Raw genomic sequence first — 55602 nt, forward strand, 5'->3', positions numbered from 1 at the left:
CATGTGCAGCGAGCCGCGGTTGGTCAGGATGCGGGCCTCCTGTAACGCGTCCCCGGCCCTTCGGGCGGCAGCCAGCCCCAGGTCGTAGTGCGCCCGGTTCCCCGCGCTGTCGCCGTCGCTGGCCGCGATCAGGGCGCGAGCCGTGTGGGCCAACGCCAACGACCGGTCATCACCGGTGGCGCGTGCCGCGGCGGAGGAGCGTGCGGCGAGTTCGCGGGCCCGGTCCAACTCCCCCCGGCCCCAGCGGCAGGTGGCGGACCACCCCGCAATCTCGGCTTCGACCCGGGGGTCGATGGCCTTCTCGATGTATCGGTCGTACCATTCCAGGGCATCGGCCGACTTACCGCGCTGGTGCTGGATCAGTCCCCCGACCAGGCCGAACACAGCGGGGTCACCCGGGCCTGCGTCGCCGGCCTCCTCATGCAGATTCATCGCGGCCGGCCAGTCCCCCCGGTAGGCCAGCGCGCGCGCCCCGACCAGCAGGATGTCGGCGGTGCGCAGGGCCGGCGGCACCAGGTCCACCGCGGCACACAGCAGGTCCAGATGACCGGCGAAGTACAACTCCTGGCCATGCTCGCGAAGGAGTTCGGCGATGGCCGCGCCGCGCCGGGCGGTGACCAGGACACCCAGCCCACGGACCACGTCGCCGGCCTCGACCAGACCGGTGGTCACCCGCTCGACCAGGTGGTGGTCGGAGTCGGCCATCAACCGGTAGGCGGTGACGCTGCGTGCGATCAGCGGGGACAGGGTCACCTCCGGAGCCGGTTCGCTGTACCGCAGCCGGGCCAGCCCACGACGCACCAGGGGCGTCAGTGCCTCCGTGGAGGCCTTGCCCGCACTCAGGCCGACGGCACGGCCGTACCCGGCCGCGTCGATCGGGCCGGTCAGGGCAAGGGCGGAGAGGGTGGACAGGGTCGGTTCGGGATAGGCCGGGAGCACCACGTTGACCACGTAGTTGCCCGCCGTACCCCCGGCGCCGAGGAGGTCGGACAACCGCGCCGAGCGCTCCCGGGGTGGCACCGACTCGAGGCCGTCCAGCACGATCCGGACCATCGCCGGCCAGCCCCCGGTCCCCTCGGCGATCCGCGCGGCCAGGGCGCGGTCCGGCTCCGGATCGGCATCCAACAGGTACGCCACCGCGTCGGCGTCCAGGGCCAGGTGGGCCGCGCTCAGTTCCAGCACGGTCCCGGCGCCACGGTCGCGGTCATCGACCAGGTCCAGGTCACACCGGGACAGCACGCAGATCTGGGGACGGGTGGGTCCGGAACGCACCAGGCGGCGCAGCAGGTCGTGCCCGGGGGTGCCGATCAGCACGTGGGCGTGATCGAGCACGATCGGTCCGGAGACCTCCGGTGCCCAGGACCGGGCCACCCAGTGCGCCAGGACGCCGACGTCGGTGGTGTCCGGGGGGTGCCCGGCATCGGCGCCGGATGACTCGCCGTCCTCATCTCGGTGGGCGAGCCGGGCCAGTTCGCGTGCCAGGCGGGTTGCGTCGCCGTGCTGTGCCCCAAGGGTCAGCCAGCGGGTCCCCGGCGCGCTGGCCCACCGCCCCACGACGGTGGTCTTGCCCCATCCGGGCGCCGCGGTCACCGTGATCAGGGGCCGGCTGGGGCCGCGCAGGCGCAACAACTGCTCCGCCGGCACCCGGGCAACGAGACCCTGAAGCGCGGGCGGACGATGAGCGGCCCGGGTGGGTGCCATCTCAACCCCCGACGGTTGGTTCAGCACATGTGTGGGTGAGCCTATCTGATCCGGCTGCCGGATCAGGGGTTTCGGAGCACGATCTCCGCCGCCCTCGCACGTGGCGCGGCGACCGATCCGGGCAGGGTCGCTGCCTCAGGTCCAGACGTGGGACCGATACGTGTCAGCCCCGGCGTCAGAGTCGGGACAGCGCCCTTCCCGAGCGAGAGTCAGGGCCCGGGCCGGCTCGGGCTTGCGGTCGGGCCGGGCACCGGGCTGCGCCGTCGGTCACACGGCGTCCCGGGCCGCCGCGAATCCGGGGAGGATCTGTTCGGCGACGATCTGCTGCATCACGTCGTGGTGGGCGAACCCGTTCCACGCCGCCGTCAGCGTCGCCGCCTCCAGGTCGGCCAGGTCCCAGCCGGCCTCGGTCACCAGCAGGGTCATCTCCTGGCTCATCGAGGTGCCTGAGACCAGCCGGTTGTCGGTGTTGATGGTCACCGCGAAGCCCAGGTCGCGAAGCGCGGTGATGGGGTGGGCGGCCACCGTCGGGGCGATCCCGGTGTGCAGGTTCGATACCGGGCAGGCCTCCAGCGGGATCTGACGGTCCCGCACCCAGTGGGCCACCCGGCCGAGGCGGGCACGCCCGGGGTCCTCGGCGTCGGCGATGTCCTCGATGATGCGCACCCCGTGTCCCAACCTCAGGGTGTGGCACTGCTGGAGTGCCTGCCAGATGCTCTCCACCCCGTCGGCCTCTCCGGCGTGGATGGTGAAGGGGAAGTTGGCCTCCCGCAACGTCTGGAAGGCCCGGGCCTGGCGGGTCGGGGGGAAGCCCAGTTCGGGTCCGGCGATGTCGAACCCGAACGCGCCCCGGTCACGGTTGGCCAGGGCGAGTTCGGCGATCTCATCGGCCCGGTCCTCCTGGCGCATCGCGGTGATCAGGGTTCCCACGTGGATCCGGTGACCCGCGCGCGCGGCCTCTTCCACGCCGTCGTCCAATCCGGACCGGACCGCATCGACCACCTCCTGCAGGCTCAGGCCCTGATGCTGGTGCTGCTCGGGTGCGTACCGCTGTTCGGCGTAGACCACACCGTCGGCCGCCAGGTCCAGCACCGCCTCCTTGGCCACCCGGTGCAGCCCTTCGGGGGTCTGCATCACCGCGGTGGTGTGAGCAAAAGTCTCCAGGTAGCGCTCCAGGGACCCCGAGTTGGCCGAGGCGACGAACCACCGCGCCAGGTCCTGCGCGTTCCGGGCGGGCAGATCGTGACCGATGGCTGCGGCCAGGTCCAGCAGCGTCTGCGGGCGCAGCCCGCCATCGAGGTGGTCGTGCAGGACGACCTTGGGCAGGGCGGCTATCTGTTCCGGGCGCAGCGTCATGACACAGCAGCGTAACGGCCAACGTGACCAGGGCCATCGGGGCGGGACGATGGGGAGTTCTCTCCATGGGCGCCTGCGCGATCCTCCGTTAGCCTGGATTCGGAGTAACCGAAGGGACAGAAGCGCCGTGGCACTACTGATCGATTCGCACACCGTGTATCACGTCGCGGGTCTGGCTCAACAGGCCAACGACGATCTTCAGGACGAGATCAAGACCGCGAGTGAACTGGCCAACACCCAGAACGCTTCGCGCTGGACCATCAACACCGAGGCGATGAACTTCGCGGCCAGTTACCGCGACCGGTTGCTGGCGATCCAGGAGAAGATGGACACGCTGGCGGCGAAGGTCGATCAATTCACCTCCGGTCTGACCGAGAGCGAGAAGGCCCTGCTGGGTGTGGACGACGACGTCGAGACCGTGATGGCTCACGCCGGGCGTGACACCGAGCAGATCCACGTCCCCGAGGCCGGCACACCGACCGGGGAGGCCTGATGGGCGCCAACGCCGACGCACTGAAGCGCTACCTGGACGTCAACGACACCAACCGGGACGGCACCTCGACCGACCGGTCGAACCTGTATGGCGGGGCCGGGAGCCTGAGCGCACTGGCCGAGGCCCTGCGCAACGCCGCCGGTGATCCCGGCATGGAAGGGTCGGCCGGTCAGGCGGCCCGGGAACTGGCCACGGAGATCGCCTCCGGCGCAGCCGAACTCGCCGGTGAACTCGATGAGGTCGTGACCATCCTCTCCGACGCGCGGGAGGCGGTCCGGGAGGGCTCGGTGTCCTACACGATGCTGCCCAGCGAGGACCTGGATGCGTTCCAGGAGGAACAGGCGTCCCTGGTAGGCCACCCTGCCCGCGGCAACGTGGAGTTCGAGGACGCCGCCGACTTGCGCGCGCACTTCCGGGAGCAGAACGCCAGGGAGCGCGAGGCGGAGGCCGGCAGGGAGATGAACCGGCTGGACGCCATGCTGCGCGACGCCACTGCGCGGATGAGCGGCAACACGGCCGGACCGACGACGCCCGGCCCGAGCGGGACCAGCGGCGCTGGCGACACCGGAGCCGCTGCCACCCCCGGATTCTCGATGTCCGGTGGCGGGGGCGGCACCGGACCCGGTGGTTCCGGAGGCGGCGCTCCGGTGGGAACCGGTCCCGGACCCGGCGGCGGCGGTCCATCCGTGGGCACCGGGCCCGGGATCGGCGGCGGCGGTCCATCCGTGGGCACCGGCTCCGGGATCGGCGGCGGCGGGCCGGTCCAGGACCTACCGGCCGGGCCCGGCGGTACCGGGGCCGGCACAGGTCGTGAGCACTGGAACCCCGAGGCCGGCACCGGCCCGATGATCGACACCTCCGTGGATGGTCCCGGCGGAGGCACACTCGTCGGCGGCGCCGGCGCCGGGATCGGTCCCGGTGCGGGCGGCCCCGGCGTGGGCGGTCCCGGAGCCGCGGTGGGCGGCGCGGTGATCGGTGCCGGCGGAGCCGGTCCGAGGCTGGGCGGACCCGGTGCGGGGATGACCGGCGGGCGCGGCGGCATGATCGGGGTGGCCCCACCGGCCCACGGTGCCGGAGCACGGGGCGGTGTGGGCCCCGGGGCACGCGGTGGCGTCGGCGGCATGGTCCCCGGTCAGACCGGCCGCGGGGGACCCGGCACGCGTGGCGTCGGTGCCCCCGGTGCACGCGGAGGCGTCGGCGGCATGGTGCCCGGTTCGACCGCCCGGGGTGGTCCGGGAGCAGCCGGCCGAGGCGGTGCCGGTGGACCCGGACGCGGCGGTGCCGCGGTCGCCCCTGGCAGTTCCCGCGCGGGCGGCGGCGCGGGTGCCGGCGGCGCCGGCCGGGGCGGCGTCGGAGGTGCGTTCGCCGGAAACGGCCAGGGCAGCAAGCGCAAACGGCGCAACCACGGCCTGGACCTGGCGGTCGATGATCTCGAGCCCGACGAGATTGCGCCGGGTCCCGGTGGCGGCGCCGGAGCCGGAACCCGCGGAGCCGTACCGCAGGTCGATACCGAGGAGTGGAACCTGGACGGCCACTGAGCCCACCGGAGGTTCGGCGCCCGGACCGGGGTGCCGCTGGCCGCTGGGCTCGGTACCGTGGCGGGCATGACTACGCCATCAGGTCCTGTGCCTACCGACCCGTCCTTCAGTGAGCTGTTCCCCCCGGATGCGGCGTTGGAGCACCTCGCCGGGGATTTCACCTGGGCCGAGGGCCCCACCTACGTGGCCAACCGGGAACGGGTGGTCTTCTCCGACGTCCGGCAGAACCGCACCTGGGCATGGACCGACTACGGGGCACTGGAGGTTGAGGCAGAGCCGAGCCACCACCAGAACGGGCATTGCACCGATATCGACGGGTTGCTGATCGCCTGCTCCCACGGGGAGCGGGCTCTGGTGCGGCACGAGCACGACGGATCCTGGACCACCCTGGCCGGCACTTTCGATGGCAAGCGACTGAACAGCCCCAATGACGTAGCCCTGCACCCCTTGGACGGCTCCTTGTGGTTCACCGATCCCACCTATGGCATCGACAAGCCCGAGGAGGGCTACGGCGGGGAGCAGGAACTGCCCGGACGCTGGGTGTTCCGGCTCGACCGTGACGGCACGCTGACCGCCCCGATCCGGGACCGGGACAAGCCGAACGGCCTGGCCTTCGCCTCCGCGGACCTGCTGTTGCTGGCCGACACCGGCTCCGATGCCGCCACGTTCGGCTATCGCATCGACCCCGACGGCAATGCCACCTACGAACGCGAGTGGTTCCGGGTGGACCCGGGTAAGACCGACGGGCTGCGTCTGGACATCGAGGGACGGATCTGGTCCTCCGCCGCCGACGGGGTGCACGTCCTCACCCCCGACGGCGGCACCGAACTGGGCCGTATCCCCACTCCCGAAACCACCGCGAACCTGTGCTTCGGGGGCCCCTTCGGCACCCTGTTGTACATCACCGCGACCTCGAGCCTGTGGCGCATCTCCACCCGCACCCGCGGGCTGGAACTGCAGCGCTGAGCCCTGCCGGGTGCTCGCACGGCCGGATCGGTGATGGCACCTCGTAGTGCCTCGGTGAACCGGTCGGCCCAGATCACCGGGTAGGGCCGGTCGAAGAAGGACGACGGCGTGGCCCGTACCTGGTCGGTCACGCCGAGCCGGTCATGGCCTGCGGCGAGCGCGAGCAGCACGTCCACCACGGCCCGCTCCTGGTCGGTTCCCCGGGCGTCCAGCGCGGCGCGCAGCAGGGTGAGCAGGTCCGCTCCGCCGGTGGTGCGGGCAAGGGCTGTGCCCAACCACTTGGCATAGGGCGGGTAGGTGCGCTGTTGCAACAACGCCAGGTGCATGCCGCAGCGCACGATGCCGGCGGCGATGACCCCGGCACCCACGTCGTCGCCGGCCTCGCGGGCCCGACCGGTGAAGGCCTCCAGCTGGGCGATGCGCTGCCACCACCCGGCCATGATGACCAGCCAGATCTGGTCGGGGTAGAACGCCAACGCCGCACGGGTGCGGCTCACGTGGCCCACGTCGTCGCGCAGCACCGGCCCGGCGGTGAACTCCAACAGGCTCTGGGAGGGAATGCTCATCCAGGTAGCGGGGTCCAGTTCGGCCAGTGAGTCGATGCCGAGCAGGTCCGACAACAGGCCCGGCAGCGTGCGCACACTCACCCCGTGCGGGCGCCGGCGCCCCGCGGTGGTGTGGTGGGTGGCCGGGCCACCGGGAACCTGCTGGGCCGGCAGGTGGTCCACCGCGACCCCCGCGATCATCTCCGGCAGCACCGCCTCGACCGCGTCCAGGACCTGCTCGGCGTGGGTTCGGTGGTCCTGCTCGGACAGCACCAGCACCAGGCGTGGGCCCCAGTCGTGATCGGTGGAACGAGCGGTGTCGTAGCCGAGCACGTCCGAGCCGCGCCCGATCAGGGCGGCGGCGTACCGCAGGTGCGGAAACTCCTGCGTCAGGGCCGGTTCGACGACGTCCAGCAGGTGGGCGCTCAACCGGTGTCCGGGCACGAAGGTCATGGCGGCATTGTGGCAGTGCGGTGCAGGCCCTACCGGTGGGAGTCCACCAGCGGGATCAGCGTCCAGGCCAGGTGGGTCCAGTTCCCCAGCGCCGGGTGCGGGGTGCGCCGCGCCGCCAGCTCCTCCGGCCGCACCCGGTGGACGTATCCCGTCCCCGGGTCGAAGATGCGCAGCCGGTCCCCGGCTGTGGGCAGTGCCAGCAGCACGTGCCGCGGCACCGCGGTGCGCCACCCACGAGCCCTGTTGCCGCCGGCGTAGAGCGGGACGGGGACACCTGCGGAGGTGGCGGCCACGAGCATGTCGGTGGTGGCGCGCAGCACCGCCGGGTTGTGATCGTCCACGGCCCGGTGGGTGTAGCGCACCCCGGGTACCCGGGCGCCGCGGGCCGCGCCCCAGGGCGGGGTACCCAGCGCCCGGGGCCACGGCAGGCGGCCCGGCCCGGCGCGGGTGAGGATGCGGTGGGTGGCGCCCTGGGCAAGGACCATCCGGGCCGCCACCGTGGGTGCGGCCAGGCCCGCGGCATCGAGTGTGGCGATCTCCGGCGGAGTTGCGGCGGGCAGACGGCCGTGCTCGAGCCAGGCGGCCAGGTGCGGGTCGATCGCGGCGTTCAGCAGCATGATGGCCGCCGCACCGCAGGTGACGCCGTCGTGCTGACGGGCCACGTGCCCGCCGATGCGCACCAACTCAGGCCCGGAGCGGTTCCCGTCCTCGTGGCGGAAGAGGTTCCAGTGCGGCAGCGCCAGCGGCGCGGCGCGGGCGGTGAGCAGTCGCTGGGCGAGGTCGAGGTACCGGCCGGTGAACACCGGGCTCAGCACCGTACTCAGGGACAGCCCCGGGCGCCCGCGGTCCCGCCCCTGCGCAGTCATCGTGACCCTCTCCTCACCCAGCGACGATGCGGTCCAGGATGAGGGGCCGCCCGGGTGGGCGGGAGCCCTCCGGGGCGATGACAGCAGCGTCGGCGAGTGCTTGCCTGGCGCGGTCGAAACGTTCGGGGGTGTCACTGTGCAGGGTCATCAGGGGCTCCCCGGCACGCACGGCCGTGCCTGGTTTGGCGTGCATCTGCACCCCGGCGCCGGCCTGGACCGCGTCCTCGCGACGGGCCCGGCCTGCGCCCAGCCGCCAGGCGGCCACACCCACGGCGAGCGCGTCGAGTCCCACCAGCACCCCGTCGGCGGGGGCGAGGACCACGTCGGTGTGGGTGGCGGTGGGCAGCGGGGCGTCGGGATCGCCTCCCTGGGCGGTGATCATCGCGCGCCAGGTGTCCATCGCCCGCCCGTCCGTCAGGGCCGCGGCGACGTCGACATCCTCCCGGCCCGCCGCGGAGAGCATCTCCCGGGCCAGCGCGACGGTGAGTTCGACGACGTCGGGGGGCCCACCGCCGCCGAGTACCTCCACCGCCTCGCGGACCTCCAGGGCGTTGCCCGCGGTCAGGCCCAGCGGGGTCGACATGTCGGTGAGCAGGGCCCGGGTGGTCACGCCCGCGTCGGTGCCCAGATCCACCATGGTGCGGGCCAGTTCCCGGGCGGCGTCGGCGTCCTTCATGAACGCCCCGGACCCCACCTTGACGTCCAGCACCAGGGCGCCGGTTCCCTCGGCGATCTTCTTGCTCATGATCGAGGAGGCGATCAGCGGGATCGACTCCACGGTGCCGGTCACGTCGCGCAGCGCATAGAGCTTGCGGTCGGCCGGGGCCAGGCCGGAGCCGGCCTGGCAGATCACCGCGCCCACGTGGCGCAGTTGGGCCAGCATCTCCTCGTTGCTCAGGTCCGCCCGCCAGCCGGGGATCGACTCGAGTTTGTCCAGGGTGCCACCGGTGTGCCCCAGGCCGCGGCCGGACAGCTGCGGGACCGCCACCCCGAAGGAGGCGACCAGGGGGGCCAGCGGCAGGGTGATCTTGTCCCCGACCCCGCCGGTCGAGTGCTTGTCCGTGGTGGGCACCGGCAGGACGGAGAAGTCCATCCGCTCTCCGGAGTCGATCATCGCCCGGGTCCAGGTGGCGACCTCGGCCCGGCCCATCCCGTTCAGCAGGATCGCCATGTTCAGCGCGGCCATCTGCTCCTCGGCCACCGCCCCACGGGTGTAGGCCTCGATCACCCAGCGGATCTGCTCCTCGCTGAGTGCCTCGCCGTCGCGCTTGGTGCGGATGATGTCGACGGCGTCGAAGGCTTCATTGCTCATGACCCGATGGTAATGCTCCCCCGCGCCCCGGCCCGGAGGGCCGATGGGCGGTGCTCAGGGGAGGTGGTCCGGACCGAAGGCGTCGGGCAGCACCTGGCTCATCGGCCGGATGCCGGAGGGAGTGTCCACCAGCAACCCGGCTCCGCCGTGTTCCCAGAGGAGTTGCCGACAGCGCCCGCAGGGCATCAGCAACTGCCCCTCGGCACCGGCGCAGGTGAAGGCCGCCAGGCGCCCCCCGCCGCCGGTGACCAGCGCGGAGACCAGCGAGCACTCCGCGCACAGGGTCACCCCGTAGGCGGCATTCTCCACGTTGCACCCCACCAGCACCCGGCCGTCATCGGTCCGCGCCGCGGCGCCGACCCGCAGGCCCGAGTAGGGGGCGTAGGCGCGCTGCGCCACCTCCCGGGCCGCCGCCCGCAGTTCGTGCCAGTCGATCGTGCTCATTCGGCTCAGCCTCCTTCATCGCTCGACCCTGCTCCCCGGGCTTCTCATGAGGGCGGGTACGGCTTGCCCTCCGCCGCGGGCGGGCGCACCCGGCCCACCAGTCCGGCCACGGCGAAGATGGTGGCCAGGTAGGGCAACATCGCCAGCAGTTCGGTCGGCACCGGGGAACTGATGTTCACCAGCATCCGGTTCAGGGAGTCGGCGAAGCCGAACAGCAGCGCTGCGGCCAGGGCACCGGCGGGCTTCCACCGGCCCAGGATCATCGCGGCCAGGGCGATGTAACCGCGGCCGGCGGTGATGTTCTCCAGGAACGCCAGGCCCGCTGAGACCAGCGCGGCACCACCGAAGCCGGCCACCGCGGAGCCGAACACCACGTTGCGGTACCGGGTCCGGTTCACGTTGATGCCGACGGTGTCGGCCGCTTTCGGGTGCTCGCCCACCGAGCGCATCCGCAGGCCCCAACGGCTGCGGAAGATCATGAACTGCAACCCGATCACGGTGGCGAACATGGCGTAGACGATCACGTTGTGGTTGAACAGTGCCGGGCCCACCACCGGGATGTCGGCCAGCAGCGGGATCCGGATCGGGGTCAACCGGGGCGGGTCGTTCATGGTGCTGGAGTTGTCCCGCACCACCGAGTGCAGCAGGTAGGTGGTCACCCCCAGCACCAGCACGTTCAGCACCACACCGACGATGATCTGGTCCACCCGGTACCGGATGGAGAACACCGCCAGCAGCAACCCCACGAGCGCCCCGCCGATCGGTGCGGCGATCAGGGCGTAGTAGAAGTTGCCGGCCATGCTCGCCACGATCGCGGCCATGAAGGCCCCCATCAGCAGTTGGCCCTCGATGGCGATGTTGATGATGCCGGAGCGTTCGCACAGCACTCCCGCCATCGCGCCGAACGCGAACGGGAGCGTGGCCGTGATCGTGGTGGCGAGCAGGAAGGACAGCGTGAGGCCACGGGCGTTACCGGCCACCGCCCAGGTCAGGAAGGCCGCCAGCATCACCACTCCGAAGGAGATCGGGATCGCCAGCGGAACCGTGCGGCGCGTCGAGGTGTACCAGTAGGCCAGCGCGGTCAGGGTCAGCGCGATGGCCACCAGCACCAGGACCGTCAGCCGGGAGGGCAGCACCAGGGGTGGCGGGTCGAACGGGATCCCGCCGCCGCCGAGGTTGAATCGCGACTCACGCCCGGCCGAGGTGAACAGCCCGAAGGCGAGCAGGCCTGCGATCGTCACGGCGGCCATCAGCACCGGGGTGCGCCAGGAGATCCTCCCGACCGCGGGGTCCGCCGCGGCCACTGCCGGGTCGTGGAAGTGTGTCGCGGCGCTCATACCAGGGCTCCCTCGCGGCGCCGGTTCTCACCGTGCGGCTGCGGCAACCGGAACATCGAACGCACCAGCGGCGGCGCGGCGATCATCAGCACGATGGTGGCCTGCAGGATCAGGATCAGGTCCACCGGCGTGTGCGAGTTGACCTGCATCAGGGGCAGACCTGCGCGCATCGCCCCGAACAGCAGCGAGGCCAGCAGCACCCCCACCGGCCGGGATCGTCCGAGCAGCGCCACCGTGATCGCATCGAAGCCGATGTTCCCCGCGGTGGTCTCCCGCAGGGTCCGGGTGGGGCCGAGGATCTGGCTGGCACCGGCCAGCCCGGCGAGCAGGCCGGCGCTGACCATGACCATCACGAAGGTGAGGTTGACGTTGATCCCCGCGGTCCGGGCGGCGTCCATGTTCGCTCCCACCGCCCGGAACTTGAAGCCGATCGTGGAACGCTCCATCAGCCACCACACCGCCGCCACCGCGGCCAGGGCAAGCAGGAAACCCAGGTGCAGGTTGAACCCGGAACCGAGCAACAGCGGAAATACCGAGTTCGACGACACCGGCGGTGCGATCGGGTTCGGACCCGGGGCGAAGTACTCCTGATCGAGTAGGTACCGCACCAGCCACAGGCTGATCCAGTTCAGCATGATCGTGGTGATCACTTCGTTCGCGCCGGTGCGGGCCTTGAGGAACCCGGCGATCCCGGCCCACAGCCCACCGATCACAGCGGCGGCCAGCACCGCGGCCACCAGGTGCACCACGGGCGGCATCGGCAGGGCGAAGCCGACGTAGGCGGCCGCAGCGGCCCCGGCGAGCACCTGCCCCTGGGCGCCGATATTGAACATCCCGGCGCGGAAGGCGATGCCCAGCCCGAGGCCGGCGAAGATGAGCGGCGTTGCGGCCACGAACGTCTCGGTGACCGGCCGCAGCGCCCTGCTGACCGAGTCGGCCCGGTAGTCGAAGACGGCGCCACGGAACAGGGCCGTGTAGGTATCCACGATCGCGCCCCAGGCCGCGGAGAAGGTGTCGCCGGGCCGGTCGAAGAAGTACACCGCGGAACCACGAACGTCCGGGTCGGCGTACATCACCAGGACCGCGGAGACCACCAGCGCGGCCACGATGGCCAGCAGCACGGTGACCCAGCTGGCCGAGAGGATCTCCCGCAGCACCCCGCGCATCTCGCTGCCCTGCTCACCCGGGTCCGGGCCGGCCCCCGCGGGTTCGGTGCGTCGCTCAGACATCGCGCACCTGCCCCTCCTGGGTGCCGTCCCCGTTGCCGCGGTCGCCCCCGGTCGGATCAGCACTGCCGCCCTCATGCATGACGGCCTCTCCGGGATCCCGGTCGCGCGGATCATCGCCGGGCGGGCTCTGGGCGGGCTCACCGGGTCGGGAACCGATGGGCGGGTCCTCCACCGCCACCGGATCCCCGGTGACCTCCTCGACCTGGCCTGCGGTGTCGGCGACGTGCATCCGGGTGTGCTCAGCGGCGGCCCGCTCCTCGGCCTCCTGCGGTGCCACCCCGGCCATCATCAGCCCGAGTACGTCACGATCGGTGTCGCCGTCGACCACCCCGACCACACGGCCGCGGTACATCACCGCGATCCGGTCCGCCACCGCCATCACCTCATCCAGTTCGGTGGACACGATGAGCACCGGGGTGCCCGCGTCGCGTTCGGCGATGATGCGCCCGTGCACGAACTCGATCGATCCCACGTCCAGGCCGCGGGTGGGCTGGGAGGCGACCAGTACCCGCAGCGGGCGCGACATCTCCCGGGCCAGCACCACTTTCTGCTGGTTGCCACCGGACAGGGTCGCGACCGGAGCGTGGATGCTGGAGGTGCGCACGTCGAACGCCTCGACCTGACGCCGGGCGTTGTCGGTGATCGCGTCCTGGTCCATGCTCCACCCCCGCGCGAACGGGGCCTGGTCGTGCAGGTCCAGGATCAGGTTCTCCGCGATCGTGAAGGGTCCGACCAGGCCGTCGGTGGAGCGGTCCTCGGGGACGTACCCCACACCGGCGCGCAGCACCTCCTGCACGCTGCGTCCCAGCAGTTCCTGCCCGTCCAGGTCGACCGAACCGCCGGTCGCCTCGCGCAGCCCCAGAATCGCCTCGACCAACTCGGACTGGCCGTTGCCCTGCACCCCGGCGATCGCCAGCACCTCTCCGCCGTGGGCCTGCAGGTTCACCGCGTCCACCACCTGGCTCCCGTCCACGTCGCGCACGCTCAGATCCTTGATGGTCAGGGTGTGCTCGGTGCGGCGGGCGGGTTCGCGATCGACCCGCAGGTTCACCTCCCGGCCCACCATCAGGGCGGCCAGGGTGGCCTCGGAGTCCGCCGGGGAGGCGTCCCCGACCACCTTGCCCCGCCGGATCACGCTGATCTGGTCCGCGATCGCCCGGACCTCCCGCAGTTTGTGGGTGATGAACACGATCGTGGTACCGGAGTCACTGAGCTGCTGCATGATCTCGATCAGCTCATCGGTCTCCTGCGGGGTCAGCACCGCGGTGGGTTCATCGAGGATGAGCACCCGGGCGTCGCGGGACAGCGCCTTGATGATCTCCACCCGCTGCTGCGCACCGACGCTCAGGTCCTCCACGCGCGCGTCGGGGTTGACCTCGAACCCGAAGCGTTCGGAGATCTCCTGCACGATGCGGCGGGCCTGGTCCAGGTCGATCACGCCCAGCGGCCCGGTGGGTTCGTGGCCGAGCACCACATTCTCGGCCACCGTGAACACCGGCACCAGCATGAAGTGCTGGTGCACCATGCCGATGCCCGCGGCCATCGCCTCGCCGGGGCCCGCGAAGGAAACCGGTTCGCCGTCGACGACGATCTCTCCGGCATCGGGGGTGTACAGGCCGTACAACACGTTCATCAACGTGGACTTGCCGGCACCGTTTTCGCCCAGCAGGGCGTGGATCTGCCCGGCCTCGAAGGTCAGATCGATCGCGTCATTGGCCACCAGCGGGCCGAAGCGTTTGGTGATCCCGCGCAGTTCGAGCCGCACCTGTGCTCCCTTCGGTCCTGCCCGCACTGTAGCGGGGCGGACGACGGCGACCCGGGCCTTTCGCAGCCCGGGTCACCGTGATCGTCAACGTCAGCCGACCTCGACCGCGCTGGGGGAGTCCACCTGCAGTTCGCCGCTGATGATCTGCTCGCGCAACTCATCGATCTCGGCCTTGAGTTCGTCGGGGACCTGGTCCTCGAAGTCGTGGTAGGGGGCGATGTCCACCCCACCGTTCTCCAGGGTGCCCACGTAGGGGGTCGGGTCAAACTCGCCGGCCGCGGCGGCCTCGATGGTGTCGAAGACGGAGTTGCCGATCATCTTCAGCACCGAGGTCAGGATGTACTGGCCGTAGGCCTCGTTGTCGGGTTGTTCGTATCCGTCGGCGTCCACCCAGATCACCATGATGCCCTCGTGCTCGTCGGCGGCGCGCAGCGAGCCCGAGCCCACCGGTCCGGCCACCGGCAGGATGACGTCGGCACCGTCGGCGATGAACTGCTGGGTGGTGTTGTAGCCGTTCTCGGGGTTCTCGAAGTCACCGGTCATGGAGCCGTTCTGGGACTCCTTGTCCCAGCCCAGCACCTCCACGTCGGTGCCGTGGGTGTCGTTGTAGCCGGCGACGCCGTCGACGAAGCCGTCCATGAAGATCGTCACCGACGGGAACGGGCGCCCGCCGTAGGTGCCCACGGTCCCGGTCTCGGTCATCCCGGCGGCCAGGTAGCCGGCCAGGTACGCGGCCTCGTGGGTGTTGAACAGCACCGGCTTGGCGTTGGGCAGGTCCACCGGGTTGCCCTCGTCGTCGCTGAACGCAGAGTCGATCAGCGCGAAATTGATGTCCTCGTTGGCCTCTGCGCCGGCCTGGATGTCGTCCTCCAGGGCGAAGCCGACACCGAAGGTCAGGTCGCAGCCCTCCTGGACCATCGCGTCAACGTTGCCCGCGTACTGGGCCGGGTCGGTGGACTCGGCGTCCTGGATCGACACACCCAGTTCCGCGGCGGCCCGGTTCAGGCCCTCGTACCCGGACTCGTTGAACGAGGCGTCGTGCCAACCGCCCTCGTCGGAGATCATGCAGGCCATGAACTCCTGGTCGATACCCTCGGCACCGGTGTCGCCGGCGGGGTCCTCATCCTCCGGGGCGGCGCCGCAGGCGGCGAGGACGAGCGCGGCAGCAGCCAGGCCGGCCGTGGCGTAGATGGACTTCTTCACGATGGACTCCTGTGGGGGTGGACAGGCCGGGGCGGCATGTGGCGTCGGTGCCGTCGCCAGGGATGCGGCGACCGGCCTGATGGTAGACCCGAAACGGGGTGGCGCAGGCGGGTTCGGGTCGTACCGGGTGCGGTTGTTATCCAACTGGTACCTCCACCGGCGGGCACTGGCACCGCCACACCGCCACGGGGCCTGGGCCGGTTCTCAGCGTTCCCGGCCGGCGCGGGCAGCGGCCTGGGTCAGGAACCGCACCCCCACCCCGATCGCGTCCTCGTCGAAGATCACATCGGGACGGTGCAGATCGTAGGTGCGTCCGCCGGGGGTCCGGGTGCCGAGGCGGGCCATCGCACCCTTGATCTCGGTCAGGTACCAGGCGAAGTCCTCCCCGCCCAGGGACTGCTCGGTCAGTTGCAGCGAGTCCGGCCCCAGCGCGGTGCGGGCGCTCTCGTCGAGGAATCGCACCGACTTCTCGTCGTTGTCCACCGGCGGCACCCCGCGCACGATCTGGACGTCCACCTCCACCCCGGTCGGCGCCACCACCTGCTTGGCCACATCGACCAGGAGCTCCTGGGCGTACGCCCAGGTCCCGGCGTCCAGGCAGCGCAGCGTCCCGGTGACGCTACCCACCGAGGGGATCGCGTTGGGGGCGTTGCCGGCCCGCACCGCGCCCCAGGTCAGGTTGACTCCCGAGCGCGGGTCGATGCGGCGGGTGAGCATCGCCGGTACGGCGGTGATCACGTGCCCGAGGGCCGCCACCAGATCACCGGCCAGGTGCGGGCGGGAGGTGTGTCCCCCGGTGGAGGTCAGGGTCACCGTCACGGTGTCGGAGGCGGAGGTGATCGGTCCGATCCGGGTCCCAACCTGGCCGACGTCGAACTTGGGGTCGCAGTGCAGGGCGAAGATCGCCTCGACCCCCTCGAGTCCCCCGGCGCGCATCACATCCAGGGCGCCCCCGGGCTGGACCTCCTCGGCGGGCTGGAAGATCAGGCGGACGTCGCTGTGCAGGTCACCCTGGGTGGCGAGGTCGGCCAGCACCAGCCCGGCCCCGAGCACCACGGTGGTGTGCATGTCGTGGCCGCAGGCATGGGCCACACCGCGCACAGTGGAGGCGAACCCGAGCCCGGAGACCTCTGTCAGTGGCAGCGCGTCCAGGTCGGCGCGCAGGGCCACCATGCCCCCGGAGGGACTCTCGGCCCGGGCTCTGATGTCACAGATCAGCCCGGTACCCTCCAACCGCCGGACCGTCAGCCCGGCCGCCTCCAGCCGGGTGGCCACCCGGTCGGTGGTGCGGTGCTCGGCGCGGGAGAGCTCGGGGTGGGCGTGCAGATCGCGGCGGAACGCGACCAGTTCGTCGTTGAGGTCAGCCGCACGCGCGCGCACGCGCTCGGCCAGGGCCGCAGCCGCCAGGGAAGGGGAAACCACGACGTCGAGGGTACCTGCCCGGGCCGGCGCGTTCAGAGCAGGTGGTCCGCACCGGGCCGCGCCAGTGCCGCGACGGCGTCCTTGACCCGCTGCGCGTGCGCGGCCGTGGTGACCAGGATCGCATCCGGGGTGTCGACCACCACCGCATCGGGCACCCCGACCAGCACCACCGTGCGTCCGCTGCCGGGCACCACCATGCCACCGGGGGCATCCAGGGCGAGCACCCGGTCGGCGTCACCGAGCACCCGCACCGCGGCATCGGCACCGGCCGGGCCCAGAACCGCCCGGATGGAAGCCCAGTCCCCCACGTCGTCCCAGCCGAAACTCGCCGGAACCACTGCTACCCCGCCACGGGCGGCCACCGGTTCGGCGATCGCGTGGTCGATGCTGATCGCGGGGAGCCCGGCCCAGTGCCTCGCCAGCACCTGCTCACGCTCCGGGCCGTCCCAGGCGGCCGCGATCGCGTCCAGGCCGGCGGCCAGGTCCGGCTGGTGCCGCGCCAGGTGATCAAGCAGCACCCGCGCCGCCACCACGAACATCCCGGCGTTCCACCGGTACCGGCCGGTGGCCAGGTACGCGGTCGCGGTGTCGACGTCGGGCTTTTCGGTGAACGCCGCTACCCGGTGCACGGGCAACCCCGCCCGCACCTGCGTCAGTTCCGCACCGGCTTCGATGTAACCGAAGGCGGTCGAGGGGCTGGAGGCCTCGACCCCGATGGTGGCCACGTACCCCGCAGCGGCGGCGGCCTCGGCGGCCCCGACCGCCTCGGCGAAGGCCTCCTCGTCGGTGATGACATGATCGGCCGCGAAGGATCCCACGATCACGTCCTCGCCGCCGTGCCGGCGCGCGAGCACCGCCGCGGCCAGGCCGATCGCGGCCATCGAGTCCCGGGGGGCGGGTTCGGCCAGGACCGCTTCGGCGGGCACCTGCGGGAGTTGCTCCCGTACCGACTGGGCGTGCCGGTCGCCGGTGACCACCGTGACCGAGCGGGCCAGCGGAGTCATCCGGTCGATGGTGGCCTGCAGCAGGCTGCGTCCGGTGCCGGTGAGGTCGTGCAGGAACTTCGGGTGGTCCCGGCGCGACAGCGGCCACAGCCGGGTGCCCGCACCACCGGCGGGAATGATCGCGTGCATGGAGCGCAGGCTAGTTCACGAGCCGCCGGTTCCGGGTCCGTTCCCGTGCCTGGAGCCCCGGTCGCTCCGATTCGACCCATTCGGGTCGGTGAGGTCGAAGGGCGCGGAGTGCTCGGCGGCCAGGTCCTCCGGGTCGGGCCCCGCCGGCTCGGGCTCCGAGCCCTTCGCGCGACGGGTCGAATCCCGCACCCAACCGATCAGGCCGCCCCAGTACGGTTCCTCCGGCTCCGGGACCGGATCCTCGACGATGGGCAGGACCCGGCCGGTGACCGGGTCATGGGCCCAGGTGAACGTGTGCGGCGCCGAGACCGTGACGTAGTTGGGAACCTCGTCGTAGTGGGTGATCATGTCCGGGGTGACCTTGAACTTCTTCGGCGGGTTGGCGGTCCAGGCCGCGACCATCAGCACGATCCGCACCTGCAGGTTGACCCACAGCAGCAACGTGATGATGGCGGCGAAACCTGCCAGCAGCGGGTTGTCCACGGCCCCTACCGCCGAGGTGCCCAGGTACCGCAGCACGCCGGCTCCGATCCCGCCGATGACGGCTCCGATGATCAGGTCCCGGCGGCGCGGGCGCGCCCCGGCCAGTCCGCGGTAGATGAAGATGAAGATCAACGTGTCGACCGCCAGGGCCACCAGCAGGCCCAGTGCGCGCAACAGGAATCCGACGCCGGGAGCATCACCCAGGCCGATCAGGTCCAGCAACCAGGTGGCCATCGTCCCGGCTGCCACGCCCAGAACGGCCGTGACCAGCACGCTCAGGGCCAGGACGGCGAATCCGCCCAGGTCACGCAGCATCGCCAGCCCCGGGTTCTCCTTGGGCCGCACCATCCCGAACATCGCCCGCACACCGCTGCGCAGCGCCGTGATCACCCCGATCGCCGTGTTCAGCAGCACCACCACCGCGATCACCCCGGCGATCCCGCCGGCGGTGGTGAGCTGTAGTTGGTCGGGCGTGACCATCCCGCCGTCGCCGGTGTCCACGATCCCGGGGAGTACCTCGTCGAGCTGGTCCAGCACCGAGTCACGCAACGGCTCGTTGCCCCCCAGCACCGCCATGAACACGGTGAACCCGATCACCAGGGCGGCGAAGATCGAGAACAGGCCCGAGAAGGCGATCCCACCGGACAGCAGCGCCCCGTTCGCGCTGCCGTACCGGCCCAGCGCCCGCACCACCCGGGTGCGCACGGCCCATTCGAGGAGTTCCTTGATCTTCGCCATACCTCCAGCATGCCCGGTCCGGACTGCCGGGGCACTCCTGTCGGTGGACTGATCGGCCGCTGCCGACCGGGTCAGGAGGACAGCACGAACGTACTCACATCCCGCCAGACGCCGTCGTCCCCGAACTCGTACAGGGAGAAGTGTGCCACCGCGAACAGCGCGTCGAAACCGGCCATGTCCGCCTCGGCACGGTCCAGGTCGTTCGTGGGCACGTCGTGGGCGATGGTCACGTGCGGGTGGTAGGGGAACTGCAGGTCCTGGCGCAACGGGCCGGCATTGACCGCCTCGTGCAGCGCCGTGCACTCCTGGGCACCGGCGCGCAGGCTCACGAACACCACTTGGCTCAGCGGGCGGAAGGACTCGGTGCCGCTCAGTTCCATCACGAACGGCCGGGACAGGTCGGCCACGTTGCTCAGGTGGTCCACCACGACGCCCATCTGGTCGGGCTCGACCACCACCGGCGGCAGCAGCGTGACGTGGGGCGGGACCGAGTAGGCGTGCGGGTCACCGGCCTCGACGCGGGCACGCGTCAGCCGGGAGTTGTACGGCTCGGGGATCGGGATCGACACCCCGATCCGCAACTGGTCCCCCACCCGTTCGGGCAATGTCACCGCGGGCACCTCTCCGGATGCTCGGGTCGGCACATCGACATCGGCACCTGCTCCCTCTCGTCCGGCCCCGGGCCTCGCCCGCCTCTGATCTGCCCGCGTTCTCCTCCCACGCTACTCTGCGGCTCCGGTGCGTGAGTACGCCGATCCTGCCGTGTTGTGCCGCGGCGGGGCTGCCGGCTTGTGCCGCGGCGGGGCTGCCGGCGCCGTGTTCGAGTTGAGAGGATGAGGTCATGAACAGTTCAGCACTCATCCAGGCCTGGACCGATGCTCACGGGCGCAGCAGGGGCGAGGAGGGCTTCGCGGCCGCCTTCGGCGCCCGCGCCGGCTCGCGGACGGGAGCAGCCGACGCAGCGGCCCACGACGACGCAGCGGACCACGGCGGCACAGCCGGGGGCCCGGTGGTGGTCGCCTCGGCACCCGGCCGGGTGAACCTGATCGGGGAGCACACCGACTACAACGGCGGCCTGTGCCTGCCGATCGCGCTGCCGCACCGCACCTTCGTGACGGCTCGGGCCCGGGCTGATGACCGGGTCCGCCTGGTCTCGGAGAAGGAGGACCGGATGTGGGAGGCCTCCCTGTCCCAGGTGAGCCCCGGTTCGGTCTCGGGGTGGGGCACCTACGTGGCCGGGGTGGCGTGGGCGCTGGCCCAGGAGGGGGTCCCGGTACCCGGGTTCGACCTGGCGGTGGCCTCCTGCGTCCCCTACGGCGCGGGGCTGAGTTCCTCCGCGGCGCTGGGTTGCGCCACCGTGATGGCCCTGGCGCGCCTGGTCGGGAGCGACTGGACCGGACCGGACCTACGGACCGATGCGGGCAGGGCATGGGCCGCGCAGGTGTGCGTGCGTGCCGAGAACGAGATCGCCGGCGCCCCCACCGGTGGGATGGACCAGGCGGCGGCGCTGCGGGCCACCGCCGGGCACGCGCTGCTGTTGGACACCCGGTCCGGCCAGGTGGAACAGGTGCCCTTCGACCTGGCCGCTGCGGACCTGGAACTGCTGGTCATCGACACCCGCGCCGAGCACGCCCTGGTCGATGGTCAGTACGCGCAGCGCCGGGCCTCCTGTGAGTCGGCGGCCGCGACGCTGGGGGTGCAGACGCTGCGGGAGGTCAGCGCGGCAGAGCTCCCCGGAGCCCTCGCGGCGCTGCCGGATGAGACCACCCGGGCCCGGGTGCGCCACGTGGTCACCGAGATCGCCCGGGTGAAGGAGTTCGTGGGGTTGCTGGGGGCGGGCTCCTGGGCACGGGCCGGCGCGGTGATGGATGCCTCGCACGCCTCCCTGGCCACCGACTACGAGGTCTCCGCAGCCGAACTGGACACCGCGGTGCAGGCGGCCCGCGAGGCCGGTGCGCTGGGTGCGCGGATGACCGGCGGCGGGTTCGGTGGCTCGGCGATCGCGCTGATTCCCCGCGGCGGCGCCGAACGGATCGCCGCACACGTCGCCGAGGCGTTCAGCGCCGCCGGGCACCGGGATCCGGCGTTCCTGAGAGCCGAGGCCGCCGCGCCGGCGCACTGACGCCCGGGCATGGCTCAGCGGCCGTAGGCCACCGTCAGCGGCGCGTGGTCGGAGAAGCGTTCGGCGTAGGACGGGGCTCGGTCCACCCGGACCGACGTGACGCTCTCGGCCAGCTCCGGCGTGGCGTACTGGTAGTCGATGCGCCAGCCGGCGTCGTTGTTGTAGGCCTGGCCGCGCCAAGACCACCAGGTGAAGGGGCCGGGCCCGTCTCCACCGTGCCGCCGGCCCAGATCCACCCACCCCTGCTCCAACCAGGCGTCGAGGTAGGCCCGTTCGGCGGGCAGGAAGCCGGCCGACTTCAGGTTGCCCTTCCAGTTCCTGATGTCCACCTCGCGGTGGGCGATGTTGACGTCCCCGCCGACGACGACGCCGCGGCCGCCGGCGATCAACTCACCCAGGCGAGCGGTCACCTTGTCCAGGAACGCGTACTTGTCATCCATGGCGGGAGTGCCGGCGGTGCCGGAGTGCACATAGGCCGAGGCCACCGTGATCCTCCCCGGTCCCGGCACCTCCAGGTCGGCTTCGACCCAGCGGCCCACCTGGTCCTCGGTCTCGGTCTCGGGAGGCCCCAGCCCCGAGCGCACGGCGGTGAGCGGGTACCGGGAGGCCACGGCCACCCCGTTGCGACCCTTGGCGGCACCGGCCCGGTGGATCAGGTGCCACTCGGACCCGAGGTGCTCGGTGATAATCTCATCGCTGGCCCGCACCTCCTGCAGCAGCAGGATCTGCGGATCGGCGGTGGCCAGCCAGTCGGCCATCCCGCGGCGATAGGCGGCTCGGATGCCATTGACGTTCACGGTGGAGACTTTCAGCATCCCCCCATCCTCGCCCACCGGCACGGGTGCCCCGGCCGGCTTCAGGCGGCGGTGCCGTAGCCGCTGGCCTCCTCGACCGTGAAGACCGTGTCCGGCTCGACCACCCGGTGGTCGGGCACCTTCGTCCCGGCCGCGACCACCGCGCCATCGCGCACACGCGCTCCGCGACCGATCACCGCGCGGGCTCCGATGTGGGTGTTCGCACCGACGACGGCCTCGGCGGCCACGACCGCTTCGCGGTCCACCCAGGCACGCTGGTCCAACCGGGCGCGCTCACCCACGCGTGCGCCCGGGTCGACGTAGGCTGCCGGACCCACCGATGCGGTCGGGTGCACCGTGGCCTTGGACGAGACCAGGCCACCTCCGTTGGGGTGGTAGGCATACCGGAGCAGGGTGCCGTCGTCGTCCTCGAATTCCTCGTACTTGCGCCGCCTGCGGGCCAATATGTCCTCCTTCAAATCTGACTACACGTCGTCATGTGTTCCAACGTCGGCCCCGCTCCGAAGATTCCGGATGTGTGATGTGCCACACACACCTGGCGGGCTTGCACCGAGTGCATCAACGACCACCGTGCCGTCGCCGTCGTGCCGGTCCGCGGGCGCGGCACCGGTGACCGGTCGCGCGACCGCTGTCCAGCGCCGGCAGCAGCGGCAACCACGACCGCAGACTCACTCAGCGGGCGGCCAGCGAGCCCGCGGGCGGGCCGCGCTCAGCCGGTCAGCAACTCTTCGAGCAGGTGCCCGAACACCTGCGGGGCCTCGATGTGGGGGCTGTGGCCGATGCCGGGCAGTCCCACCTCGCGGTAGGTACCGCCGTTCGCGGCGTAGGTCTCCAGCACCGCGCGCATCTGACTGACCATCGGCTGCGGCGGGTAGGTGTCGGCGCCAGGCCAGCCGGGTACCACGCCCAGGGCGCCGAGCTGGCCGAAGTCCAGCGAGGAGGTGTCGGACACGATCGCGTCCGCGTCCCCGTGCACCCACAGCACCGGACCCACCTGCGGCACCTCCGCGAATGCGGAGACGTCGTAGTACTTCGGTGACAAGGCGTTGTTGATCCCCGTGGTGCCGGGCGCCACACCCGGCCAGTTCTCGCTGGTCACCGAATCGCCCGGATAGTTTCCGGCACCGATGGTGGTGGACAGCACCGAGTCCAGCAGCAGATCCTCATCGGCCAGTTCGGTGCCCGGCGCCACATACAGCGCCCGGAACACCGACAGCGGTGAGTGCGGGTGGTCGGTGCTGCGGTCCCCTGCCGCGATGGCCGCGGCGAAGTCCGGGTTGGCGGTGCCTCCCCCGGAGCCGGCGAAGTCGGGCCACACCGGTGTGCCGTCGGTGCCGGCGGTGCCGCCGAAACCGTAGGGCGAGGCGGGCGCCTCCAGGAGCATCCGGGCCACCCGGCCGGGATGGTCGATCGCCAGTTGCATGATCACACCCGCCCCGGCGGAGTGGCCGACGAACGCGGCCCGCTCCACCCCGAGTGCGTCCATCAGGGCGATCACGTCATCGGAGAGCTCGCCCATGCCGCGGGTCGCGTCCAGTGGTGCCACCTCGGTGTCGCCGTAGCCGCGCAGGTCAGGGGCGATGCCGCGCCAGCCCTCGGGCAGGGTGGTGAGCAACCGGTGGAAGAACGCCGAGGAGGAACAGTTCCCGTGCACCAGGATCACCGTGCCGCCTTCAGCGGATGCCTCCCCGGCCATCCGGACGTGCGTGCGCAGCCGGGGTGTGTCCACGTCGGTCTCGGTGACGGCCGTGCTGGTCGGGGTGGTCATGGTCTCTCCTCGGGTCTGGCCGTGCGGGGCGCGTGCACGCCTAGGGGGTGTGCAGCAGCAGTGCCTCGCCCTGCCCGCCACCGCCGCACAGGGCGACGGCGGCGCGGGTGGCGTCCCCGGCGGCGATGCGGTGGGCGGCGTGGACGGCCAGGCGGGTGCCCGAGGCGCCGATGGGGTGGCCCAGGGCAATCCCGCCGCCGTCGCGGTTGATCACGGACACGTCCACGCCGAGGCGGGCGGCCGAGCCGATCACCACGGCGGCGAAGGCCTCGTTGATCTCCAGCAGGTCCACCTCACCGACAGCCCAGCCCTGCCGGTCCAGGGCCACCTCGAGCGCCGCGGCGGGCTGCTCCTGCAATGACGCGTCCGGGCCGGCGACCTGCCCGCAGGCCCCCACAGCGGCGAGCACATCCCAGCCCTCGGCAGCGGCCCGTTGCGCCGTGGTGACCACCACGGCCGCGGCCCCGTCGCTGATCTGGGAGGCGTTCCCGGCGGTGATGTGGCCTTCGGGGGTGAACGCCGGCCGCAGTTTCGCCAGCGATTCCTCGGTGGTGTCGGGACGGATGCCCTCATCGCGCTCCACGACCGTCTCCCCCCGGCGGGTGCGGATCGTGACCGGGGCTACCTCGGCGTCGAACCGTCCGGCCTGCCACGCGGCCTGGGCGCGCTGGTGGGAGGCGGCGGCTAACGCGTCCTGCTCGCCGCGGGTCGTGGGGAAGACGTCCCGACGGCGGTCGGTGCCCAGCCCCATCGCCTCACCGCTCCAGGGATCGGTCAGCCCGTCATAAGCCATGTGGTCGATCGCGGTGGTGGGACCGAAGGCCCAGCCCTTGCGTGATCCGGTGAGCAGGTGCGGGGCCAGACTCATCGACTCCATCCCGCCGGCCACCACCACCTGGGCCTCACCGGAGCGCACCAGCCGGGTGGCGTCGATGATGGCGCTCAAGCCGGACAGGCAGACCTTGTTGACCGTGGTGGCATGGGCTCGCCACCCCACACCGGCGGCGATCGCGGCCTGCCGGGCCGGGGCCTGCCCGGCGCCGGCCTGCAGCACCTGGCCCATGAACACCGCGTCCACGGCCTCGGCCGGCACCCGGCCGCGTTCCAGGGCCGCCTTGATCGCGTGGCCACCCAGTTCGGTGGCCGGCAGCGTCGACAGCGCACCGTTCATCCGCCCCTGCGGGGTGCGCGCCGCGGCCACGATCACGATGTCACTCATGCCCGTACCTCCACCTTGGTCAGGTCACTGGCCACCGTCAGCCCGGGTTCGGTGGCTGCCTTGACCTCCTCCACACTCACTCCCGGTGCGGTTTCGACGAGCACCAGCCCATCGGCGGTGACGTCGATGACGGCCAGGTCGGTGATGATCCGGTCCACCACGCCCTTACCGGTGAGCGGCAACGAGCACTCATCGACGATCTTGGCGCTGCCGTCCTTGGCGGTGTGGGTCATCAGGATGATGACCTTGCGCGCTCCGTACACCAGGTCCATCCCCCCGCCGGGGCCCTTGACCATCTTGCCCGGGATCATCCAGTTCGCCAGGTCCCCAGCGGCCGAGACCTGCATCGCTCCCAGGATCGCCGCATCGATCTTGCCGCCGCGGATCATTCCGAAACTCATCGCCGAATCGAAGAACGCCGCCCCGGGCAGTACCGTCACCGTCTCCTTGCCGGCATTGATCAGATCCGGATCCAGTTCCTCCTCCAGCGGGTAGGGACCCACCCCCAGGATCCCGTTCTCGGACTGCAACACCAACGCCTTGTCGGCCGGCACGTAGTTCGGCACCAGCGTCGGCATCCCGATGCCCAGGTTCACGTAGGCCCCATCGGGCAGCTCCAGGGCCGCCCGGGCCGCCATCTGCTCACGAGTCAGAGCCATGGTCACCGCCCCGCTTCCTGGCGCACCGTGCGCCGTTCGATCCGCTTCTCGAAGTCGCTGCCCACATGCACCAGCCGGTGCACGTAGATGCCCGGCAGGTGGACCTCGTCCGGATCGATCTCGCCCGGCTCCACCAGCTCCTCCACCTGGGCGACACACACCCGCCCCGCCATCGCCGCCAAGGGGGAGAAGTTGCGCGAGGCCTTGTTGAACACGAGGTTGCCGTAGCGGTCCCCCTTCATCGCGTGCACCAGGGCGAAGTCGCAACTGATCGCCTCCTCCAGGACGTACTCGGCTTCCGTGCCGCCGGCACCGAAGGTGCGCACCTCCTTGGCCGGGGAGGCCTTGGCCACCGACCCATCGGGGGCGTACCGCATCGGCAATCCGCCCTCCGCGACCTGGGTGCCCACCCCGGCCCTGGTGTAGAACGCCGCGATCCCCGATCCTCCGGCTCGCAGTTTCTCCGCCAGCGTGCCCTGCGGCGTCAACTCCACCTCCAGTTCACCGGAGAGGTACTGGCGCTCGAAGTCCTTGTTCTCCCCCACGTAGGAGGCGGTCATCTTCGCCAGCCGTCCGGCCCCGAGCAGCAGCCCGAGACCGTAGTCCTCCACCCCGCAGTTGTTCGACACCACCGACAACTCACTCGCCCCCTGGGCCAGCAACGCCTCGATCAGTGCCACCGGGTTACCGCTCAACCCGAACCCGCCCACCGCGATCGAGGCCCCCTCGGCGATATCGTCGACCGCGGTCGCCGGGGAATCCACCACCTTGTCCAAGCCGGCGCTCTGCGCCGGCGGCCCTGCTGTGGTCGTCGTCATCGTCGTACTCCTTCCGTCGTCATCGTCGGATCCGCCGCGGGGCGCCCGGCCAGGTGCGCGGCCACCAGCCGCGCTCCCGCGGCGGACATCACGACGGTGTAGTGGTTGACGTCGTCGGCCCATTCCATAGTAAGGCAGGGCAGACGTTCGGCCCAGGCCCGTACGTGCTCGGGACGGTACAACGGGGCGTCATCGAGCAGGCCGCGGGGGGCGTGCACGAACGTGGTGGGGGTCGCGAGATGCGCCAGGGCCCGGTGCACCAGGTCTCCGGTGACCAGTTCGCGCTGGTCGGCCGCGACCGCCTCGACGGCCGAGGTCGGCCGCCAGCCGTCGCCGTCCGGCTCCAGGTCATAGTCGAAGTAGGGCGCCAGTTCGGCCACCAGCCCGGGGCTGAAGGCCGGGTGGCCGCTCCAGAAGTCGCGGTAGGCCTCCTGGTCGGGAAACGTCATCCGCAGCCGCTGCAGCGCCGGGCCCAGGACGGCCCGCATGAGCAGGTCCGGGTCGGCGTCGGCCGGGATCTCCAGCGGGAGACCGCCATCGACCAGCACCATGTCCCGCACCAGGTGCGGCTGGCGGTCCTGCAGCACCACGACCACGAAGGCGCCCATCGAATGACCCAGCGCGGTGACCTCGGTCAGGCCCAGGTGCCGCACCAGGGCGGTCAGGTCCGCCGCGTGCCGCACCATGCCATACGGGCCGGGCAGCGTGTTCGAGCGGCCCCGGCCGCGCAGGTCCGGGGCGATGATGCGCCTGCCGGGCAGCAGCGCGGGCAGCCGTAACCAGCCCTGGTGGGTGGCGGTGATGCCGTGGACGGCCAGCACCGGGGGTTCCTGCGTGAGGGGTGCGGGCGCCTCGGGCTCCCAGATCCCCGCGCGCAGGTACCCCCCGTCCACCGGTACGTCCACGGTGCGGTAGGTGTGCGTCCTCATCTGGCCTGCCACCCCCCGTCCAGGCCGAAGGAGGAACCGGTGGCCATGGTCGAGTGCGGGCCGGTGAGCCAGAGCACCAGGTCGGCGACGTCGTCTGGCTCGGCCAGTTGCTTGACCGCCTGCTGGGTGAGGAGCACCTTCTCCAGCACCTCCTCCGCACCGATGCCGTGCACCCGGGCCTGGTCGGCGATCTGCCTCTCCACCAGGGCGGTGCGCACGTACCCGGGATTGACACACACGCTGTTCACACCGTGGGCGGCACCCTCCAGGGCGGTCACCTTGCTCAACCCGTCCAGGGCGTGTTTGGCGGTGACGTAGGCGCTCTTGTACGGCGAGGCCACCAGCCCGTGTACCGAGGAGATGTTGATGATACGACCCCAACCCCGGGCGTACATGTGCGGGAGGACGGCCCGGATGAGCAGGAACGGGGCCTCGACCATGATCCGCTGGATCCGGCGGAAGTCGGCCGGGTCGAACTCCTGGATCGGGGCCACCACCTGGATCCCGGCGTTGTTGACCAGGATGTCGGCCTGCAGGGTGGCTTCGGTCAGGACGGTGGTCTCGTCCAGGTCCACGGCCCAGACCCGGCCCCCGATCTCGGCGGCCAGCGCTTCGGCGGCACGCTCGTCACGGTCGGCGACCAGCACCTGGGCACCGGCCCGCGCGAGCGCGCGGGCACAGGCCGCCCCGATCCCGGCGGCGCCCCCGGTCACCACCGCGTGCTTCCCGGTCAGGTCAGTCATCGCCCTGCCCTGCCTCTCCGGGCTCCAGCGCCCGCTCGATCAGCGTCATGATGCCGTCGAAGACATCCTCGGGAAGTTCCTCCGGAGCCTGGCCCTCGGTCCAGGTCACCCAGCGCATCCCGACCAGTTCGCCGATGCCCATCAAGGCCCATGCGGTGACTTCCGGGTCCAGGTCGGCGGCCACCTCGCCACGTTCCTGGGCGGCCGTGAGGCCGGCGACGTAACCGCGGGCGATGGTCTCGTAGTGCACGTGCAACACGTCCGGGGCGACGAACTCGGCCTGGCGCATGATCCGGTACAGCGCGGGGTTCTGGGCGGTGAAGCGGAAGAATGCGCGAAAGCCCGCACGCTCAGCGGCAATGCGGCCGGTCTCGGCGCTGGAGGCCTCGTGCATCGCCTGGCGCACCCGTGAGTTCAGGTCCCGCACCACTTCCTCGAACACCTGCTGCTTGGAGGTGAAGTACAGGTAGAAGGTGCCCTGCCCGACGTCAGCCGCTGTGGTGATCTTCACGATCGAGGCCTCGTGGTACCCGTACTCGGCGAACACCTCGGTGGCCACGGCCAGGATTCGCGTGCGGGTCCGCGATCCTCGCTCGGTACGCGGTGGGGCGCTCATCGGGTCTCCTTCGGCTCAGGCATCAGGGCGCCGCGGCGGATCTTGTGCAGCGCGGTACGCGGGAACTCGGTGACGAACCGCACCGAGCGGGGAACCTTGAACGTCGCCAGTTCGGCGCGGCAATGAGCGAGCAGTTCCTCCGATGCCGGTGGCCGGTCCGGGTCGGTGGGCACCACCACGGCATGGCCCACTTCACCCCAGCGCTCGTCGGGCACCCCGATCACGGCGGCGTCGGCCACCTGCGGATGTCTCCGCAGGACGTCCTCGACCTGCGCCGGTGCCACGTTCTCCCCGCCGGTGATGTACATGTTCGACAGCCGGTCCACCACCCGGTAGTAGCCGGCCTCGTCCCTGGTGGCGAGGTCGCCGGTGCGCAACCAGTCGCCGGTGAACGCGGCGGCGGTGGCCTCCGGGTCGTCGTGGTAGCCGGCGAACACGGCCGGGCCGCGGACCAGCAGCTCCCCGCTACCGGCGCCGGTGATCAGGTCCCCGGTACCGACCTCGGCCAGCGCCACCTCGACGTGCGGGTAGGGCTTGCCGACCGAGCCGACGCGGGTGAAGGCATCCTCGGGCGGCACCAGCAGCACGTTCGGGGCGGCTTCGCTGAGGCCGTAGCCCTGGATCACCCGCACCCCGCGATCGTGCCAGGTGCGCAGGAGCCCGACAGGCATGGGGGCACCGCCCACCACCATGTGCGTCAGGCCGGACAGGTCCGCCTCGGCGAATCCGGGCACCTCGGAGATCATGCGGTAGTGGGAGGGCACGCCCATCATGGTGCTCACCCGGTGCTGGGTGAGCACGCCGAGCACCTGCTCCGGGTCGAAGTCCGGTTCCAGCACCACGGTGGCCCCCCGCCACCAGGCCAGCAACGGTTGCACGTTCCACCCGCCCACGTGGTACTGCGGCAGCACCGCCAGGACCACGTCCTCGGTGGTCATCCCGGCCACCCCGGACAGGGACAGGTTGGTCCAGAAGCAGTTGGCGTGGGTGAGCACCGCCCCGCGCGGGCTGGAGGTGCTGCCGGAGGTATAGACGATCAGGAGCGGGTCGTCGTCCCGGGGTGCACGGCCCGGTCCGGCTTGGGTGCGGGCCGGCGCCGGCACCTCCCCCTCGTCCAGGTCCTCCAGGAACACCACCGGCGCGCTACCGGAGGCCCCGGTCGCGTCGAGATCGTCGGCGAAGGGGCGTTGCACAGCGATCAGCGCCGGGCGTGCGTGCCCGAGCAGATAGGTCAGTTCACCGGTGCCGAGCCGCCACGACAACGGCACCAGCACCAGGCCCGCCTTGGCGCAGGCGAAGAACAGCACCACGTGTGCGGTGCTGTTGCGGGTCAGCGTGGCCACCCGGTCACCACTGCGGTAACCGGCCCGCAGCAGCCGGTCGGCCAGCGCAGCGGCGCGGGCGTCGAGGTCGGCGTACGTGGTGCGCACGCCGCGCTCGTCGATGGCCACCTTCTCCGGGGTCAACCGGGCGTGATCGGCGGTCCAACGACCCAGGGTGTGACCGCCGGGCTCGAGTGCGTTCACGCGATCTCCTCCAGCCGGCGTCGTTCGCGTGCCTTGCGCCGTTGCGCGGCACCCTTGCCACCGACCACCCGGGTGGCCACCCGCCGCAGCCCGCCGGCGATGCCACCCGGCAGGAAGAGCACCACCAGGATGAACAGCGTACCGAGGATGAAGGCCGGTTCGCTCATCGGGATCCGCAGCACCGTGGGCAGACCCTCGACGGCCTCGGAGGAGGCCAGCACCGACAACCGCTGGTTGAGCATGGTGAAGGTGACCGCCCCCATGATCGCGCCCCAGCGGGACCCCACGCCGCCCAGCACCACCATGATCAGCGCCTGGATGGTGAACTCGGCCGAGGAGATCGTCGGGACCGCCTGGGACTGCAGCAGCAGGTAGGTCATCCCGATCGCGGCGGCCAGGGTGCCCGCGATGGCGAAGGTCAGCAGCCGGATCAGGTAGGGCGCCTGACCCAGCACCCGCACCCGCATCTCGTTCTCCCGGGTGGCTTCCACCACGTGCCCGGCACGGGAGCGCTGCACCCAGGTGACCACCACGTAGACCACCACCAGCAGGATCAGCGCCAACCAGTACATGTTGCGGGTGTTCACCACGCCCACCAGCGCGTCCGGCACGTTCGCGGTGGCCAGACCGATGCCTTCCTCCCCGCCGCTGTAGCCGCCCAGGTTCCGCCGGGCGATCACGTTGCCGGCCTGCGCGAAGGCCAGGGTCACCATCGCGAAGGAGACCCCCGAGACCCGCAACGACACCGCCCCCACCAGGGTGGCCAGCGCGATCGCGGCCACCAGGACCAGCACCGCGGCGATCAGCAGTGGCATGTCGGTGCGCTGCAGCACGATCGCCAGACCATAGGCGCCGGCGGCGAAGTACAGCGCGTGCCCGAAACTGAGCATCCCGGCGACCCCGTAGACCAGGTGGTAGGTCAGCGCCAGGGCGCCGTAGATCATGCACAGGGCGAGCAGGTGCATGGTGCCGGGGGTATAGGTGGCGCCGGGCAGCGCCCCGGGGACGGAGACATCCAGCAGCGGCAGGCACGCCACGGCCACCACCATCGCCAGGCCCACGATCAGTGGGGCCCGGCGGCTGGGTCGGCGTACCCGGTCGGCGCCGGGTTCGGCCGGCTCGGCGGCAGCGGTGGCCTCGGTGTGGTCCCGGGTGTCGGTACTCATGCTCGTTTCACTCCCAGCAGGCCGGAGGGGCGCAGCAACAGGACGACGGCGAGGGCCAGCACCGCGATCAGGTCACCCACGCTCCAGTAGTAGTTGGCGAACTGCTGCGGCACCGCCACCAGGATCGCGGCGATCGCGGCACCGCCGAGTGAGCCGAGCCCACCGATGACGGTGACGATGAAGGCGAAGATCAGCAGCGTCTGGCCCATGTGTGCCGAGACGTACCCGAAGTACTGCGAGGCCAGCACCCCGCCGAGGCCGGCGGCGGCGCCGCCGATGGCGAAGACGAGGGTGAAGGAGCGGCGTACGTCGATCCCCAGCGCGGTCACCATGGACCTGTTCTCCACGCCCGCGCGGATGATCAGGCCGTACCGGGTGTGTCGCAGGAACAGCACCAGGCCCAGCAGCAGCGCCGCGGCGACGGCGATCGTGATGAACACGGTGTTGGGGACCCTGGCCCCCATGATCGAGGTGGTCTGGCCGAACCAGCTGGGCCCGGAGATGAACACCGGGTCGGTGCCCCAGACACCCTCGAACAGGGCCACCCCCACCAGACCCAGGCCCACGGTGATGAGGACCTGCTCGATGTGCCGGTTGTACAGCGGGCGGATCAGGAACAACTCGGTGAGCGCGGCGATCACGGCGCCAGCGACCGCCCCGGCCAGCAGGGCCAGGCCGAAGCCGCCCCAGGTGCCGGGATCCAACCGTTTGGCGACCTCCCAGCCGACGAACGCGCCCAGCGACAGGAACACCCCGTGCGCGAAGTTCAGCACGTGCATCAGGCCGTAGATCAGTGACAGCCCGGAGGCGATCAGGAAGTACAGCGCGCCCAGTCCCAGGCCGGTCACGAGCAGCAGCACCACGGTGCTCATGTCTGCACCTCCGTGGTCGGGTGGGTGGCCACGCCGAGGAAGCGCTGGACGGCGTCCTCATCGGCCAGCAGGTCGGCGGCCTTGCCGGTGTGCACCACCACGCCGGCGTCGATGACCACGACGTCGTCGGCGAGGCGTTCGATCACCGGCAGGTTCTGTTCCACCAGCAGGATCGGGGCGGTGCGGGCGGCTTCCTCCAGCGCCTGCGCCACCTGGTCCACGATCCGTGGCGCCAGACCCTTGGTGGGCTCATCCACCAGCAGCAGCCGGTTGTGGTTGATCAGGGCCCGGGACAGGGACAGCATCTGCTGCTGCCCGCCGGACAGCGTCCCGGCGCGCTGGTCGGCCCGCGGGACCAGGTCGGGGAAGAGGGCCTCGACCAGATCGTGGCGGGGGTCGGCGTCGCGGACCGCCAGGCGCAGGTTCTCCGCCACGGTCAACCCGGCGAACACCTCCCGGTCCTCGGGCACGTACCCGATGCCGCGGCGGACGATCTTGTGGGTGTGCTCGGAGTCGATGCGCTCACCAGCGAACGTGACCCGGCCGGACCGGGTGATCAAGCCCATGATCGCCTTCAGCGTGGAGGTCTTGCCCACGCCGTTCCGGCCGAGCACCGCGGTCACCCCGGCCTCCGGCACGCTCAACGACACATCCTCGACGACCTGCTGGCCACCGACGGCGGCGGACAGGTGCTCGACCTGCAGCAGCGCGCTCATGCCGCCGTCCCCAGGTAGGCACTCTGCACGGCCGGGTCGTCCATGATCGCCTCCGGGGAGTCCAGTGCCAGGATGGCGCCCTGGTGCAGTACGGCCACCCGTTGGACCAGGTCCATCACGACGTCGATGTGGTGCTCGACCATCAGCACGGTGCAGTTGTGGTCACGGTGCATGCCACGGATCACCTCGGACAGTCCGGGCACGTCGGCGCGGGATACCCCGGCCATCGGCTCGTCGAGCAGGATCACGCGAGGGTTCATCGCCAGCAGCACCGCGATCTCGAGCTTGCGCTTGTCCCCGTGGCTGAGGCCGCCGGCCTGCACGTCCACCAGATCGCTCAGGCCGACCTCGGCCAGGTGGTCACGGGCGATGGTGGTGGCCTCGTCGCGCCAGCGCGGGAAGCGCAGCACCGACAGGTTGCCACCGAGTTCCCGCTGGGCCGCCAGCCGCACGTTCTCCAGCACGCTCAGTCCCGGGAACAGGTTGGAGGTCTGGAAGGTGCGGCCCAGCCCGGCCCGGGCCCGGTGGTGGATCGCTGCGGTGGTGATGTCGCGGCCGGCGAGTTCGATCCTGCCGGCGGTGGGCCGGTGGATGCCCGAGATCATGTTGAACAGCGTGGTCTTGCCTGCCCCGTTGGGGCCGATCACGCCGAGCATCTCCCCGGCGGGGACAGTGAGGTTCACGTCGGTGAGGATCCTGATACCACCGACGGCGAAGCTCAGGTTCTGCACGCTCAACGCAACTGGGGTGGGAGCCATGGGGGGCCTTCCTGGGTAGGGCCGGTCCGCGCCTGGTGCGGACCGGCCCGGGTCAGCGCAGGGTCAGTTCGCCTCGGGCGGCTCGACGTCCGCGCCGTCGACGGTGGAGACCAGCTCCGGAACCCAGTTGCCCTCGTCGTCCTGGGCCAGCCGGGCCTGGTACATCGGCTGGATCAGGGCGTGGTCGGAGACCCGGATGGTGTAGTCACCCTTGGGCCCTTCGAAGCTCCACCCCTCCAGCGCCGCGATCATCGCGTCGACGTCATCGCCGCCGCCGGCGGTGCTGATCGCGTGCACGACCATCTGGGCTGCGGTGAACCCGTCCGGGGTGAACAGGTCCGGGGTGCCACCGGCCTCCTCGACGTGGGCGACCAGGAAGTCGTTGATCGCGTTGTCCGGGGCGCCGGGGAAGTAGTGGTTCAGGAAGTCGATCTGGTCCGATGCCTCGCCGTAGGCGTTGAACGTGGAGGCATCGCCCAGTCCGGTGACCACGGTGATGTCGTCCAGTACGCCCTGCTGGCTCAGGGACTGCCACATCGCACCGGATGTGGCGCCGGCCCAGGCCACGAAGACCATGTCCGGATCGGCATCGAGAACCTGCGCGGCGAACGGGGTGAACTCGGTGACGTCCTCGGGGATCATCACCGAGGAGACCTCGGCGCCCTGGGCGCCCAGGATGCCGTCGACGGCGGCGAAGTTGCCCTGACCGAAGGCGTTGTCCTGGCCGAAGACGAGGATCTCCGAGCCCTCGACGTCGATGAAGGAGCCGGCGGTGGCCACGTCCTGCAGGGACTGGCGCCCGGAGCGGAAGGTGTAGTCGTTGATCCCGGTGACCGCGTCCGCAGCGGCCGGACCGGAGATGTAGAGCACTTCGTTCTGCTCGGCCTGCTCGGCGAGCGCCAGCGCCACACCGGAGACGGCGGTGCCGGTCATGATCGTGTAGCCCTGGCCGATGACGTCGCGAGCGGCGGTGATGGCGCGGTCGGTGTCGCCGCCGTCGTCGAGGATCTCCACGACGATCTCCATGCCGTCGATCTCCCCGGTGCCGTCGGTGGCGTAGTCCAAGCCGGCGTGGAAGCCCTCGATGAAGGTGTCACCGTAGGCGGCCAGGGGGCCGGTGGTGGAGGTGATCAGGGCGACCTCGACCGGATCGCCGCCGCCCGCCGCGTCCTCGGCCGAGGCGGGATCGGCTTCGCCCTGGTCGCCGTCGGTGTCGCCGTCATCACTTCCGCCGCCACCACCGTCGGCACTGGGGGCGCAGGCGCCGACGGCCAGGAGGGCCGCCAGGCCCATCGTGGCCACGAGGGTCTTGGTTCGTACACGCACGGGGGACCGCCTCTTCGTTGAGTGCCGTGCCGGGCGTCTGGCCCGGACATGACAGGTGATTCAGGTTTCATGAATCATGAACTGCATCCGCCGTCCCTGTCAAGCCGTGCACGCCGTCGACCCGCACCGGAGGCGGTACTCGAGGGCGCGGAAGAAGGCCGGCAAGGCGGCATCCGAGCGTGACCGCGGACCTCGGGTCCGGCGGTGCGATGGGTTGGCGCGGGGGCTAGGACATCAACCAGAACGTGATCGCGAGCGCCGCGATCACCGATCCTGCTGCGCCGAGCACCCAGCCGAGGGCAGCGCCGGAGGGCGCCGGGGGGCCGGAGCCCAGGGCCTCGACCACCCGGGCCTGGGACAGCGCCGCGCGGTAGCGTGCGTAGGCCCCGAAGCCCACCAGCGCCACCGTCGGCACTAACCACGGCGTCACGCCGGCGGTGGCCAACTGGATGCCGATCACCACCAGCCCGATCACCCCGGCGGCCAGGAGGTGGATCACGGCGCTGCGGTGGGTAGTTCTCCCCTGGTGTCTCACCCTCCTAGCATGGTCCACTCGGACCGAGCCCAACAAGGAGGAGACGCGCGTGACTGAGTTGTACGTCGACCCGGAGGCGCTCCGGAAGTTCGGCAGGTCGATCGATGGCTATGCCGATGACACCGGAACCGCCAAGACCTACCACGGAACCTGGTGCACCCTGACCGGCGGCCACGGGATCTTCCAGAACTTCACCTCCCTCGCCGCGCAGGTGCGGAGCGCCGTCGATGACGCCCTGGACCACATGCAGGATGTCCTGCGGTCCTCGGGGGCGGAGTTGGAGGCCTCGGCCGACTACTACGCCGAGACCGACGACGACGTCGCCGCCGAGATGGACGGGAAGTACCCCAGATGAGCGGCCCGGCCGACGCACTCGTCACGCCGAGTGACGAGCCGATCATCCCGGATCTGGCCGAACTGGTGATCAGTTCGATGGGCACGATCCTCAGCCCCAGCGGCTGGATCCGCACCGTGGTGAACTGGGTCTTCGACTGGGACCCGCTGGCGGAGGTGTCCAAGACCTTCAGTGGCGACTGGAACTCCGTGGCCCAGGCCGCCCGGGCGTACGAGAACCTGGCGAGCTTCTCCAGCGAGGCCGGCGCCCACATCGGTGCCGACACCCGCAAGGTCCAAGCCGATTGGGAAGGTCAGGCCGCCGAGGCCGCCGCCGGCTACATGAACGACACCTTGATCCCGGCGCTGACCGAGCTCGCTGCGTCGCTGAACAACTCCGCCGGGGACTTCCGCGCCGTCGCCGTGGGGATGCACCGCACCTCCGAAGCGGCGATCTCGGCGTTCACCGCGGTGACCGACTGGATCATCTACACCGCCGCGGTCGCCGCCGCCGCGGCCGCGTCCTCCTGGACGGGAGTGGGCGCGGTCATCGGCGGCGGGGCCACCGCGGCCGCGGTGGCCAAGACGATCCAAACCGTCAGCACCGCGGCCGACGCACTCTCCGCCGGGCAGGCCGTGATCAACGTCTTCGCGGGTGTGGTCCCCGGGTACTTGGGCGCCATCCACGGATTCAGGGACACCGAACTCCCCTCCGGCTACAACCACGCATTGGTGACCTCATGAGCAATCAGACCCCCGAACCCGATCAGCCGATGCTGTCCTCGATCCCGGTCGGCAGCCCGGCGCACAAGAAACTCGCCGAGGCGATGCGGATCCTACGCGACCAGGCACCCGATGCTCAGTCCGCCGCGTTCTACGACGACATCCTCGCCGGACGGCGTTCGGCCCGGGACCTGGCCGAGTCCGAGGATTTCGCCCGGGTCGCCCAGCAGGGCCTGGCCAGACACCAAGAAGAACTGGACAGCCTGGATGAGACCGAGCGGGCCCGCCTCCAGGAGCAGGCACGGGCCGAGGCCGAGCGCCTGGACCGCCGGCCGGGTACCTGAGCATCTCAGCGGGGGTCACCGCCCGGCCCACGCCGGCTCAGCGTGAGGGGAGTCACCGTTCCGCGGCCTCGACGGTGTTGCGCAGCAGCATCGCGATCGTCGTGGGGCCCACTCCCCCGACCCGCGGGGTGATCGCCCCGGCCACCTGCTCACACCGTTCGTCCACGTCCGGTAGCAGTTTGCGTCCCGAGTAGCGCACTCCGCCGCCGATCACGGTGGCGCCGGGGCTGATGTGCTCCGGTTGCAGGATCCCCGGTACCCCGGCCGCGGCGATGACCACCTCGGCCCGTCGGGTATAGCGGTGCCAGTCGCTCACCCCGGTGTGCACCACGGTGACGGCCGCGTTGGCGGTGGGCCGCTTCTGGGACAGCAGCAGCGCGAGCGGCCGCCCCAGCGTGGTACCCCGGCCCAGGATGCACACCTCACGGCCGGCGACGGGAATCTCATAGTGTGCCAGCAGCGTCTCGATGCCCGCCGGGGTGCACGGGACCGGACCGGGCATGCCCAGGGCCAGGCGACCCATGTTCACCGGGTGCAACCCGTCCACATCCTTGTCCGGGTCCATGGTGAGCATCGCCGCGTCGAAGTCGATCTGCGACGGGGTGGGGTGCTGGACCAGGATGCCGTGCACCTCCTCGGCGGCGTTGAAGTCGGCGATCGCGGACTCCAGGTCGGCCTGGGTGGCGTCCTCGGGCAGATGGGTGTGCGGGGACGTCATGCCGAGTTCGGCTGCCTTGTCCTGCTTCATCCGGATGTACCCGGCCGAGGCCGAGTCACCTCCCACCAGGATGGTGGCCAGCCCGGGGCGCCGGCCGGCCCCGGTGAGGGCGGTGATCCGTGGGGCCAGTTCGGCGATCACCGCATCGGCCACCGGGCGGCCCGGGAGCATGCGGGCGGGCGACGTTTCACCGACAGGTGCTGCCTCAGTCATCGGCTGCTCACTGCTCCAGGCCGGGGTAGAGCGGGAAGGCGGCGGTCAGTGCCTGCACGCGGGCCTTGGCGGCGTCGATGTCGGCACCCTCGCCGGCGGCCAGCACCCCGGCGATGATGTCGGCGACCTCGGTGAACTCGGCCTCGCCGAACCCGCGTGCAGCCAGTGCCGGGGTGCCGATGCGGAGCCCGGAGGTGACCATCGGGGGCCGGGGGTCGAACGGCACCGCGTTGCGGTTGACGGTGATGCCGGCAGCGTGCAGCAGGTCCTCGGCCTGCTGACCGTCCAGTTCGGAGTGGCGCAGATCCACCAGGACCAGGTGCACGTCGGTGCCCCCGGTGAGCACCGAGACCCCGGCGTCGGTGACGTCCTCGGCGCCCAGCCGCTCGGCCAGGGCCTGCGCACCGGCGATGGTGCGCTGCTGGCGCTCGGCGAACTCGGCGGTGCCGGCCACCTTCATCGCCACCGCCTTGGCGGCCACCACGTGCATCAGGGGCCCGCCCTGCTGGCCGGGGAAGACGGCGGAGTTGAGCTTCTTGCCGAACCGCTCGGCGTCGTTGGCCAGGATCATCCCCGAGCGCGGCCCGCCCAGCGTCTTGTGCACCGTGGTGGAGACCACGTCGGAGTGCGGCACCGGGTTGGGGTGCAGCCCCACCGCGACCAGGCCGGCGAAGTGGGCCATGTCGGTCCACAGGTAGGCACCGACCTCATCGGCGATCTCGCGGAAGGCCGCGAAGTCCAGGTGCCGGGGGTAGGCGGACCATCCGGCGATGATGACCTTGGGCTGGGCCTCGATGGCCTTGGCCCGCAGCGCGTCGTAGTCGACCTGGTGGGTCGTTTCGTCCACACCGTAGGCGGCCACGTTGTACAACCGGCCGGAGAAGTTGAGCTTCATGCCGTGGGTCAGGTGCCCGCCGTGGGCCAGTTCCATGCCCAGGATGGTGTCCCCGGGGCGGATCAGGGCGTGCAGGACGGCCGCGTTGGCGCTGGCGCCGGAGTGTGGTTGAACGTTGGCGTAGGTGCCTCCGAAGACGCTCAGCGCACGGTCGATGGCCAACGACTCGGCGATGTCCACCTGCTCACAGCCGCCGTAGTAGCGCCGGCCCGGGTAGCCCTCGGCGTACTTGTTCGTCAGCACGCTGCCCTGGGCCTGCAGCACCGCACGCGGGACGAAGTTCTCGCTGGCGATCATCTCGAGGGTGTCCCGCTGGCGGGTCAGTTCTCCCTCCAGAACGGCAGCGATCTGCGGATCGAGGTCCGCCAGTGACTGCTCGTTGATCGGGACGTCGGAATGTGGGGACTGGCTCATCGGTTCCTCCGGTTCGGCAACGCATCGACAAGGGTAGGTGGTGGACCTCGGCCCAGGCGGGCGACCTGCAGTCCTGTTGCCGTCGCTCCCCGGTGGTGACTCCACCTCGGCGCCAGTCGCGACGGCACTACCCTAACAACCGCAGATCGGCCCGGCCGCCACCGGTAGTCCCCCGGCTGGGTCAGCCCTGCGCCGCTTCGCCCGGGGCACGGCCGTGGGACTGCGGGTCGCCATCGGACTCCCGGCCGCCGTCGTCGGGCCCCGGGTCGCCGTCGTCGGCCTCCGGGTCACCGTCGTCGCCGTCCTCGGCCACCTCCACGTCACCGAGGATCTTGCGCAGGTAGGCATAGGTGAGGTCGCCGGCGTTCTGGTCGTACTGGTGCTCATAGCCGGCCTTGGCGTACAGGGACAGGTTCTGCTTGGAGTCCTGGCCGGTGAACACCCACACCTCATTGGTGCCCTCGGGCAGGTAGGCCAGCACCGCCATCAGCAACCGGGTGCCGATGCCCCGGCCCTGCAGGTCCGGCACCACCGCCAGGCGTCCCAGCAGGGCACGGTCCTCCTCCAGGCCCACCCGGATCGAACCGACCATGCGTGTGCCCGACCAACCGGCCAGGGTTACCACGTCCGGGCGTTGCAGGTCGGCGCGCAACTCCTCCAGGGTCTGGGTCAGCGCAGGAATGTGCGCGTCGCCGTAGAGTTGGGCCTCGGTCACGAACGCGGCCCGGCGCACCGTGAGCAACTCCCCGGCGTGGGCATCGTCGACGACGTCGATCCGCAACTGGTCATCCATACCCCCATCTTGGCATCCGCGGGCGCGTCCGTTGCGCCAACGGCGCCGGTGGGGCGCATCCGGGCGCTGGGCCCTGCCGGTACCCTCGTGGGCGTGACGATCGAGACTTCCTCCCCGGTGCACTGGGTGCTGACGCTGTCCTGCCCCGACCGCTCCGGAATCGTGCACGCGGTGGCCGGGGCCCTGGCCGCGCACGGCGGCAACATCACCGAGTCCCAGCAGTTCGGCGATCCCGACTCCGGACTGTTCTTCATGCGCGTGCAGGTGGAGGCGAGCACACCCCGGGGAGAGTTGCACTGGGCGATCGGCGAGATAGCCGAGCGGTTCTCGATGACGTGGCAACTGGATGTGGCCGGACGGGCGCTGCGCACCCTGGTGCTGGGCTCGACCACCGAGCACTGTGTGGGTGACCTGCTGTTCCGGCAGCGCTCCCAGCGCCTGCCGGTGGACATCCTCGGGGTGGTCTCCAACCACACCACCCTGGCGCCGCTGGCACAGTTCTACCAGGTGCCCTTCCACCACATCGGCGTCACCAAGGAGACCAAGGACGCCGCCGAGCACCGGCTGCTGCGCCTGGTGCGTGACCTGGACGTGGAACTGGTGGTGCTGGCCCGGTACATGCAGATCCTCTCACCCTGGCTGTGCGCGGAGCTGGCCGGGCGGGTCATCAACATCCACCACTCGTTCCTGCCCAGTTTCAAGGGCGCCCGCCCCTACGCCCAGGCCCATGACCGGGGCGTCAAGCTCATCGGCGCCACCGCCCACTACGCCACCGCCTCCCTCGACGAGGGTCCGATCATCGAACAGGACGTCGAGCGCGTCACCCACGCCGACACGGTCGCCGACCTGGTCTCGATGGGCCAGGACGTCGAGCGGCGCGTGCTGGCCAGGGCGGTGCGCTGGCACGCCGAACACCGGGTGCTGCTGGACGGTCACCGCACCGTGGTGTTCCGCTGACACCTGCGCGCGGGGTCGGGTTCAGCGGTTCTTGTAGCCCTTGGGGTCGGTCGGGTTCTGCATCGGCACTGTGGAGGAGTGACCGGTCTGCAGACCGCCGGAGGCATCGCCGCCACCGCCGGGCTGGGTGAGGTGCCCGCCGGGGTTGTACCCGGTGGACACGGTGCCCAACTGCTGTCGCTTCGCACGTGCACGCGCCATCCGCACCGCGCCCTGGATCATCAGGATCAGACCGAACACGACCGGGACCCACAGCAGGCGGAACTCCTCACCGGGCGTGGCACTGAAGTAGCTGTAACCGGTCACCCCGACGCCGACGAGCACCAGCACCAGACCCAGCAGTACCGTCTTGCCACCACCCTGCGGGCCCACCGGAGGCGCCGCGTTGGGGTTGCCGCCCGGGGTGGACGAACCGGAATGGGTGGACACCGTCGGGCCGTTCTGACCGTAGGTGGCACCGGCGCGCACCCCGCTCGGCGTGGAGGCACCGGCGGTGTACGGCGACCCGCCCGCGGATCCGCCCGGACCCGGCGAGGCGCTCGAGGGTGAGGCCGGCGCCCCGGCGGAGGACTGGCTCACGCCGTCGGAGGCCGACCGCGGCTCGCGGTTGGAGACGTGGAAGTCCGGACCGCTGGGCGCCCCGGGGATGTGTGCCTCACCGGAAGGGGACACGCTGCCGTAGGAGGCAGCGGTGTCGCTGGTCTCGAACAGGGAGGATCCGGACGACAGGGCCGAACTGCCGAACAGGCTCGAGCCGACGTCGTCTGCCTTCTCCAGCCAGAAGTCCCAACCCTGCGGCGGCTCGGGCCAACTCGGGTCGGGTTTCCATCCCGGCGGCGGCGTCCAGCCCTCTTCGGGCTTGGGCCAGCCGGGTGGGGGGTTGAAGACGCGCGCCATGAACCCGACGATAGTTCACCCGGGCCCGGCCCGAAAGGCGAGGAGGCCGGCAGAACCGCCTACCGGCGACCCGTTCGACTCAGGTGCGCCCGCCCGGTGGGGTGATGTGCCGGGCATCCGCCCCGACCCGGCTCAGCGCCACCAGCCCCACCGGCAGGTAGACCGCAGCCAGCAACACCAGTCCCGCACCGACCCAGACCAGCGTCATCTCCTCGACCACCACCCAGCCCAGCACCACCAGGGTGAAGCCGATGACCTCCAGGATCACCGTGGTGATGAACAGGTTGCGTCGGCGCCGCCCGGCGAGGGCAGCGAGCTGATCCGGGTGGGGACGATCGGTGTGACTGGTCATGGCCGAGAGGTTAGTGCGCGTTGCTCAGATCAGCCCGAGTCCGGCCACCGCGTCGCGCTCCTCGGTGAGCTCGGCCACCGAGGCATCGATCCGGGTGCGGGAGAACTCGTTGATCTCCAGGCCCTGCACGATCTCCCATCGACCATCGGTGCTGCGCACCGGGAAGGAGGAGATCAGCCCCTCCGGCACCCCGTAGGAACCGTCGGAGGGGATCGCCGCCGAGGTCCAGGAGTCCGTTCCGGTGCCGTTCACCCAGTCGTGCACGTGGTCGATCGCGGCGTTGGCGGCCGAAGCGGCGCTGGAGGCACCGCGGGCGTCGATGATGGCCGCTCCGCGCTTGGCCACGGTGGGGATGAAGGTGTTCGCGAGCCAGTCCTCGTCGTCGATCACCTCGGGGGCGGGGCGCCCGGCGATGCGCGCGTGGAAGATGTCGGGGTACTGGGTGGCGGAGTGGTTGCCCCAGATGGTCAGGTTCTCGATCTCCGCTACGGCAGCCCCGGTGCGGGTGGCGATCTGGGAGACCGCCCGGTTGTGGTCCAGGCGGGTCATCGCGGTGAAGCGTTCCGCGGGCACGTCCGGGGCGTGCGCCTGGGCGATCAGGGCGTTGGTGTTGGCGGGGTTGCCTACCACCAGCACGCGCACGTCGTCCGCCGCACCGGCGTTGATGGCCCGACCCTGGGGCTTGAAGATGCCGCCGTTGGCCTCCAGCAGGTCGCCGCGCTCCATGCCCGCACCGCGGGGCCGGGCGCCGACCAGCAGTGCCACGTTCACGCCGTCGAACGCCGCGGCGGCCTCGTCGAAGATGTCGACCCCGCGCAGCAAGCCGAAGGCGCAGTCCTCCAGTTCCATCGCGGTGCCCTCGGCGGCCTTGACCGCCTGCGGGATCTCCAGCAACCGCAGCCGGACCGGCACGTCGGGTCCGAGCAGCTGACCGGAGGCGATCCGGAACAGCAGGGCGTACCCGATCTGACCGGCGGCTCCGGTGACGGTGACGTTGACCGGCGCGGTGGTGGGTGCTTCAGACATCGGTGCTCCTTCGAGGTCGGGTTGCCCCGGGACTGCCTGGTCGCAGCCGGGCGCTGCACGGGCCCCGGGTCGGTGCCGTCGGCCCGGGTGCGCTCCGGGGATGTGGTGCGGTGCTCCCTAGTTATATAGTGCACGACCGCTGAGGGCAGAATCGACCGGTCGTCGCACCGGGGACCGGCGAGACGGTCAGGACCGGGCGAACCGGAGGGTGACGACCTGGAACGGGCGCAGGTCCAGCTCGACCCGCCCGTCCGGGTTCACCTCGACCCCGCGGTCCCGGCCGGGCCGCTCCAACAGGTCGGTGGCGAGCGCGCCGGTGGCCTCGAACCCGGGCGTCACCGTGGCCCTGGCCCGCCCGCCCCGGGACTCGTACAGCCGCACGATCACGTCCCCGCTGCCATCGCGGGCCAACTTGACCGCCTCGACGACGACCGCCGGATCGCTCACCTGCACCAGCGGGTCCACCGCCCCGGAACCGGTCACCGTGCGCTCGGGCAGGTTGATCCGGTACCCCTCGGTGACCGCGTCGGCGATCTCCGCGCCCACCACCAGGGACGAACGCAGCGTGTGCCTGCCCTGGTCGGCGTCGGGGTCGGGGAACATCGGGGCGCGCAGCAGGCTCTGGCGCACCGTGGTGGTGGTGCCGCCATCGGCGCGGGTGGTCCGGGTGACGTCGTGGCCGTAGGTGGAGTCGTTGCCGACGGCGAAGCCGTACGCCGGCTCACCCACGTGCACCCAGCGGTGCGCCACCGTCTCGAACCGGGCATGGTCCCAGGAGGTGTTCGCCGCGGTGGGGCGGTGGATGTGACCGAACTGGATCTCACTGGCTGCCTGTTCGGCGCGCACATCCAGGGGGAAGGCCAGTTTCAGCAGGGTGTGCCGTTCGTGCCAGTCCACCTCGGTGGTCAGTTCCACCCGGTGGGCGCCGTCGGGCAGCAGGTAGCGCTGCACGATGCGGGAGTCGCCGAACCGCCGTTGCACCTGCACCCCCGCGCCGCCGGACGTCTCGGTGATCTCCTGCACCGAGGTCGCCTCGGTCAGGTCGCGGACGTTGCGCCGGTAGTGCTCATCGATGTCCCACGCGTCCCACTGGTTCGGGATGTCCCGATGAACCTGCAGCAGGCCGGCTACCTGCCCCGGCGGCAGTGCCTGGCGGCCGGTGCGCAGGTCCAGGACGGACGTGATCAGCCCGCGCCCGTCGATACCGACCCGCAGCCGTCCGTTGTCCAGCACCACGCCGGTACCGTCCCGGACCAGGTCGGTCACGCCGTCGTCGGCTGTTCCGGCAGCCGTGCCCGCGCCGAGGGCGGGCACTGCCCCACGTGGGAACGGACCGGAGTTGAACGTCACCTCCTCGCTGCCCGCGCCGGCCAGGGTCGCCAGCGCGGTGGCGATGATCTGTTCCAGTTCGGCGATCGTCTCGGTGTAGCGCTGCTCGGCCTCGCGGTGCACCCAGGCGATGGAGGTGCCGGGCAGGATGTCGTGGAACTGGTGCAGCAGCACCAGGCGCCACAGCCGCTGCAGGTCCTGGGCGGGGTAGGCCGCTCCGGTGCGCACGGTGGCGGTGGCGGCCCACAGCTCGGCCTCGCGCAGCAGGTGCTCCGTGCGCCGGTTGCCCGCCTTGGTCCGGTGCTGGGAGGTGTAGGTGCCGCGGTGGTACTCCAGGTAGAGCTCCCCGGACCACACCGGCGGGTGGGTGTACTCGGCCCGGGCGGCGGCGAAGAACCTCGCCGGTGAGGACAGCACCACCGTGGGTGAACCCTCCAGGTCCGCGGTGCGCCGGGCGGCGGCGATCATCTCCCGGGTGGGTCCGCCCCCGCCGTCGCCGTGGCCGAAGGGCACCAGCGAGGTGTTCGCCCGGCCCTTCTCGGTGTACTGGCGCTGGGCGCGGGCCAGTTCCCGGGCGGACAGGTCGGAGTTGTAGGTATCCACCGGAGTGAGGTGGGTGAAGATGCGGCTGCCGTCGATACCCTCCCAGTCGAAGGTGTGGTGCGGCATCGCGTTGGTGTCGTTCCAGGACATCTTCTGGGTGAAGAAGGCGTCCTTGCCCGCGGCGGCTGCGATCTGCGGCAGGGCACCGGTGTAGCCGAAGGAGTCCGGTAGCCACACATCGGTCGTCTCCACCCCGAAGGTGTCCAGGAAGTAGCCGCTGCCCTCGAGGAACTGGCGGGCCATCGCCTCCCCGCCGGGCATGTTGGTGTCGGACTCCACCCACATCCCGCCGGCCGGGATGAACCGGCCCTCGCGCACCTTCTCGGCGATCCGGGCGAACAGTTCGGGGTAGTACTGCTCGATCCAGGCGTACTGCTGGGCCGAGGAGCAGGCGAAGGTGAAGTCGGGGTCGGTCTCCATCAGCGCCAGCACGTTGGCGAACGTGCGCGCGCACTTGCGCACCGTCTCGCGCACCGGCCACAGCCAGGCCGAGTCGATGTGGGCATGCCCGACGGCGTGGACGCAGTGGGCGGAGGCGTAGGCCGGGGCGGCCCGCACCTTGGCCAGGGTCGCCCGGCCCGCCTGTGCGGTGCCGGGCAGGTCGGCCGGGTCGATCGCGTCGAGCATGTCCTCCAGCGCCGCCACGATCTGGGCGCGGCGGGGGACCTGGGCGCTGAGTTCTTCGACCAGCCCGCCCAGTGCGGTTACGTCCTGGACCAGTTCCCACACCGGCACATCGAGCAGGGCGACGTCCACGGTGCGCAGCGTGTAGAGCTCGCTGGGGTCGGCGGTGGACTTCTCACCCATCGTGGTGGGCTTGGTGAAGGAGCCCTGGGGGACGTCGGGGTTCGCGGCGGCCTCGATGTAGACATCGATCCGGTCCCCCGCGGCCGCCGGCAGTACCACGTACTGGTTGCGCGGTTCCAGCGCCTTGAGGATCTCCCCCTGGGCCGAGTAGACGATCGCCTCGGCCTGGAACCCCGGGTTGGCCCCGGAGAAGCCCAGGTCCACCACCAGTTCCGGACGCACCTGCCCAGCACCGATCTCGCCGGACCACTCCGGCGGGACCGTGCCGGTGACGTGGAACCATACCGTGCCCCACGGCTTGCCCCACGGGGTGCCGGTCGGGTGCGGCCGGTACCGGCCCTGGATGGCCTGGCTGAACGGCACCGGTTCGTCCGGCACCTCCCAGGAGGTGACCTCCAGCGCGGCGCGGTGGCGGTACTGCGCCGCCAACAGCCACTCGTCCACGAATCGCCGCAGGCGCCCCAGGGTGCGGTCGGTGGTGTCGTGCATGCCTTCACTCCTCGCGAGGGTGCCTCGCCGTCGTCGGATGGTTCGTCTGCTGCGTGGCCGGCTGGTTCGTCTGCTGCGTGGCCGGCGCAGACCGGGCTGACAGGTGACCTGACAACCCTGGCAGCCGCCGCGGGCGCTCACAACCACCTTTCCACCTGCACCCCGACCCCGGTGGCGTGGCCACCGTGGTCGGGGTGAGAGGATCAACTGCGACCTCAATTCCGCTCGAGAGGAAACCATGAGCGAACAGCCCACCACTGTCCCGGCCGCCGCCCCGGCGGCGTACCCGCTGATAACGCGGGTGGCCGGGGAAGCCGCCGGGACCTTCATCCTGGTGTTCATCGGACTGGGGGCGCTGCTGTACAGCGGCACCCTGCGGGAGGTGGACCCGCTGATCAACGCACTGGCCTTCGGGGTCGCGTTCGCGGCCGCCATCGCGCTGTTCGCCAGGGTCTCCGGCGGCCACATCAACCCGGCGATCTCCCTGGGCGCGGCGGTCAAGGGGCAGTTGGGCTGGGGTGATCTGCCGGCGTACTGGCTGGGCCAGCTCGTCGGTGCGATCGCCGCCGCGGCGGTGCTGTTCGCCACGTTGCCGGCCGGTTTGGCGACCCAGGTGGGCGCCAGTGACCAGGCCTTGTTCAGCCAGGCCGCGAACACCTTCGGCGACCAGTCCTACCTCGCCCAGATCTCCGGCGGGCAGATGAGCTTCGGCCTGGTCCAGGTGCTGCTGCTGGAGGCGGTGGGTGCCGCGGTGCTGACCGCGGTGGTGCTGGCGACCTCCCACCGCGGCCGCACGCACGTGGCCCCGGTGGCGGCCGGACTGACCCTGACCGGGCTGATCCTGGCCCTGGACCCGGTGACCGGGGGCGGTCTGAACCCGGCCCGCTCCACCGCTGCGGCGATCTTCGCCGAGCCGGCCGTACTGGGGCAGTTGTGGCTGTTCTGGCTCGCTCCGATGATCGGCGGCGGGGTGGCCGGACTGGCCTACCTGCTGTTCGCGCCGACCCCGGAGATGGCACTGGTGGAGGAGGACGACTGGGCCGGGGACGACGACTGGGCCGAGGAGGTTCCCGACACCGAGGAGGTCTCCAGTGCCGCGGCGCTGCCGGACCTGGACGCCGAGGAGCGCACCACCGTGGAGTTCGACCCCGATGACGCCGAGCCGGTCGCCCAGGTGGACGTCGACGAGGACGAGTTCGGCGACGCCGGCGCCGATCCGGGCCGACGGGGCTGAGCCGGCTCGGGTGCACCCGGCTAGAGGTTGTCCGCTGTCAGCGCCATCAGCGCGATACCGACGGCGCCCAGCCACAGGAAGGCCACATCGAAGAGCCGTGAGCGCGCGCTGATCCCGAGCGGGCCCGGCGCCGGGAGCGCCAGACGGATCGCACCGAGCACTCCCAGGTGCACGGCGAACGCCACCCCTGCCACCCGCGCCCCGACCATCAGGGCCAGCAGCACCGCCACCACGACCCCGCCGAGGGCCCACCACAACGCCCACGTCCGGGGCGGCGGGGGCCGGTGGATCTCCGGCGCGGGATTGCGGCTCATGGCGGCACCGAGACTACCGTTGTGTGCGTGAACACCAGCACGCCCCCAGCGCATGTCGTGGTCGTCGGCGCCGGCCTCGCCGGCCTGCGCACCTGCGCGGCGCTCCGAGAACGTGGCTACCAGGGCCGGATCAGCGTGGTCGGGGCCGAGGACGTGGGCCCCTACGACCGGCCACCGCTGTCCAAGGAACTGTTCAGCCGGCCCGAGCCGGCGTGGCTGCACGAGGAACTGGGCCAGGACCTGCACGACCTGGCCCAGGAGGTGTACCTGGGCGAGCACGCCGTGGAGTTGCGTCCCGACGGGCGCCGCCACCGGCTCAGCCTGGCCAGTGGCGCCGAGCTGAACGCCGATGCGGTGGTGCTGGCGTGCGGTTCGGTGCCGCTGAACCCCTGGCCGCGGGCCTCAGCGTTGCACACCGCCGCCGACGCGGTCGGTCTCCGGGCCAGACTGGCCGCGACCGGGCAGCGCCTGCTCATCATCGGCGCCGGCTGGATCGGGGCCGAGGTGGCCGGTGTGGCGGCCGCTGCCGGCGGCCGGGTCACGGTGGTGGAGGCCGCCGCCCAGCCCCTGTCGCGACAGTTGCCCGCCGAGCTCGGCGAACGCACCCGCCCCTGGTACGCCGAGGCCGGGGTGGAGCTGCGCACCGGCACATCGGTGGCGACCGTCCGGTCCGACGGCGTGGAACTGGGGGACGGGGAGCGCATCGGTGCCGATGTGGTGCTGGCAGCCGTGGGGGTGGTGCCGGCCACCGGGTGGCTGACCGGCGCGGTGCCGCTGGGCGCCAGGGGGCACGTGCTGACCGACGCGAACGGCCGCACCGAGGTGCCCGGGGTGTGGGCGGTGGGTGACTGTGCCTGGCGGGAGGACCCGTTGTTCGGGCAGGTCCCCGGTGGGCACTGGTCCGCCGCGCTGCACGACCCGGACCGGCTCGGTGCGGCGATGCTCGGGCTCGACGTACCCGAGCAACGCCCGGCCCCGTTCATCTACTCCACCCAACTGGGCCACCACCTGAGCGTGTTCGGGCGGGTCCACGGCGATCTGGTCGTCCGCGAGTACGGCGAGCCCCCGATGGCGCAGACCGGACCCTGGACGGCGTTGGTCACCGATGGCCCCAAGCTGGTCGGGGCGGTGATCGCCGACATGCCCCGGGATGTGTCCGCCGCGCGCAGACTCCTCGGCACCGGCGCCCTTCCCGACCTGGACCTGGCTGCTGCCGAGGACCCCGCGGTGCGGCTGCGCGCCGCTGTGCTGGGATGATCCACCGGCACCCGAATCAGTGCGCGAAGTGGCGGGTGCCGGTCAGGTACAGGGTGACACCGGCCTCCCGGGCGGCGGCGATGACCTCGTCATCGCGCACCGACCCGCCGGGCTGGACGACGGCGCGCACGCCCGCGTCCAGCAGCACCTGCAACCCGTCGGCGAACGGGAAGAACGCATCGGAGGCAGCCACCGCCCCACGTGCCCGCTCGTGCTCACCGGTGTTGGCCCGTTCCACCGCCAACCGGCAGGAGTCCACGCGGTTCACCTGGCCCATACCGATCCCGACCGCGGCGCCTGCATCGGCGAGCAGGATGGCGTTGGACTTCACCGCCCGCACCGCCCGCCAGGCGAATTCCAGGTCCGCCAGCGTGTCCTCGTCCGCCGGCTCACCTGCGGCATGGGTCCAGTTCGGGGCGGAGTCGCCGTCGGCGTCGATCGCATCGGCGCTCTGCATCAGCATGCCGCCGTAGATCTTGCGCAACTCGGTGCCGCCCTCGGCCCCGGTACCCGGGACGGTGAGCAGGCGCACGTTCTTCTTCCGGGTCAGGATCTCGCGCGCCTCGGCGCTGAAGGACGGGGCGAGGATGACCTCGGTGAACACCTCCGCGACCTGGGCCGCCATCGCCGCGTCCACCTCGCGGTTCGCGGCGATGACTCCCCCGAAGGCCGAGACCGGGTCGGTGGCGTGGGCCTTGGCGTGGGCGGCGGCAATGCCCTCGGCCACCGCGATCCCGCACGGGTTGGCGTGCTTGATGATCGCCACGGTGGCCACGTCACCGTGGTCGTGCGCGGCGCGCCAGGCGGCATCGGCGTCGACGTAGTTGTTGTAGCTCATCTCCTTGCCGTGCAACTGCTCCGCCCCGGCAAGCCCGCTCGGTCCGAAGCCGTCGGTGTACAGCGCGGCTCGCTGGTGCGGGTTCTCCCCGTAGCGCAGCACCGAGGCACGCTCCCAGGTGGCCCCGACCCACCCCGGAAAGCCCGATCCGTCGTCGTCGGGTGCGAGCACGTTGCCGATCCAGGAGGCCACGTGCACGTCGTAGGTGGCGGTGTGCCGGAACGCCTGGGCGGCCAGGTGTCGTCGTTGCGCGAGGGTGAAGCCCTGCCCTCCGGCGGCGGCGACCACGTCCGAATATCTGGACGGGTCCACCACCACAGCCACGCTCGGGTGGTTCTTCGCGGCCGCGCGCACCATCGCCGGGCCGCCGATGTCGATCTGCTCCACGGCCTCATCGGGGCCGGCGCCGAAGGCCACCGTCCGGGTGAACGGGTAGAGGTTGACCACCACCAGGTCGAACGGGGCAACGCCCAGGTCCTCGAGCTGGTCCACGTGGTCGGGCTTGCGCCGGTCGGCCAGGATGCCGGCGTGCACCCTCGGGTGCAGGGTCTTGACCCGGCCTTCCAGGCACTCCGGGAACCCGGTGACCTCCTCCACCGGGGTCACCGGAACTCCGGCCCCGGCGATCACCCCGGCGGTGGAACCGGTGGAAACCAGTTCCACGCCGGCATGATGCAGCGCGCGGGCGAGGTCGGCCAGCCCGGTCTTGTCGTAGACGGAGATGAGGGCGCGGCGCAGGCGGATCTTGTCGGTCATGGTTCGGCGGGCTCCTGGGTTGGGTGGTGTCTCATCGCCCCGGCACCCAGGCGAGCGGTGCACGAGGAGTTCTCCAGGCGGCCGCTCCCCGGTGGTGCTCCACCTCAGGCGCCAGTCACGGCCACCGCCCAGCCTAGCGTGCGGGACCGCCCGCCCGGTGGCACCTCAGGCCGAGCCGAGGCGGACCCGGCGCCCCTGCACGCGCCACCCTTCCCGGACCATCCGTCCCAGGGTGTGCACCAACTGCTCCCGCTCGGCCACCTTGATCCTGTCGGTGAGTGCCTCCAGGTCGTCGTCGTCGAGCACCGGCACGGCCACCTGGGCGATGATCGCGCCGGTGTCCATGCCGTCGTCGACCACGAAGAGTGTGGCACCGGCGAGTTTCACCCCGTACTCCAGCGCCTCCTTGGGCCCGTGGATGCCCGGGAACGCCGGCAGCAGGGAGTTGTGGGTGTTCAGGTACCGGCCGGAGAATTCGGCCAGGAACCTCGGGCCCACCAGTTTGAGGAAGCCGGCCGCGATCACCAGGTCCGGTTCGTGCGCGGCGACCTGATCGGTCAGGGCCGCATCCCAGTCGGCACGCTCGGGATAGCCGCCCACGCGCTCCACGAAGGTGGGCACGCCGGCGGCTTCGGCCAGTGCCAGGCCCGCGGCGCTGGGCCGGTCCGCCCCCACCGCCACCACCTCGGCCCCGTAGCCGGGATCGTCGCACGCTCGCAGGAGGGCGGCCAGATTCGATCCCCCGCCGGAGATCAGGACGACGAGGCGCGCTGGGGTGGTCACGAGAGCCGACTTTAGTAGCACGGCCGCGATCTGGGACAATAGCGGCGCCGTACCTGCAGCCGTCGAAACCATCGCATCCACAGAACTGGGAAGGGGTCATGGGTGTCGAACCCGTATGCGCCACCGGATCCGGCATCCCGCCCACCGAAGCAGCGCGAACACACCGGCCCTGATGCGCCCAGCCCGGCCGACGGCGGACCGGGCCCCGGGAAGGCACCCGGCCGGCAGGGTCGGGCCGGGCGGCCCGAACGCCCCAAGCCCACCCCGGAGCAGTTGGCCTCGGTCTCCCGCTCGGTGCTGCACTTCGGGTTGTTCATGCTGGCGGCGGTGCTGACCATGCAGGTGGATCTGCCCTGGCACCTGATGTCGTTGGCGTTCGCGATCGGCGCCGTGGTCGTCGGGGTCAGGGCCCTGGTTCGGGTGTTCAAGGAGCAGATCCGCGGCGGGATCGTGGTCCTGCTCGTGTTCGGCCTGATGCTCAGCGGCATGCTGGTGGTCACCACCCTGGGCAGCCTGGCCGTGTGGAACGAGCAGATGGAGCGTCAGGAGTGCCTGCGCTCGGCGATCACCGTCTCCGCCCAGGACCGGTGTGAGCGGATCTACCAGGAGGCGATCGAGGACCGGTTCGGCACCATCCCGGGCGGCTGAGCGGGCTCGACTCACTCCTGCAGGTTCACCGTCAGGGAGTCGAACGCACCCAGCACCGCCGGATCCGGTCGCGAGCCGGCCGGCACGTCCGGTGCGGGCAGGAAGTGCACCGTGGTCCCGGTTCGCCCCCCCCGCTGGCCGTTCCACGAGGTCCGAGGCCGGCACGCCGTACTCGTCGCGCTGGCACCAGGCCCCCTCGAGTCGGTGGTTGGTGTGCTCCAGCCACACGCTGAGGGCCGCCACGGTGGACATGCCCCGGCGGGGTCGACCGTCCGGCAGCACCTGCTCGTCGGTATCGAAGAACCGCAGATCCCGGGTGGCCATCACGGGCTTGCGGATGATCCGGCCGTCGTCGTCCCGATGGATCGCCGGGCCGCGCCCGTCATCGGTGACCGAGACCGAGCCGTCCGGGTGGATCCGCACCTCGCACCGCCCGGGGCGCCCCAGGGCCTGCGCCTCCTCCGCGGCGTAGCCGAGCACCTCGAGGATGAGGTGCTGGAGGCGCCAGGCTACGAACCGCCGGTGCGGTCGGCAAGGTCCGCAACCAGATCGGCCAACGGCGCGCCGAACATGACCGGGTCATTGTGCCCGGCACCGTCCAGGACCAGGGTGTCCACCACCGGCTCGGCACCGGCGACCCGGGCGCTCTGCTCGGCCGGGACCACCTCGTCGGCCTGGCTGTACATCACCGCCACCGGAGCCCGAACGCGCCCCAGGTGACCCACGACGTCGTAGTCCTCCCGCAACAGCACTCCCACCGGCAGGAACGGATAGTGCGCCCGTGCCACGTCGGCCAGGTGCGTCAGCGGGGAGCGCAGCACCAACCCGGCCGGCGGCACCTCCGCGGCCAACCGTGCGGCCACCCCGGTCCCCAGCGACTCCCCCACGTAGATGGTGCGATCGGGGCCGTACCCCAGCTCCGTCAGGGCCTGCTGGGCGGAGCGTGCGTCGGCGGCCAGGCCCTCCTCGCTGGGACGGCCCGGGTTGGCGCCGAAGCCGCGGTAGTCCACCAGCAGCACCGCGAAGCCACGCTGGGCCAGTTCCTCGCCGATCTGCGTGCGCCCGGCGCGGTTGCCACCGTTGCCGGGCAGGTACAGCACCGCCTTCTGCCGATCCGCCTCGGGCTGTGCGGGCACGTACCAGGCGCCCAGGTCCAGGCCGTCGGCGGTGCGGTGCCGCACATCCTGACCTGCCGGCAGCACCTGATGTGCCGCCGGAACCGTGCCTTCGTCGGGGAAGTAGATCAGTGAACGCTGCCAGGACCAGATCAGGCTGAGTAACCCCAGGGCCACCACCCCCGACCCCAGCACGGCGCGCACCACGGTCCGCGCGCCGGTGCGCCGCGCCGGGTCGGGTTGCGGTTCAGGCATCGGCCACGGAGACTCCCCGGGCGCGCAGTTCGGCGGGGCTGCGCGCGCTGAACAGCCAGTCCCGGTGCTCGGCGCTGGGGCGCAGGTGCTCCCGGGGGTGCAGTGCCTCCTCACCGACGGCGTAGCAGCCCAGCCCGTGCGGGGTGAGCAGCGCCTCCAGCTCCCGGCCGTCGGCATCGGTGAGCACCTCACAGAGGATGTCGGGAGCGTGTGCGGCGAGGAACCGCTGCCCGTGCCGCAACAGCGTCTCCTCCCCGCCCTCCACGTCGATCTTGAGCAGCACCGGGCCGGCCACCTGGTCGGTGAAGTCGTCCAGCGCCACGAAATCCACCCGTACCCCGTCGTCGAAGGCCATGTCGGAGGAGTAGAAGGAGGGCAGCGCCGACCCGTGGTCACCGGCCGGTACCAGCATGCCCATCCGTGGATCGCCCACCCCCTCGGTGTGCACCTGGGTGCGTTCGGCCACATCGTTGCGCGCGACGTTGCGGGCCAGGGCCTGGGCCACCGCCGGGACGATCTCGAAGGCGTGCGCGCGCAACGCCGGGTTGGCCGCGGTGAGCGCCATGGTGAACACCCCGGTGTAGGCACCGATGTCGAAGAACGTCCGGGCGTGCTTGCCCAGGGCCACCATCACATCGAGCGCGAAGGCATCGGCCGGTTCGGGACGGCGGCCCTGCCCCCAGTACATCTCCTTGGCGATCTCACAACGGTCCGGGCCCACGAGGACGTACTCACCGCCGTCGACCTGTCCGCGCACCTCCCGCACCCGCCACGGCGCCGGCAACCGGCCCACCCGCACCCCCGGCACCCGCAGGGCCACCGTGCGCATGATCGGGTGCAGACCGGGAAGGCTGAGCGCACGTTTGATGTGGCGTTTCAGCCCGAACCAACTCTGCCGCCGGGCGCGGGCGCTGCTGCGGAAGTCGGGCACGGGCACCTCCAGATCGTGCGGATTGAGCGACATCGACCTGCTCGCCAGCGTAAACGGCTCAGGGCCGAGCCACGAGTCGAGCCGGTAGCGTCGACGCACAGACACGCCCGACCAAATCGGTTCGCTGCCGTGAGGTCCGGGCGGTCAGGGGCCGCGACCCTCCCAGGAGCGGTCCTCGGCGTAGCCCATCAGCCACGGTGCGATGAAACTCGCCAGGGATGAGGCGGAGCCACCCACGGCGAAGAACGTCGAACCGGAGGTCCATTCCTCGGTGAAGCACGCCTGGGCGATGTTGCCCTCGATCTCCACGTCGGTGGGGCAGACCACCTGGGCATGCAGTCCGATCAGGATCATCAACGTCGCGGCCAGCACGAACACACCCGGCGCCCAGGACCAACGCGAGCGGCGATACATCAGCACCAAGGCCAGCACCGCGCTGGCCACGACCAGCCAGATCGACACCCATGGCCCTGGGCGGGCATGGTCGTAGGGTCCGGTGAACCAGGGCATGAGTGCACTGATCACCAGGGCTACCACGCCGATTCCGGCTATCAATTCCGGGGTTCGGGCCCACCACGGCACCTCGGGCTGGTTCGCGGCACGCATCGCGCAGTAGTGTGCCAGCGCGGTTTGCCAGGCGCCAATCGCTGGCCGATAGGGTGGCCGGGCGGTGGCGATTCCTCGTCACCGATCCATCCCATCGATGCCATCCCATCGACGCGCCGGAAGGGGACTGCGGCGTGCCAGCAGAACCGCGTCGCCGGTTCCCGATCCTGGCCTACCCGGCCTTCGTGCGGCTGTGGATCGCCGACGCCGTATCCAGCCTGGGCCTGTTCGTGGTGAACCTGGGCATGCAGTTCCTGATGATCCACCACCTGGGTGCCGACCAGGCCGACATCGGGATCGTACGGTCGGCCCAGTGGCTGCCCACCCTGATCTTCGGGTTGCTCGCCGGGGTGTGGCTGGACCGGATGCGGCGCCGGCCGGTGCTGGTGGCCGCCGACAC

Annotated in this window: 54 protein-coding genes, 1 pseudogene and 2 riboswitches (2 of these 57 only partly in view); of the genes and pseudogenes, 12 read left to right on the top strand and 43 right to left on the bottom strand. The window is 71.2% G+C overall.

Going from position 1 to position 55602, the window contains the following annotated elements; all coding sequences use genetic code 11:
* Window positions 1-1701 carry the 5' portion of a BTAD domain-containing putative transcriptional regulator gene (locus ACPL7H_RS11265; RefSeq protein WP_424797008.1) on the bottom strand. 1542 nt of this gene lie to the left of the window's left edge, so 1701 of the gene's 3243 nt are visible here — the first part of the coding sequence; the start codon lies at window positions 1699-1701; the stop codon falls past the left edge of the window.
* A gap of 267 nt (window positions 1702-1968) precedes the next feature.
* Window positions 1969-3057: an adenosine deaminase gene (locus ACPL7H_RS11270; RefSeq protein WP_424797009.1), complete on the bottom strand. Its 1089-nt coding sequence runs from the start codon at window positions 3055-3057 to the stop codon at window positions 1969-1971.
* A 127-nt stretch (window positions 3058-3184) separates the two neighbouring features.
* Between ACPL7H_RS11270 and ACPL7H_RS11275 the strand changes: the two genes are divergently transcribed.
* The 3 genes from ACPL7H_RS11275 (at window position 3185) to ACPL7H_RS11285 (ending at window position 6054) form a co-directional block, all read left to right on the top strand.
* Window positions 3185-3550, top strand: a complete 366-nt coding sequence (locus tag ACPL7H_RS11275; protein WP_424789940.1) for a hypothetical protein — start codon at window positions 3185-3187, stop codon at window positions 3548-3550.
* On the top strand, window positions 3550-5088 hold the full coding sequence (locus tag ACPL7H_RS11280) for a hypothetical protein (RefSeq protein WP_424797010.1): 1539 nt from the start codon (window positions 3550-3552) through the stop codon (window positions 5086-5088). Before ACPL7H_RS11275 ends, ACPL7H_RS11280 begins: the two co-directional genes overlap by 1 nt.
* A 66-nt stretch (window positions 5089-5154) precedes the next feature.
* Window positions 5155-6054, top strand: coding sequence for an SMP-30/gluconolactonase/LRE family protein (locus tag ACPL7H_RS11285; RefSeq protein WP_424797011.1), 900 nt, complete (start codon window positions 5155-5157; stop codon window positions 6052-6054).
* A gap of 284 nt (window positions 6055-6338) precedes the next feature.
* Here the strand turns inward: ACPL7H_RS11285 and ACPL7H_RS11290 are convergent.
* The 12 genes and pseudogenes from ACPL7H_RS11290 to ACPL7H_RS11345 form a co-directional block, all read right to left on the bottom strand.
* Window positions 6339-7052 (bottom strand): annotated as a pseudogene (locus ACPL7H_RS11290) (DUF4037 domain-containing protein); the annotation flags it as partial.
* 29 nt (window positions 7053-7081) lie between these two features.
* A complete protein-coding gene (locus ACPL7H_RS11295; protein WP_424797012.1) occupies window positions 7082-7918 on the bottom strand; it encodes a hypothetical protein in 837 nt (278 codons plus the stop codon).
* Between the two features lie 13 nt (window positions 7919-7931).
* Window positions 7932-9230, bottom strand: a complete 1299-nt coding sequence (locus tag ACPL7H_RS11300; RefSeq protein WP_424797013.1) for a thymidine phosphorylase — start codon at window positions 9228-9230, stop codon at window positions 7932-7934.
* 54 nt (window positions 9231-9284) lie between these two features.
* Window positions 9285-9674 carry a cytidine deaminase gene (locus ACPL7H_RS11305; RefSeq protein WP_424787479.1) on the bottom strand — a complete coding sequence of 130 codons (390 nt, stop codon included), beginning with the start codon at window positions 9672-9674 and terminating at the stop codon, window positions 9285-9287.
* Between the two features lie 44 nt (window positions 9675-9718).
* Window positions 9719-11011: an ABC transporter permease gene (locus tag ACPL7H_RS11310; RefSeq protein WP_424787478.1), complete on the bottom strand. Its 1293-nt coding sequence runs from the start codon at window positions 11009-11011 to the stop codon at window positions 9719-9721.
* Entirely contained in the window at window positions 11008-12240 is a 1233-nt protein-coding gene (locus tag ACPL7H_RS11315; protein WP_424797014.1) for an ABC transporter permease, read from the bottom strand. Before ACPL7H_RS11315 ends, ACPL7H_RS11310 begins: the two co-directional genes overlap by 4 nt.
* On the bottom strand, window positions 12233-14005 hold the full coding sequence (locus ACPL7H_RS11320) for an ABC transporter ATP-binding protein (protein WP_424797015.1): 1773 nt from the start codon (window positions 14003-14005) through the stop codon (window positions 12233-12235). The genes ACPL7H_RS11315 and ACPL7H_RS11320 overlap by 8 nt, the downstream gene beginning before the upstream one ends.
* Before the next feature lie 90 nt (window positions 14006-14095).
* Window positions 14096-15208 carry a BMP family lipoprotein gene (locus ACPL7H_RS11325; protein WP_424797016.1) on the bottom strand — a complete coding sequence of 371 codons (1113 nt, stop codon included), beginning with the start codon at window positions 15206-15208 and terminating at the stop codon, window positions 14096-14098.
* A 204-nt stretch (window positions 15209-15412) separates the two neighbouring features.
* Window positions 15413-16630, bottom strand: a complete 1218-nt coding sequence (locus ACPL7H_RS11330; RefSeq protein ID WP_424797017.1) for an amidohydrolase — start codon at window positions 16628-16630, stop codon at window positions 15413-15415.
* A gap of 32 nt (window positions 16631-16662) precedes the next feature.
* Complete coding sequence (locus ACPL7H_RS11335) at window positions 16663-17763, bottom strand: mannose-1-phosphate guanylyltransferase (protein WP_424797018.1); 1101 nt, start codon at window positions 17761-17763, stop codon at window positions 16663-16665.
* 15 nt (window positions 17764-17778) lie between these two features.
* Window positions 17779-18984, bottom strand: coding sequence for a YihY/virulence factor BrkB family protein (locus ACPL7H_RS11340; protein ID WP_424797019.1), 1206 nt, complete (start codon window positions 18982-18984; stop codon window positions 17779-17781).
* A 71-nt stretch (window positions 18985-19055) separates the two neighbouring features.
* Entirely contained in the window at window positions 19056-19595 is a 540-nt protein-coding gene (locus tag ACPL7H_RS11345; protein WP_424797020.1) for a 2'-5' RNA ligase family protein, read from the bottom strand.
* Between the two features lie 230 nt (window positions 19596-19825).
* Between ACPL7H_RS11345 and galK the strand changes: the two genes are divergently transcribed.
* Window positions 19826-21106: a galactokinase gene (galK, locus tag ACPL7H_RS11350; protein WP_424797021.1), complete on the top strand. Its 1281-nt coding sequence runs from the start codon at window positions 19826-19828 to the stop codon at window positions 21104-21106.
* 14 nt (window positions 21107-21120) lie between these two features.
* On the opposite strand, the gene ACPL7H_RS11355 is transcribed toward galK, so the two are convergent.
* From ACPL7H_RS11355 to ACPL7H_RS11430, 16 genes are all read right to left on the bottom strand, one after another.
* Window positions 21121-21921, bottom strand: a complete 801-nt coding sequence (locus tag ACPL7H_RS11355) for an exodeoxyribonuclease III (protein ID WP_424797022.1) — start codon at window positions 21919-21921, stop codon at window positions 21121-21123.
* A 41-nt stretch (window positions 21922-21962) separates the two neighbouring features.
* Entirely contained in the window at window positions 21963-22364 is a 402-nt protein-coding gene (locus ACPL7H_RS11360; protein WP_424797023.1) for a transferase, read from the bottom strand.
* Window positions 22365-22630: 266 nt separating this feature from the next.
* A complete protein-coding gene (locus ACPL7H_RS11365) occupies window positions 22631-23689 on the bottom strand; it encodes an alpha/beta hydrolase (RefSeq protein WP_424797024.1) in 1059 nt (352 codons plus the stop codon).
* Window positions 23690-23729: 40 nt separating this feature from the next.
* Window positions 23730-24908 (bottom strand): acetyl-CoA C-acyltransferase, encoded by a 1179-nt coding sequence (locus ACPL7H_RS11370; RefSeq protein WP_424797025.1) that lies wholly within the window; start codon window positions 24906-24908, stop codon window positions 23730-23732.
* Window positions 24905-25567 carry a CoA transferase subunit B gene (locus tag ACPL7H_RS11375; RefSeq protein ID WP_424787465.1) on the bottom strand — a complete coding sequence of 221 codons (663 nt, stop codon included), beginning with the start codon at window positions 25565-25567 and terminating at the stop codon, window positions 24905-24907. Before ACPL7H_RS11375 ends, ACPL7H_RS11370 begins: the two co-directional genes overlap by 4 nt.
* Window positions 25568-25569: 2 nt before the next feature.
* The gene (locus ACPL7H_RS11380; protein WP_424797026.1) at window positions 25570-26385 is read right to left on the bottom strand and encodes a CoA transferase subunit A; all 816 of its coding nucleotides are present in this window, start codon (window positions 26383-26385) and stop codon (window positions 25570-25572) included.
* Entirely contained in the window at window positions 26382-27314 is a 933-nt protein-coding gene (locus ACPL7H_RS11385) for an alpha/beta fold hydrolase (RefSeq protein ID WP_424797027.1), read from the bottom strand. The genes ACPL7H_RS11380 and ACPL7H_RS11385 overlap by 4 nt, the downstream gene beginning before the upstream one ends.
* On the bottom strand, window positions 27311-28057 hold the full coding sequence (locus ACPL7H_RS11390) for a 3-hydroxybutyrate dehydrogenase (RefSeq protein WP_424797028.1): 747 nt from the start codon (window positions 28055-28057) through the stop codon (window positions 27311-27313). Before ACPL7H_RS11390 ends, ACPL7H_RS11385 begins: the two co-directional genes overlap by 4 nt.
* Complete coding sequence (locus ACPL7H_RS11395; protein WP_424787461.1) at window positions 28050-28673, bottom strand: TetR/AcrR family transcriptional regulator; 624 nt, start codon at window positions 28671-28673, stop codon at window positions 28050-28052. The genes ACPL7H_RS11390 and ACPL7H_RS11395 overlap by 8 nt, the downstream gene beginning before the upstream one ends.
* Window positions 28670-30199, bottom strand: coding sequence for an AMP-binding protein (locus tag ACPL7H_RS11400; protein WP_424797029.1), 1530 nt, complete (start codon window positions 30197-30199; stop codon window positions 28670-28672). Before ACPL7H_RS11400 ends, ACPL7H_RS11395 begins: the two co-directional genes overlap by 4 nt.
* Window positions 30196-31365, bottom strand: coding sequence for a branched-chain amino acid ABC transporter permease (locus tag ACPL7H_RS11405; protein ID WP_424797030.1), 1170 nt, complete (start codon window positions 31363-31365; stop codon window positions 30196-30198). The genes ACPL7H_RS11400 and ACPL7H_RS11405 overlap by 4 nt, the downstream gene beginning before the upstream one ends.
* Window positions 31362-32237: a branched-chain amino acid ABC transporter permease gene (locus tag ACPL7H_RS11410; protein ID WP_424787458.1), complete on the bottom strand. Its 876-nt coding sequence runs from the start codon at window positions 32235-32237 to the stop codon at window positions 31362-31364. The genes ACPL7H_RS11405 and ACPL7H_RS11410 overlap by 4 nt, the downstream gene beginning before the upstream one ends.
* Entirely contained in the window at window positions 32234-32953 is a 720-nt protein-coding gene (locus tag ACPL7H_RS11415) for an ABC transporter ATP-binding protein (RefSeq protein WP_424797031.1), read from the bottom strand. Before ACPL7H_RS11415 ends, ACPL7H_RS11410 begins: the two co-directional genes overlap by 4 nt.
* Window positions 32950-33711, bottom strand: coding sequence for an ABC transporter ATP-binding protein (locus tag ACPL7H_RS11420; RefSeq protein WP_424797032.1), 762 nt, complete (start codon window positions 33709-33711; stop codon window positions 32950-32952). The genes ACPL7H_RS11415 and ACPL7H_RS11420 overlap by 4 nt, the downstream gene beginning before the upstream one ends.
* A 63-nt stretch (window positions 33712-33774) precedes the next feature.
* Window positions 33775-35037 (bottom strand): substrate-binding domain-containing protein, encoded by a 1263-nt coding sequence (locus tag ACPL7H_RS11425; protein ID WP_424797033.1) that lies wholly within the window; start codon window positions 35035-35037, stop codon window positions 33775-33777.
* Between the two features lie 226 nt (window positions 35038-35263).
* Window positions 35264-35536, bottom strand: coding sequence for a hypothetical protein (locus ACPL7H_RS11430; RefSeq protein WP_424797034.1), 273 nt, complete (start codon window positions 35534-35536; stop codon window positions 35264-35266).
* Window positions 35537-35621: 85 nt separating this feature from the next.
* On the opposite strand from ACPL7H_RS11430, the gene ACPL7H_RS11435 reads away from it, so the two are divergent.
* The 3 genes from ACPL7H_RS11435 to ACPL7H_RS11445 are packed head-to-tail and all read left to right on the top strand — an operon-like array spanning window position 35622 to window position 36972.
* Window positions 35622-35927 carry a WXG100 family type VII secretion target gene (locus tag ACPL7H_RS11435; protein ID WP_424797035.1) on the top strand — a complete coding sequence of 102 codons (306 nt, stop codon included), beginning with the start codon at window positions 35622-35624 and terminating at the stop codon, window positions 35925-35927.
* A complete protein-coding gene (locus ACPL7H_RS11440) occupies window positions 35924-36649 on the top strand; it encodes a hypothetical protein (protein ID WP_424797036.1) in 726 nt (241 codons plus the stop codon). The genes ACPL7H_RS11435 and ACPL7H_RS11440 overlap by 4 nt, the downstream gene beginning before the upstream one ends.
* Window positions 36646-36972: a hypothetical protein gene (locus ACPL7H_RS11445; protein ID WP_424787451.1), complete on the top strand. Its 327-nt coding sequence runs from the start codon at window positions 36646-36648 to the stop codon at window positions 36970-36972. The genes ACPL7H_RS11440 and ACPL7H_RS11445 overlap by 4 nt, the downstream gene beginning before the upstream one ends.
* A 52-nt stretch (window positions 36973-37024) precedes the next feature.
* Here the strand turns inward: ACPL7H_RS11445 and ACPL7H_RS11450 are convergent, their stop codons facing one another.
* From ACPL7H_RS11450 to ACPL7H_RS11460, 3 genes are all read right to left on the bottom strand, one after another.
* Window positions 37025-37903, bottom strand: coding sequence for a bifunctional 5,10-methylenetetrahydrofolate dehydrogenase/5,10-methenyltetrahydrofolate cyclohydrolase (locus tag ACPL7H_RS11450; RefSeq protein ID WP_424797037.1), 879 nt, complete (start codon window positions 37901-37903; stop codon window positions 37025-37027).
* A 7-nt stretch (window positions 37904-37910) separates the two neighbouring features.
* Window positions 37911-39212, bottom strand: coding sequence for a serine hydroxymethyltransferase (gene glyA, locus ACPL7H_RS11455; protein WP_424797038.1), 1302 nt, complete (start codon window positions 39210-39212; stop codon window positions 37911-37913).
* Window positions 39213-39255: 43 nt separating this feature from the next.
* Window positions 39256-39342, bottom strand: a riboswitch (ZMP/ZTP riboswitch).
* A gap of 51 nt (window positions 39343-39393) precedes the next feature.
* Complete coding sequence (locus ACPL7H_RS11460; protein ID WP_424797039.1) at window positions 39394-40005, bottom strand: GNAT family N-acetyltransferase; 612 nt, start codon at window positions 40003-40005, stop codon at window positions 39394-39396.
* Between the two features lie 93 nt (window positions 40006-40098).
* On the opposite strand from ACPL7H_RS11460, the gene purU reads away from it, so the two are divergent.
* A complete protein-coding gene (gene purU, locus ACPL7H_RS11465) occupies window positions 40099-40962 on the top strand; it encodes a formyltetrahydrofolate deformylase (RefSeq protein ID WP_424797040.1) in 864 nt (287 codons plus the stop codon).
* Between the two features lie 21 nt (window positions 40963-40983).
* On the opposite strand, the gene ACPL7H_RS11470 is transcribed toward purU, so the two are convergent.
* From ACPL7H_RS11470 to ACPL7H_RS11485, 4 genes are all read right to left on the bottom strand, one after another.
* A complete protein-coding gene (locus ACPL7H_RS11470; RefSeq protein ID WP_424797041.1) occupies window positions 40984-41859 on the bottom strand; it encodes a hypothetical protein in 876 nt (291 codons plus the stop codon).
* 79 nt (window positions 41860-41938) lie between these two features.
* Window positions 41939-42211 (bottom strand): hypothetical protein, encoded by a 273-nt coding sequence (locus ACPL7H_RS11475; RefSeq protein ID WP_424797042.1) that lies wholly within the window; start codon window positions 42209-42211, stop codon window positions 41939-41941.
* 24 nt (window positions 42212-42235) lie between these two features.
* Window positions 42236-43237 carry a malate dehydrogenase gene (locus tag ACPL7H_RS11480; RefSeq protein WP_424797043.1) on the bottom strand — a complete coding sequence of 334 codons (1002 nt, stop codon included), beginning with the start codon at window positions 43235-43237 and terminating at the stop codon, window positions 42236-42238.
* Between the two features lie 186 nt (window positions 43238-43423).
* Entirely contained in the window at window positions 43424-46465 is a 3042-nt protein-coding gene (locus ACPL7H_RS11485; RefSeq protein WP_424797044.1) for an alpha-mannosidase, read from the bottom strand.
* A gap of 238 nt (window positions 46466-46703) precedes the next feature.
* On the opposite strand from ACPL7H_RS11485, the gene ACPL7H_RS11490 reads away from it, so the two are divergent.
* Window positions 46704-47699: an MIP/aquaporin family protein gene (locus ACPL7H_RS11490; RefSeq protein ID WP_424797045.1), complete on the top strand. Its 996-nt coding sequence runs from the start codon at window positions 46704-46706 to the stop codon at window positions 47697-47699.
* Between the two features lie 20 nt (window positions 47700-47719).
* Here the strand turns inward: ACPL7H_RS11490 and ACPL7H_RS11495 are convergent, their stop codons facing one another.
* Entirely contained in the window at window positions 47720-48013 is a 294-nt protein-coding gene (locus tag ACPL7H_RS11495) for a DUF3017 domain-containing protein (RefSeq protein ID WP_424797046.1), read from the bottom strand.
* Between the two features lie 27 nt (window positions 48014-48040).
* Between ACPL7H_RS11495 and ACPL7H_RS11500 the strand changes: the two genes are divergently transcribed.
* Window positions 48041-49270: an NAD(P)/FAD-dependent oxidoreductase gene (locus tag ACPL7H_RS11500; protein ID WP_424797047.1), complete on the top strand. Its 1230-nt coding sequence runs from the start codon at window positions 48041-48043 to the stop codon at window positions 49268-49270.
* Between the two features lie 16 nt (window positions 49271-49286).
* On the opposite strand, the gene purH is transcribed toward ACPL7H_RS11500, so the two are convergent.
* The gene (gene purH / locus ACPL7H_RS11505) at window positions 49287-50864 is read right to left on the bottom strand and encodes a bifunctional phosphoribosylaminoimidazolecarboxamide formyltransferase/IMP cyclohydrolase (RefSeq protein ID WP_424797048.1); all 1578 of its coding nucleotides are present in this window, start codon (window positions 50862-50864) and stop codon (window positions 49287-49289) included.
* Between the two features lie 37 nt (window positions 50865-50901).
* A riboswitch (ZMP/ZTP riboswitch) is annotated at window positions 50902-50993 on the bottom strand.
* Window positions 50994-51029: 36 nt separating this feature from the next.
* Window positions 51030-51647 carry a phosphoribosylglycinamide formyltransferase gene (purN, locus tag ACPL7H_RS11510; RefSeq protein ID WP_424797049.1) on the bottom strand — a complete coding sequence of 206 codons (618 nt, stop codon included), beginning with the start codon at window positions 51645-51647 and terminating at the stop codon, window positions 51030-51032.
* A gap of 102 nt (window positions 51648-51749) precedes the next feature.
* On the opposite strand from purN, the gene ACPL7H_RS11515 reads away from it, so the two are divergent.
* Complete coding sequence (locus ACPL7H_RS11515) at window positions 51750-52295, top strand: hypothetical protein (protein WP_424797050.1); 546 nt, start codon at window positions 51750-51752, stop codon at window positions 52293-52295.
* Between the two features lie 509 nt (window positions 52296-52804).
* Here the strand turns inward: ACPL7H_RS11515 and ACPL7H_RS11520 are convergent.
* The 3 genes from ACPL7H_RS11520 to ACPL7H_RS11530 all read right to left on the bottom strand — a co-directional run bounded on the left by ACPL7H_RS11520 (window position 52805) and on the right by ACPL7H_RS11530 (window position 55202).
* Entirely contained in the window at window positions 52805-53665 is an 861-nt protein-coding gene (locus ACPL7H_RS11520; RefSeq protein ID WP_424797051.1) for an alpha/beta hydrolase, read from the bottom strand.
* A complete protein-coding gene (locus ACPL7H_RS11525) occupies window positions 53658-54629 on the bottom strand; it encodes an FkbM family methyltransferase (protein WP_424797052.1) in 972 nt (323 codons plus the stop codon). Before ACPL7H_RS11525 ends, ACPL7H_RS11520 begins: the two co-directional genes overlap by 8 nt.
* Window positions 54630-54740: 111 nt before the next feature.
* Entirely contained in the window at window positions 54741-55202 is a 462-nt protein-coding gene (locus tag ACPL7H_RS11530; protein WP_424797053.1) for a hypothetical protein, read from the bottom strand.
* 134 nt (window positions 55203-55336) lie between these two features.
* On the opposite strand from ACPL7H_RS11530, the gene ACPL7H_RS11535 reads away from it, so the two are divergent.
* Window positions 55337-55602, top strand: the beginning of a protein-coding gene (locus ACPL7H_RS11535) for an MFS transporter (RefSeq protein ID WP_424797054.1). The gene runs 1009 nt beyond the window's last position; 266 of the gene's 1275 nt are visible here — the first part of the coding sequence; it begins with the start codon at window positions 55337-55339; its stop codon lies beyond the right edge, outside the window.

Origin of the sequence: Pseudactinotalea sp. Z1732, from assembly GCF_049724975.1 — a bacterium.
Lineage (GTDB): Bacteria > Actinomycetota > Actinomycetes > Actinomycetales > Beutenbergiaceae > CALKWS01.

Bases quoted from the DNA above. Each gene is read 5' to 3' on its own strand.
- ACPL7H_RS11285 (WP_424797011.1), top strand. From the start codon at position 5,155: ATGACTACGCCATCAGGTCCTGTGCCTACCGACCCGTCCTTCAGTGAG.
- ACPL7H_RS11395 (WP_424787461.1), bottom strand. From the start codon at position 28,673: ATGAGCGCCCCACCGCGTACCGAGCGAGGATCGCGGACCCGCACGCGA.
- glyA (WP_424797038.1), bottom strand. From the start codon at position 39,212: ATGAGCCAGTCCCCACATTCCGACGTCCCGATCAACGAGCAGTCACTG.
- ACPL7H_RS11475 (WP_424797042.1), bottom strand. From the start codon at position 42,211: ATGACCAGTCACACCGATCGTCCCCACCCGGATCAGCTCGCTGCCCTC.
- ACPL7H_RS11390 (WP_424797028.1), bottom strand. From the start codon at position 28,057: ATGACTGACCTGACCGGGAAGCACGCGGTGGTGACCGGGGGCGCCGCC.
- ACPL7H_RS11280 (WP_424797010.1), top strand. From the start codon at position 3,550: ATGGGCGCCAACGCCGACGCACTGAAGCGCTACCTGGACGTCAACGAC.
- ACPL7H_RS11410 (WP_424787458.1), bottom strand. From the start codon at position 32,237: ATGAGCACCGTGGTGCTGCTGCTCGTGACCGGCCTGGGACTGGGCGCG.
- ACPL7H_RS11525 (WP_424797052.1), bottom strand. From the start codon at position 54,629: ATGTCGCTCAATCCGCACGATCTGGAGGTGCCCGTGCCCGACTTCCGC.
- ACPL7H_RS11450 (WP_424797037.1), bottom strand. From the start codon at position 37,903: ATGACTGAGGCAGCACCTGTCGGTGAAACGTCGCCCGCCCGCATGCTC.
- ACPL7H_RS11270 (WP_424797009.1), bottom strand. From the start codon at position 3,057: ATGACGCTGCGCCCGGAACAGATAGCCGCCCTGCCCAAGGTCGTCCTG.
- ACPL7H_RS11340 (WP_424797019.1), bottom strand. From the start codon at position 18,984: ATGGCGAAGATCAAGGAACTCCTCGAATGGGCCGTGCGCACCCGGGTG.
- ACPL7H_RS11385 (WP_424797027.1), bottom strand. From the start codon at position 27,314: ATGAGGACGCACACCTACCGCACCGTGGACGTACCGGTGGACGGGGGG.
- ACPL7H_RS11300 (WP_424797013.1), bottom strand. From the start codon at position 9,230: ATGAGCAATGAAGCCTTCGACGCCGTCGACATCATCCGCACCAAGCGC.
- ACPL7H_RS11420 (WP_424797032.1), bottom strand. From the start codon at position 33,711: ATGGCTCCCACCCCAGTTGCGTTGAGCGTGCAGAACCTGAGCTTCGCC.
- ACPL7H_RS11370 (WP_424797025.1), bottom strand. From the start codon at position 24,908: ATGAGTGACATCGTGATCGTGGCCGCGGCGCGCACCCCGCAGGGGCGG.
- ACPL7H_RS11310 (WP_424787478.1), bottom strand. From the start codon at position 11,011: ATGAGCGCCGCGACACACTTCCACGACCCGGCAGTGGCCGCGGCGGAC.
- ACPL7H_RS11470 (WP_424797041.1), bottom strand. From the start codon at position 41,859: ATGGCGCGCGTCTTCAACCCCCCACCCGGCTGGCCCAAGCCCGAAGAG.
- ACPL7H_RS11405 (WP_424797030.1), bottom strand. From the start codon at position 31,365: ATGAGTACCGACACCCGGGACCACACCGAGGCCACCGCTGCCGCCGAG.
- ACPL7H_RS11480 (WP_424797043.1), bottom strand. From the start codon at position 43,237: ATGTCTGAAGCACCCACCACCGCGCCGGTCAACGTCACCGTCACCGGA.
- ACPL7H_RS11335 (WP_424797018.1), bottom strand. From the start codon at position 17,763: ATGCACGCGATCATTCCCGCCGGTGGTGCGGGCACCCGGCTGTGGCCG.
- purH (WP_424797048.1), bottom strand. From the start codon at position 50,864: ATGACCGACAAGATCCGCCTGCGCCGCGCCCTCATCTCCGTCTACGAC.
- ACPL7H_RS11315 (WP_424797014.1), bottom strand. From the start codon at position 12,240: ATGTCTGAGCGACGCACCGAACCCGCGGGGGCCGGCCCGGACCCGGGT.
- ACPL7H_RS11375 (WP_424787465.1), bottom strand. From the start codon at position 25,567: ATGGCTCTGACTCGTGAGCAGATGGCGGCCCGGGCGGCCCTGGAGCTG.
- ACPL7H_RS11305 (WP_424787479.1), bottom strand. From the start codon at position 9,674: ATGAGCACGATCGACTGGCACGAACTGCGGGCGGCGGCCCGGGAGGTG.
- ACPL7H_RS11520 (WP_424797051.1), bottom strand. From the start codon at position 53,665: ATGCCTGAACCGCAACCCGACCCGGCGCGGCGCACCGGCGCGCGGACC.
- ACPL7H_RS11355 (WP_424797022.1), bottom strand. From the start codon at position 21,921: ATGCTGAAAGTCTCCACCGTGAACGTCAATGGCATCCGAGCCGCCTAT.
- ACPL7H_RS11530 (WP_424797053.1), bottom strand. From the start codon at position 55,202: ATGCGTGCCGCGAACCAGCCCGAGGTGCCGTGGTGGGCCCGAACCCCG.
- ACPL7H_RS11365 (WP_424797024.1), bottom strand. From the start codon at position 23,689: ATGACCACCCCGACCAGCACGGCCGTCACCGAGACCGACGTGGACACA.
- ACPL7H_RS11415 (WP_424797031.1), bottom strand. From the start codon at position 32,953: ATGAGCGCGCTGCTGCAGGTCGAGCACCTGTCCGCCGCCGTCGGTGGC.
- ACPL7H_RS11495 (WP_424797046.1), bottom strand. From the start codon at position 48,013: ATGAGCCGCAATCCCGCGCCGGAGATCCACCGGCCCCCGCCGCCCCGG.
- ACPL7H_RS11440 (WP_424797036.1), top strand. From the start codon at position 35,924: ATGAGCGGCCCGGCCGACGCACTCGTCACGCCGAGTGACGAGCCGATC.
- ACPL7H_RS11490 (WP_424797045.1), top strand. From the start codon at position 46,704: ATGAGCGAACAGCCCACCACTGTCCCGGCCGCCGCCCCGGCGGCGTAC.
- ACPL7H_RS11485 (WP_424797044.1), bottom strand. From the start codon at position 46,465: ATGCACGACACCACCGACCGCACCCTGGGGCGCCTGCGGCGATTCGTG.
- ACPL7H_RS11295 (WP_424797012.1), bottom strand. From the start codon at position 7,918: ATGACTGCGCAGGGGCGGGACCGCGGGCGCCCGGGGCTGTCCCTGAGT.
- ACPL7H_RS11460 (WP_424797039.1), bottom strand. From the start codon at position 40,005: ATGGATGACCAGTTGCGGATCGACGTCGTCGACGATGCCCACGCCGGG.
- ACPL7H_RS11445 (WP_424787451.1), top strand. From the start codon at position 36,646: ATGAGCAATCAGACCCCCGAACCCGATCAGCCGATGCTGTCCTCGATC.
- galK (WP_424797021.1), top strand. From the start codon at position 19,826: ATGAACAGTTCAGCACTCATCCAGGCCTGGACCGATGCTCACGGGCGC.
- ACPL7H_RS11380 (WP_424797026.1), bottom strand. From the start codon at position 26,385: ATGACGACGACCACAGCAGGGCCGCCGGCGCAGAGCGCCGGCTTGGAC.